This window comes from Comamonas sp. GW821-FHT11H03 (assembly GCF_058807955.1).
The window spans coordinates 278,814-333,968 of record NZ_JBXARF010000005.1; the positions used below are offsets into that span (position 1 = coordinate 278,814).

At 62.0% G+C, this 55,155-nt stretch carries 51 protein-coding genes and 2 riboswitches (2 of these 53 running past the window's edge); of the genes, 25 read left to right on the forward strand and 26 right to left on the reverse strand.

What is annotated here, in order from left to right:
- On the forward strand, positions 1–834 hold the 3' end of the coding sequence (locus AC1RTQ_RS13695) for a sensor domain-containing protein (protein WP_492876470.1). It extends 1,656 nt beyond the left edge of the window; only the last 834 of its 2,490 coding nucleotides appear in the window; the start codon falls outside the window, past its left edge; it ends in the stop codon at positions 832–834.
- Positions 835–1,016: 182 nt separating this feature from the next.
- Entirely contained in the window at positions 1,017–2,267 is a 1,251-nt protein-coding gene (locus AC1RTQ_RS13700; RefSeq protein WP_492876472.1) for a helix-turn-helix transcriptional regulator, read from the forward strand.
- 1,176 nt (positions 2,268–3,443) lie between these two features.
- On the opposite strand, the gene AC1RTQ_RS13705 is transcribed toward AC1RTQ_RS13700, so the two are convergent.
- The 3 genes from AC1RTQ_RS13705 to AC1RTQ_RS13715 all read right to left on the reverse strand — a co-directional run bounded on the left by AC1RTQ_RS13705 (position 3,444) and on the right by AC1RTQ_RS13715 (position 7,238).
- Positions 3,444–4,283, reverse strand: coding sequence for an SDR family NAD(P)-dependent oxidoreductase (locus tag AC1RTQ_RS13705; RefSeq protein ID WP_492876474.1), 840 nt, complete (start codon positions 4,281–4,283; stop codon positions 3,444–3,446).
- 401 nt (positions 4,284–4,684) lie between these two features.
- A complete protein-coding gene (locus tag AC1RTQ_RS13710) occupies positions 4,685–5,758 on the reverse strand; it encodes a linear amide C-N hydrolase (protein WP_492876475.1) in 1,074 nt (357 codons plus the stop codon).
- Between the two features lie 325 nt (positions 5,759–6,083).
- Positions 6,084–7,238 carry a GGDEF domain-containing protein gene (locus AC1RTQ_RS13715; RefSeq protein WP_492876477.1) on the reverse strand — a complete coding sequence of 385 codons (1,155 nt, stop codon included), beginning with the start codon at positions 7,236–7,238 and terminating at the stop codon, positions 6,084–6,086.
- A gap of 926 nt (positions 7,239–8,164) precedes the next feature.
- Between AC1RTQ_RS13715 and AC1RTQ_RS13720 the strand changes: the two genes are divergently transcribed.
- Positions 8,165–8,392: a hypothetical protein gene (locus AC1RTQ_RS13720; RefSeq protein WP_492876479.1), complete on the forward strand. Its 228-nt coding sequence runs from the start codon at positions 8,165–8,167 to the stop codon at positions 8,390–8,392.
- Positions 8,393–9,198: 806 nt separating this feature from the next.
- On the opposite strand, the gene AC1RTQ_RS13725 is transcribed toward AC1RTQ_RS13720, so the two are convergent.
- Together AC1RTQ_RS13725 and AC1RTQ_RS13730 are read right to left on the reverse strand one after the other, a co-directional pair.
- Positions 9,199–9,579, reverse strand: a complete 381-nt coding sequence (locus tag AC1RTQ_RS13725) for a cell division protein ZapA (RefSeq protein WP_304351448.1) — start codon at positions 9,577–9,579, stop codon at positions 9,199–9,201.
- Positions 9,580–9,619: 40 nt separating this feature from the next.
- Positions 9,620–9,829: a hypothetical protein gene (locus AC1RTQ_RS13730; RefSeq protein ID WP_003063053.1), complete on the reverse strand. Its 210-nt coding sequence runs from the start codon at positions 9,827–9,829 to the stop codon at positions 9,620–9,622.
- Positions 9,830–10,069: 240 nt separating this feature from the next.
- A riboswitch (cobalamin riboswitch) is annotated at positions 10,070–10,310 on the forward strand.
- Between the two features lie 68 nt (positions 10,311–10,378).
- Between AC1RTQ_RS13730 and AC1RTQ_RS13735 the strand changes: the two genes are divergently transcribed.
- The 14 genes from AC1RTQ_RS13735 to AC1RTQ_RS13800 all read left to right on the forward strand — a co-directional run bounded on the left by AC1RTQ_RS13735 (position 10,379) and on the right by AC1RTQ_RS13800 (position 23,827).
- Positions 10,379–12,289, forward strand: a complete 1,911-nt coding sequence (locus AC1RTQ_RS13735) for a TonB-dependent receptor domain-containing protein (RefSeq protein ID WP_492876482.1) — start codon at positions 10,379–10,381, stop codon at positions 12,287–12,289.
- 6 nt (positions 12,290–12,295) lie between these two features.
- Positions 12,296–13,714, forward strand: coding sequence for a cobyrinic acid a,c-diamide synthase CobB (locus AC1RTQ_RS13740; RefSeq protein ID WP_492876484.1), 1,419 nt, complete (start codon positions 12,296–12,298; stop codon positions 13,712–13,714).
- Between the two features lie 47 nt (positions 13,715–13,761).
- The gene (locus AC1RTQ_RS13745; protein ID WP_492876665.1) at positions 13,762–14,343 is read left to right on the forward strand and encodes a bifunctional adenosylcobinamide kinase/adenosylcobinamide-phosphate guanylyltransferase; all 582 of its coding nucleotides are present in this window, start codon (positions 13,762–13,764) and stop codon (positions 14,341–14,343) included.
- Positions 14,340–15,251 carry an ABC transporter substrate-binding protein gene (locus tag AC1RTQ_RS13750; protein WP_492876486.1) on the forward strand — a complete coding sequence of 304 codons (912 nt, stop codon included), beginning with the start codon at positions 14,340–14,342 and terminating at the stop codon, positions 15,249–15,251. The genes AC1RTQ_RS13745 and AC1RTQ_RS13750 overlap by 4 nt, the downstream gene beginning before the upstream one ends.
- A complete protein-coding gene (locus tag AC1RTQ_RS13755) occupies positions 15,248–16,291 on the forward strand; it encodes a FecCD family ABC transporter permease (RefSeq protein WP_492876488.1) in 1,044 nt (347 codons plus the stop codon). The genes AC1RTQ_RS13750 and AC1RTQ_RS13755 overlap by 4 nt, the downstream gene beginning before the upstream one ends.
- The gene (locus tag AC1RTQ_RS13760; protein ID WP_492876490.1) at positions 16,288–17,085 is read left to right on the forward strand and encodes an ABC transporter ATP-binding protein; all 798 of its coding nucleotides are present in this window, start codon (positions 16,288–16,290) and stop codon (positions 17,083–17,085) included. The genes AC1RTQ_RS13755 and AC1RTQ_RS13760 overlap by 4 nt, the downstream gene beginning before the upstream one ends.
- 61 nt (positions 17,086–17,146) lie before the next feature.
- Positions 17,147–17,716: a cob(I)yrinic acid a,c-diamide adenosyltransferase gene (gene cobO, locus AC1RTQ_RS13765; RefSeq protein ID WP_302091218.1), complete on the forward strand. Its 570-nt coding sequence runs from the start codon at positions 17,147–17,149 to the stop codon at positions 17,714–17,716.
- A gap of 36 nt (positions 17,717–17,752) precedes the next feature.
- Positions 17,753–18,505 (forward strand): 5,6-dimethylbenzimidazole synthase, encoded by a 753-nt coding sequence (bluB, locus tag AC1RTQ_RS13770; RefSeq protein ID WP_492876492.1) that lies wholly within the window; start codon positions 17,753–17,755, stop codon positions 18,503–18,505.
- Positions 18,502–19,584, forward strand: a complete 1,083-nt coding sequence (gene cbiB / locus AC1RTQ_RS13775; protein WP_492876667.1) for an adenosylcobinamide-phosphate synthase CbiB — start codon at positions 18,502–18,504, stop codon at positions 19,582–19,584. Before bluB ends, cbiB begins: the two co-directional genes overlap by 4 nt.
- The gene (locus tag AC1RTQ_RS13780; RefSeq protein WP_492876494.1) at positions 19,577–20,584 is read left to right on the forward strand and encodes an aminotransferase class I/II-fold pyridoxal phosphate-dependent enzyme; all 1,008 of its coding nucleotides are present in this window, start codon (positions 19,577–19,579) and stop codon (positions 20,582–20,584) included. The genes cbiB and AC1RTQ_RS13780 overlap by 8 nt, the downstream gene beginning before the upstream one ends.
- A 65-nt stretch (positions 20,585–20,649) precedes the next feature.
- A complete protein-coding gene (locus AC1RTQ_RS13785; RefSeq protein WP_492876669.1) occupies positions 20,650–21,435 on the forward strand; it encodes a HipA family kinase in 786 nt (261 codons plus the stop codon).
- The gene (locus tag AC1RTQ_RS13790; RefSeq protein WP_224650547.1) at positions 21,422–21,823 is read left to right on the forward strand and encodes a DUF3037 domain-containing protein; all 402 of its coding nucleotides are present in this window, start codon (positions 21,422–21,424) and stop codon (positions 21,821–21,823) included. Before AC1RTQ_RS13785 ends, AC1RTQ_RS13790 begins: the two co-directional genes overlap by 14 nt.
- 3 nt (positions 21,824–21,826) lie before the next feature.
- Positions 21,827–23,281 (forward strand): cobyric acid synthase, encoded by a 1,455-nt coding sequence (locus AC1RTQ_RS13795; RefSeq protein WP_492876496.1) that lies wholly within the window; start codon positions 21,827–21,829, stop codon positions 23,279–23,281.
- Between the two features lie 117 nt (positions 23,282–23,398).
- On the forward strand, positions 23,399–23,827 hold the full coding sequence (locus tag AC1RTQ_RS13800; protein WP_304351438.1) for a hypothetical protein: 429 nt from the start codon (positions 23,399–23,401) through the stop codon (positions 23,825–23,827).
- Positions 23,828–23,847: 20 nt separating this feature from the next.
- On the opposite strand, the gene AC1RTQ_RS13805 is transcribed toward AC1RTQ_RS13800, so the two are convergent.
- Positions 23,848–24,012, reverse strand: a complete 165-nt coding sequence (locus tag AC1RTQ_RS13805) for a hypothetical protein (RefSeq protein WP_409812999.1) — start codon at positions 24,010–24,012, stop codon at positions 23,848–23,850.
- Here AC1RTQ_RS13805 and cobT point away from each other — a divergent pair.
- Entirely contained in the window at positions 24,011–25,123 is a 1,113-nt protein-coding gene (gene cobT, locus AC1RTQ_RS13810) for a nicotinate-nucleotide--dimethylbenzimidazole phosphoribosyltransferase (protein WP_492876499.1), read from the forward strand. The two genes, AC1RTQ_RS13805 and cobT, sit on opposite strands and share 2 nt — an antisense overlap.
- A 55-nt stretch (positions 25,124–25,178) precedes the next feature.
- Here cobT and nth read toward each other — a convergent pair whose 3' ends face one another.
- The 3 genes from nth to AC1RTQ_RS13825 all read right to left on the reverse strand — a co-directional run bounded on the left by nth (position 25,179) and on the right by AC1RTQ_RS13825 (position 29,298).
- Positions 25,179–25,835 (reverse strand): endonuclease III, encoded by a 657-nt coding sequence (gene nth, locus AC1RTQ_RS13815; RefSeq protein ID WP_492876501.1) that lies wholly within the window; start codon positions 25,833–25,835, stop codon positions 25,179–25,181.
- A gap of 95 nt (positions 25,836–25,930) precedes the next feature.
- The gene (locus AC1RTQ_RS13820) at positions 25,931–27,640 is read right to left on the reverse strand and encodes a ShlB/FhaC/HecB family hemolysin secretion/activation protein (protein ID WP_492876503.1); all 1,710 of its coding nucleotides are present in this window, start codon (positions 27,638–27,640) and stop codon (positions 25,931–25,933) included.
- A 134-nt stretch (positions 27,641–27,774) separates the two neighbouring features.
- Positions 27,775–29,298 (reverse strand): collagen-like triple helix repeat-containing protein, encoded by a 1,524-nt coding sequence (locus tag AC1RTQ_RS13825; RefSeq protein ID WP_492876505.1) that lies wholly within the window; start codon positions 29,296–29,298, stop codon positions 27,775–27,777.
- A 299-nt stretch (positions 29,299–29,597) separates the two neighbouring features.
- Between AC1RTQ_RS13825 and AC1RTQ_RS13830 the strand changes: the two genes are divergently transcribed.
- Together AC1RTQ_RS13830 and AC1RTQ_RS13835 are read left to right on the forward strand one after the other, a co-directional pair.
- A complete protein-coding gene (locus AC1RTQ_RS13830; RefSeq protein ID WP_492876507.1) occupies positions 29,598–30,794 on the forward strand; it encodes an aminotransferase-like domain-containing protein in 1,197 nt (398 codons plus the stop codon).
- On the forward strand, positions 30,791–31,012 hold the full coding sequence (locus tag AC1RTQ_RS13835) for a SlyX family protein (RefSeq protein WP_114862317.1): 222 nt from the start codon (positions 30,791–30,793) through the stop codon (positions 31,010–31,012). The genes AC1RTQ_RS13830 and AC1RTQ_RS13835 overlap by 4 nt, the downstream gene beginning before the upstream one ends.
- 125 nt (positions 31,013–31,137) lie before the next feature.
- On the opposite strand, the gene AC1RTQ_RS13840 is transcribed toward AC1RTQ_RS13835, so the two are convergent.
- The 3 genes from AC1RTQ_RS13840 to AC1RTQ_RS13850 form a co-directional block, all read right to left on the reverse strand.
- Complete coding sequence (locus tag AC1RTQ_RS13840) at positions 31,138–31,281, reverse strand: DUF3149 domain-containing protein (protein ID WP_291595189.1); 144 nt, start codon at positions 31,279–31,281, stop codon at positions 31,138–31,140.
- A gap of 215 nt (positions 31,282–31,496) precedes the next feature.
- Positions 31,497–32,924: a M20 family metallopeptidase gene (locus tag AC1RTQ_RS13845; protein ID WP_492876510.1), complete on the reverse strand. Its 1,428-nt coding sequence runs from the start codon at positions 32,922–32,924 to the stop codon at positions 31,497–31,499.
- Between the two features lie 90 nt (positions 32,925–33,014).
- Positions 33,015–34,040 (reverse strand): tripartite tricarboxylate transporter substrate-binding protein, encoded by a 1,026-nt coding sequence (locus AC1RTQ_RS13850; RefSeq protein ID WP_492876512.1) that lies wholly within the window; start codon positions 34,038–34,040, stop codon positions 33,015–33,017.
- 690 nt (positions 34,041–34,730) lie between these two features.
- Between AC1RTQ_RS13850 and AC1RTQ_RS13855 the strand changes: the two genes are divergently transcribed.
- The 4 genes from AC1RTQ_RS13855 to AC1RTQ_RS13870 all read left to right on the forward strand — a co-directional run bounded on the left by AC1RTQ_RS13855 (position 34,731) and on the right by AC1RTQ_RS13870 (position 38,371).
- Entirely contained in the window at positions 34,731–35,633 is a 903-nt protein-coding gene (locus AC1RTQ_RS13855) for a glutamate ABC transporter substrate-binding protein (protein WP_304350324.1), read from the forward strand.
- A 3-nt stretch (positions 35,634–35,636) separates the two neighbouring features.
- Positions 35,637–36,299 (forward strand): amino acid ABC transporter permease, encoded by a 663-nt coding sequence (locus AC1RTQ_RS13860; RefSeq protein WP_492876514.1) that lies wholly within the window; start codon positions 35,637–35,639, stop codon positions 36,297–36,299.
- Positions 36,296–37,096 (forward strand): amino acid ABC transporter permease, encoded by an 801-nt coding sequence (locus AC1RTQ_RS13865; RefSeq protein ID WP_492876516.1) that lies wholly within the window; start codon positions 36,296–36,298, stop codon positions 37,094–37,096. The genes AC1RTQ_RS13860 and AC1RTQ_RS13865 overlap by 4 nt, the downstream gene beginning before the upstream one ends.
- Before the next feature lie 267 nt (positions 37,097–37,363).
- The gene (locus AC1RTQ_RS13870) at positions 37,364–38,371 is read left to right on the forward strand and encodes a LysR family transcriptional regulator (RefSeq protein WP_492876518.1); all 1,008 of its coding nucleotides are present in this window, start codon (positions 37,364–37,366) and stop codon (positions 38,369–38,371) included.
- 117 nt (positions 38,372–38,488) lie between these two features.
- On the opposite strand, the gene cobF is transcribed toward AC1RTQ_RS13870, so the two are convergent.
- Genes cobF through cbiE form a run of 4 tightly spaced genes read right to left on the reverse strand, consistent with a single transcriptional unit; the run spans position 38,489 to position 41,674 of the window.
- Positions 38,489–39,247, reverse strand: a complete 759-nt coding sequence (cobF, locus tag AC1RTQ_RS13875; RefSeq protein ID WP_492876520.1) for a precorrin-6A synthase (deacetylating) — start codon at positions 39,245–39,247, stop codon at positions 38,489–38,491.
- Entirely contained in the window at positions 39,247–40,041 is a 795-nt protein-coding gene (cobM, locus tag AC1RTQ_RS13880) for a precorrin-4 C(11)-methyltransferase (RefSeq protein ID WP_492876522.1), read from the reverse strand. The genes cobF and cobM overlap by 1 nt, the downstream gene beginning before the upstream one ends.
- The gene (locus AC1RTQ_RS13885; RefSeq protein ID WP_492876524.1) at positions 40,038–40,481 is read right to left on the reverse strand and encodes a cobalamin biosynthesis protein; all 444 of its coding nucleotides are present in this window, start codon (positions 40,479–40,481) and stop codon (positions 40,038–40,040) included. The genes cobM and AC1RTQ_RS13885 overlap by 4 nt, the downstream gene beginning before the upstream one ends.
- The gene (gene cbiE, locus AC1RTQ_RS13890; protein ID WP_492876526.1) at positions 40,478–41,674 is read right to left on the reverse strand and encodes a precorrin-6y C5,15-methyltransferase (decarboxylating) subunit CbiE; all 1,197 of its coding nucleotides are present in this window, start codon (positions 41,672–41,674) and stop codon (positions 40,478–40,480) included. The genes AC1RTQ_RS13885 and cbiE overlap by 4 nt, the downstream gene beginning before the upstream one ends.
- Here cbiE and AC1RTQ_RS13895 point away from each other — a divergent pair.
- A complete protein-coding gene (locus AC1RTQ_RS13895) occupies positions 41,667–42,422 on the forward strand; it encodes a cobalt-precorrin-6A reductase (RefSeq protein WP_492876528.1) in 756 nt (251 codons plus the stop codon). The genes cbiE and AC1RTQ_RS13895 overlap by 8 nt on opposite strands.
- A 31-nt stretch (positions 42,423–42,453) precedes the next feature.
- Here AC1RTQ_RS13895 and cobJ read toward each other — a convergent pair whose 3' ends face one another.
- The 10 genes from cobJ to AC1RTQ_RS13945 all read right to left on the reverse strand — a co-directional run.
- Complete coding sequence (gene cobJ / locus AC1RTQ_RS13900; RefSeq protein ID WP_492876671.1) at positions 42,454–43,242, reverse strand: precorrin-3B C(17)-methyltransferase; 789 nt, start codon at positions 43,240–43,242, stop codon at positions 42,454–42,456.
- Positions 43,243–43,267: 25 nt separating this feature from the next.
- Positions 43,268–44,008, reverse strand: coding sequence for a precorrin-2 C(20)-methyltransferase (cobI, locus tag AC1RTQ_RS13905; RefSeq protein WP_492876530.1), 741 nt, complete (start codon positions 44,006–44,008; stop codon positions 43,268–43,270).
- An 11-nt stretch (positions 44,009–44,019) separates the two neighbouring features.
- Entirely contained in the window at positions 44,020–44,649 is a 630-nt protein-coding gene (locus tag AC1RTQ_RS13910; RefSeq protein WP_492876532.1) for a precorrin-8X methylmutase, read from the reverse strand.
- Positions 44,633–45,973: a ferredoxin-like domain-containing protein gene (locus AC1RTQ_RS13915; RefSeq protein ID WP_492876534.1), complete on the reverse strand. Its 1,341-nt coding sequence runs from the start codon at positions 45,971–45,973 to the stop codon at positions 44,633–44,635. Before AC1RTQ_RS13915 ends, AC1RTQ_RS13910 begins: the two co-directional genes overlap by 17 nt.
- Before the next feature lie 129 nt (positions 45,974–46,102).
- Positions 46,103–46,341: riboswitch (cobalamin riboswitch) on the reverse strand.
- Positions 46,342–46,495: 154 nt separating this feature from the next.
- The gene (locus AC1RTQ_RS13920) at positions 46,496–47,104 is read right to left on the reverse strand and encodes a vWA domain-containing protein (protein ID WP_492876536.1); all 609 of its coding nucleotides are present in this window, start codon (positions 47,102–47,104) and stop codon (positions 46,496–46,498) included.
- Between the two features lie 77 nt (positions 47,105–47,181).
- A complete protein-coding gene (locus AC1RTQ_RS13925; RefSeq protein ID WP_492876538.1) occupies positions 47,182–48,396 on the reverse strand; it encodes a magnesium chelatase ATPase subunit I in 1,215 nt (404 codons plus the stop codon).
- On the reverse strand, positions 48,393–52,229 hold the full coding sequence (gene cobN, locus AC1RTQ_RS13930) for a cobaltochelatase subunit CobN (protein ID WP_492876540.1): 3,837 nt from the start codon (positions 52,227–52,229) through the stop codon (positions 48,393–48,395). The genes AC1RTQ_RS13925 and cobN overlap by 4 nt, the downstream gene beginning before the upstream one ends.
- Positions 52,230–52,292: 63 nt before the next feature.
- A complete protein-coding gene (gene cobW / locus AC1RTQ_RS13935) occupies positions 52,293–53,348 on the reverse strand; it encodes a cobalamin biosynthesis protein CobW (protein ID WP_304350333.1) in 1,056 nt (351 codons plus the stop codon).
- A gap of 33 nt (positions 53,349–53,381) precedes the next feature.
- Positions 53,382–54,194, reverse strand: coding sequence for a (2Fe-2S) ferredoxin domain-containing protein (locus tag AC1RTQ_RS13940; protein ID WP_492876542.1), 813 nt, complete (start codon positions 54,192–54,194; stop codon positions 53,382–53,384).
- Positions 54,191–55,155 carry the 3' portion of an ABC transporter substrate-binding protein gene (locus AC1RTQ_RS13945; protein ID WP_492876544.1) on the reverse strand. The gene runs 85 nt beyond the window's last position, so 965 of the gene's 1,050 nt are visible here — the last part of the coding sequence; its start codon lies beyond the right edge, outside the window; it ends in the stop codon at positions 54,191–54,193. The genes AC1RTQ_RS13940 and AC1RTQ_RS13945 overlap by 4 nt, the downstream gene beginning before the upstream one ends.

Here is a 55,155-nt window from a genome sequence, read left to right on the forward strand (position 1 = left end):
AAGCTGGAGCATGCCATGCGCCAGGCGCTGGACAAAGGGCATATGGCCGTGCACTTTCAGCCACAGGTACATATCCGTTCGGGTCGAATCGTGGCGGCAGAGGCGTTGCTTCGATGGACGGACCCCGAACTGGGGGTGATCTCTCCTGCAGCCTTCATTCCCTTGGCGGAGGAGTCCGGCTATGTGGTTGCTCTGGATGCCTGGGTGCTGGAGCAATCAGTACAGGAGGCTGCGCGCTGGCTGGCTATGGACATGCCCGTCAAGGTATCGGTGAATGTCTCCGCGCTGGAGTTCAGGCAGCCGGACTTTGTGGATCGCCTCAAATATGTGCTGGACGCCAGCGGCTTGCCGGCACAGTGGCTGGAGCTGGAGCTGACCGAGAGCATTTTGCTGCAGGAGGCGCAGGAAATGGCTTTGCGCGTCCACCAGATCGCAGAGCTGGGTGTGGGTCTGGTCATTGACGATTTCGGTACCGGCTATTCGAGCTTGGCTTATTTGAAAAAACTGCCGATCTCCAAGATCAAGATCGACCAGAGTTTTGTGCGCGGCCTGCCGCATGATGCGGGAGACAAGGCCATTGTGGGCGCCATCATCAGCATGGGGCAGGCATTGGGCGTGGAACTTGTGGCGGAAGGTGTGGAAACGCAGGAACAATGCCGGGCAATTGAGCAGTTACAAGGTGACTACTTTCAGGGCTATCTGTGCTCGCCAGCCCTGCCTGCGGAGCAATTCCGCAAGCGTCTGGAGCAGAGCGCATCCGAGCAGGAGCCGAGAGTTCAGCCGTATTCGCCGGACGACGATGTCAGTGGTATTCATATTGCAGGTCTGCAATAGTCTGAGGGCATGCTTTTTTGCTAGGTTTCCTATCGTCTGATTTGACGATGCGCAGTTTCTGAGGACTCAGCAAAATCAAGGCATTTCTTGGGCCGACTTCCGGGTGCGTGCATCAATGAAGAACGCGCGCAGAGTTGAGTATCTGTGCGGTATTTGATGGGCCGGATTTTTTGAGACAGCAAATGCCCAAAGGCGATTACGCAACTTTTGATTTCTACAACTATCGCTCGGATGCTCTTGAGGCCGTCGCCAGCTTCCCCGTTCCGTATGCTGTGGAGCCTGAGGCAGCTTCTTCGCTGCAGCATGCATCGGTCATCAGTACCGAAGCCTTGAGTCAACTGATTACTGTGCTGTACGAGTCAGCCATGGACCCGCAGAACTGGAAGGTATTTCTGGAGCTGCTGCGCTCAAGCGCCAATGGCAACTACGCCTCGCTCGTGGTGCGGGACCCTCATGGTGAGAATGTGGGCTGGGTAATTTCAGCAACGGGCGGTCGCTCCGAAGTCATTCCTTACGACCCTTATGCGCAATGGAGTCCGTTTCTCGGTATCGTCAAGGACAAGGTGCTCACCCTGTTGGATGTGATGACAGAGGCCGAATGGCATTCCTGCCGCTACTACACCGACTGGTGCAAGGGGGTGGGCATCGAACACATTCTGGCTGTGGATGTCATGACCGATAACGGCTGCTCCTATGGTTGGCGCATCACGCGGCCAGCGGCGGCGGGAGCATTCGAGTCAACACATCTGGACATGGTGCGCATGTTGGTGCCGCACCTCAAGCGGGTGTTGAACATGCAACTGAATCTGCATCGTGACCGGCAGGTCATATCGCTATACGGGCGTGCCACCGCGCAGCTGATGATGGGCGTGGTCATTCTCGATCAGACGGGGAAAATGATAGAGGCCAACCCGGCGGCCATCACCATTTTGAACGTGGGTGATGGAATACGGGTCAACAACGGTGCGCTCGAGGCCGTCTATGCCAATGACAATCGCCGGCTGCAGCGTCTGATCCGCGATGCCTTGCTTTCTCCCAAGCTGGAGAGCGTCGCCATGACCGAGGGCATGTCCATCACTCGCCAGTCCGGTCAACTCAACTGGGGGGTGGTGGTGCAAAGCATCTCTCCCGACGAATGGACCGAAGGCAAGCAGCGTCCCAGCGTAGCGGTTTTTCTGCGCGATACGACGGGCAAGGCAGAGCCGCCCGTCAAGCTCACACAACAGCTTTTCCATCTGACTCCTGCGGAGACAGCCGTGGCCACGCATCTGAGCAACGGCATGTCTTTGGAGGAGGCGGCTGAGGCGCTGGGTATCAAACCCAATACCGCTCGCGCCCATTTGCGCTCCATCTTTTCCAAGACCGGCGTCCGTCGTCAGACCGAACTGGTGAGACTCTTTCTCAACAGCGTGGCCTGGCTGGGCAATCATTGATTCCAGCCTGGGAAACAGGCAAAAAAGCCCGCTTTGCGGGCTGTTTCTTGTACCTGGTTGGAAGCTGTTGCAAGCATTGTGCTTGCAACTGTCGTGGCCTCGTGGTTGTTGGAGTCGCAGTCATGACGTTTGAAGCCCTCGTTCACTGACTAGGCTCATGCCTTAAAGGTCGGCACTATCACTGCGGAGACGCAGCCTGCAAGGTTGAAACCCGCTTTGAATGCAAAGGCTAGCGCGCTACCGACGGCTGGAGCTGTCGACTGCTGATCGCAGTCTTTCAATTGGTCGCTTAGTACGCTTGCTGCAGAGGCAAGAGCATCGAGCAGTTGCCTGTGCAGGCGCTACAGGCAGGGGAACAGGGGCGCAGTTGTTTGCAATGCTTTGCGGCATGGTCGAGGGCCTTGCTTTCCATTTCGACTCCTTGCTTGAAACAAGCGCCCGACGGGCCGGGGTACTTGTGGACAGTGGCTTCAGGGCGGTGCTCGTCTCTGGCCTTCTTGAAAGCTGGAAGGGATGGATGCATGGCAGCTGCTGCGGCGCCCACCAGATTGAGTGGTGATCACAGGGCTCCAGAAAGTAAAAGGCAAATAGCGGATGGCTATTGGTAAACTTCCACTGATTAATCCAGTGAGGCATGTATGGATCGAATGGATGCCAGTGCAACGTATGAAATGAGCCCACGCAGGGTTGTGTTTGAGTACAGGACCAACGGTGAGGCTCGATCGGCTGCTATCAGTGGCGATGCGCTTGAGCGCCTGACGAGAGCCAAGGAACTTGCTGGAGCGGGGCAGAACCTGGCGGCGTACAGAGCCCATTGGCAAGCAATTCATGGGCTGGCAGCGACAAAGCACGCTCAAGGCCAGGGCCCTGTCGTCATTCGCGTCGGTGATATTCAAGCTCGATAGAGTGATGTGGATCCTGTGCCTGGCTCCCTGTGCTCATGAGGGAGCCGGACGGCGACCTTTCTGGTCTCCTGAATCTGAACGTCAAGCCATTCGGCTTGGCGGCCCGCTCTGTACGTTACGAAGCGGCTGTAAAGGGTATGGGGTTTGCTCAATGGTGCAGTGCGCATGGCGTTCCTGGAAGCAAAAAGCTCGCTCGATGGCGAGCCTGTTTGTTGGTTGAAGTGGCTTGGCAGAGCCCACTTTGGTGGCTCAAGGTTGGAGTGCAGTTAATTCATGTTGGGCGTCGTGGCGTTGGCAGGTGGCCGCCGTCGACGTAGATGTGCTGACCGGTGATCCATTCGCCTTGGTCGCTGCACAGGAATGCGACCAAGTGGGCGATATCTTCGCCGGTACCTGCTCGACCCAGGGAGATGTAGCCGGCGATCATGTCGTCCCACACTTTGCCGCGAGGCACATCATCCAGGCGACTTGTTTCCACAATGCCTGGAGCCACCACATTCACGCGAATCTTCTTGGGGCCAAGCTCTCGCGCCATGATGGTGCTCAGGCCATTGATGGCCACCTTGGTGGTGGCATAGGCGCCAGTGTCCGGTGCCAGCAGCTGCGCTGCCAGCGATGAAATATTGATGATGGCGCCGCCTTCTCCCTGTGTCCCTATTTGTTTTGCGAACGCGCGAGACATATAGAAGGTTCCGTTCAGGTTGACATTCATCACCCGATGCCATGTATCGATGGGTAGCTCCGTCACCGGGGTGCGGTCGTCGCCGCGGGTTGCCCCCGCGTTGTTGATCAGAAAATCCACGCGCCCCAATTCTGCAATCGTGCGTGCAAGCAGTGCGTCGATGGACTCTGGGTTGCTGACGTCGGAAACCACAGGCAGGGCGCGACGCCCGAGCTGGCGGATTTCATCTGCCACCGATTCGATATCGCGCCAATGCGCCTCGCGCTCATCTTCCGGATAGGTTTCGGGGGCGCGGCCCGTGCCCGTTAAGACAACATCACAACCCGCCTGCGCCAATGCCAGTGCAATGGGCCGACCGATGCTGCGCATCCGGCCAGCACCGGTGACCACGGCCACTTTGCCTTCAAAACCAGTCAACGTATACGACATGCCACTTCCTTACGATAGGTTCCCAGAACATTCAGACGAATCAAGATTCTTCGGTCTGACTTGAGGCTCATGCACTCCAATCTGTGCATCTAGGACGATGCAGCCGTTGAAGATAGAGCAACTCATTAGCCGAATTCTTGGAGTGGCGCCGCTGAGGAAAATCGTCTGATGAGACTAGGGATACGCGCCCATTGAAGGGTTCCTGCTTGCTTGTCAGTCTGGGGGCTTTTGGCGCGCTGGGTGCAATTGAATGATCCCGATACGCCTTTTGCGCTAGAGCAGTGGCAGCACAGACGCAGGGTGGATCGACTGCCAGCATGGGCTGGAGCAGCGCTCTCCAGAAAGAAAAAAACCCGCTCAGTGCGGGTTTGGATTGGAGCCAATCAAGCGCGGCGAAGTGCTCAGATGCCTTGAAATTTGAATGGCGGCGACACTTTGAATTGTTGGGTTGCATCTCCGGAGTAAGTGTGATTTTGGTCCGGTCCCAGGTCGATCTTCATTACCTTGCCTTTTTCCTTGCTGAAGTCCAGTGCCTTCAGATCCACCCAGAATGTGTTGGGCGTCAGCGCCGACTCAAAGAAATACAGCTTGCGCTCGTGGTCAAACACGGTGCGCCAGCGGGTGGAGGAGATATTGGGCTCTTCCGGGGTATTAAGGCCGTATGGCACGGATGCATTGCGGATCACGCTGAAGACGCTGGCCAGTGCCTTGTTCGGGCTTTGATCCTTGGGTATGGCGTTGACGTAGAACGAAGCGCGGGCGAAGCGGTCTGCAGCACGGTTGGTGCCGGGCAGCATGGTGGTGCCCCCAATCTGCTTCCAGTAGGTATTGAGCGCCAGTTGCTGGTCAAAGGTCGGCGAGTTTGTCATGACCTGGTATTGGCGACCATGATGAATGACTTGCTTGCCACCGATGTACTCCACGATCGCGCTGTCACCGCTGGCATCGGAGATGGAGAGGTGCACGGTGGTCAGCCGATTTTCGCCAGGCATGGTGTCGGATACCAGGGTGAATGGTTCTTCGCTCAGGGCAGCCACAGCCTGCTGCACGGTCGCAAAGTTGTCCAGCACATATTGGGCCCAGGCAGCGATCGACAGACCCGGCTTGCTGTTGGCACCAAATGCAGGATATTGCGACTCGACGAGCCACAGAAGGTTGGCATTCAGGCCGGCTTCGTTGACGCCGTCGGTGGTGGAAATGTCATAGCCCGAGGTGATGACGCTGCCGTACTTGGACGTCCAGCGCACGGTGTTAGGGCCGGTTTCGCCGGTGCGCTGCATGCCTCGCGGCAGGACCCAGAGGTTGCTGACGATGTCACTCTTCCAGTCCATGGATCGTGCAGTGATCACGTGGCCGTTGGCGCCTTGAAATACCAGCCGTGTGCATGCCCAGGAACTGGATGCCGCCGCAAGACCTGAAACTCCCAGCACAAAAGCAGCCACCTGAGGGCGGATACATGGCATGTTCATCTTCATTAGTGCCTCCACGGTTAAAAAATGTGAATGGTGCCAAGCATGCCACATGCATCGGTAGTGAGATATTGATCAAGCTCCAGCGGCATGGATGCCAGGCTATAAACATTCCAACTGCCTCAGTACCCGCTCTTGCAAGAAATCAGACGCGAAAGCTTGCCTTTGGCAATGGCACCACCGGTATGAAACTGCGATCGTCCTGGTTCCCCTCGTCCATGGCCGTGTCGACAAGCGCAATGTTCTTGATCGCAGTGGGTAGAGGGCGGGAATGACCATCCATAAGGACGTGATCTGACGGCTCAGGCCCTTGGCTAGTTAAAAATTTGAACTAGACGAGAACTACGCGATTGCGTCCAGCGGCCTTGCCTTGATACATGGCAGCATCAGCGCGCGAGATGAGGGCTTCTGCGGTTTCTCCCTGTCGATACTGAGTCGCACCCAGCGTACATGTCACTCGCAGATCTTTGTGCACTAGCTGAGCCCACGGGAGTGCTTCCGTGCTTTCGCGAATTCTCTCGAGCAGCACTCCTGCCTGGGCCAGTTGCGTGTCACAGAGTACTAGAAGAAATTCTTCTCCACCGTAACGACTAGCGCAATCGGTTGCACGAATCTGCGAAGACAGAAGTTGTCCAAAGGCCCGAAGCACTTGATCTCCTCCTTCGTGACCGTAACGGTCATTGACCTGTTTGAAGAAGTCAATGTCAAGCATTGCGATGCAAAACGGGGTGTCTCTGCGTTGAGCTGCATGAATACATTGCTGCAGTCGATCCATGACCCCTCGGCGGTTTGCCAGTCCCGTCAAGTCATCGTTGCGTACCAAGTTTTCAATCTGCTTCAGCGCGACGGCCAGTTTTTCATTACTCGCACTGAGTCGATATTGCATGCTGCGAAAGTAGGTGACCAGGACGCTGCATCGGACGACCGCTCCGAGCATGACGCCGACAGTGAGGAACTGCCCGATGAGAGTATCGGTGGTCATGCGCATCTGTGGCCCTACCCAATAAATGGCCAGCGCAATTGCAATAAGCGTGCAACTCCAGGTCATCCAAAAACTTGTACGCCGCGGCGCAAGAAATCCGTCGGTACTGAAGACCAGAAGCATAACCAGTGCCTGGAACGCAACTTGAGGAGCAGCGACAAGCAGGCCCAGTACCCCTGTAACCGCGACCAGTTGGTGCCAGAAGAACAAGCCGGGGTCACTCTGAGTCTGGCTCCAGCCGCTGGCGTAGGCCCAGGTGATGAAGGCCATGCCTGCGCCTATCCAGAGTCCATACAGCAGCACTGCATGCAACGGCACGTAGCCTGCCCAGTGGTGGCCGAGGAATAGCAGGAAGGCATATATATGGCTCAATAGGACCGAAGCGTGCAACTGCCATGTGCGCTTACGCCAGCGTTCGAAATGCTGAGTTTCATCGGCAAGAGGCGATGAAGACTTTGGGCCCCACAAAGGTGGTCCGCGTGTTTTTTCAGGGGAGTAAGCCATTGCCGGTTAATGGTCGCTAAAGTGCAAAGTGCGATTGGTTGTTGCAAATAACAGTTTGCCCGAATTCTGGCTCTGGAAGATTACGGCGAGTGAGCTGACAAAGCTCGGATTGAACTGACAGCTATCGGGGTATCAGGCAATGCGACTCAGAGCCATTGGAAGGCTATATCGGTAGAAGTGTTTCCTGGAACCTTTAACCCGATATGACGACCTACGACACTGAGGTAAATGTTAATTCTCTTGAACATTGCACTCCAGAAACAAAAAAACCTGCTTGAGCCGGGCTGGTGTACTAATTGGGTAGGCAAACAGGAAGTTCAACAAGAACTTACATAAGGCGCGCGCGGCAAGACTAGCCTGCAAGACTCCACGTTCTTAAGGAGTTGCTATGAAGGCGCTACTTTTAATCGCGGCACTTGCCGGTACGCTGGCAGGATGCTCAATGATGCCGGGGCGTAGTTCCGGGTCTATGCCTGCCGAGGGTTCCAGTCAGTCGATGGGTGGCATGAATATGAGCGGCGACCGGGATCGCTGGATGTATGACGACAATGGGCGTCCTTGGACCGGAGGTGATGGTGCCTTCTATGGCGCTCAGAACAGATAGGTGAATAGCTGGGTCAAGGTGTTGCTTTGAGGCACTGCGCGGTCCTTTCGTCCAGCCGCTCGACATAGGTGTCTGGGTACACGAATTCGTCGCGCAGTGCCTTCACTGGAACAAAGGACTCATCAGCCTGCGCGAAAGAGCCGATCAGCCTCGACCTCTGGTAGACCGCCAAGTTTTATGGCTTCGAAGCTTCAAAAAACAGAGCGCATGGACACTGACTGTTGTATGAATTAGGTAAGCAAAGTAGCCGTTCAACAGGAATTTACAGCGGGCACACGCCTCAGGAATAGTCTTGAAGACTCCTTCTTCTCAAGGAGTTGTCATGAAAGCGCTACTTTTAATTGCAGCAATAGCCAGTACGCTGGTGGGCTGCTCAATGATGCCGGGGCGTGATGCCGGGCGCATGCAAGAGCAAGGTGCCCAACAGACGATGGGAAACAGTGATATCCGCTATGAATGGGGGCGTGGAGCGTATCAAGGTCCGGGAAGCATGCCGCTGTGGGCTGGCGGGGATGACACTTCTGGAGGCCTTGGCTGGCGTCGTGATTAAGCAGGAAGAATCACATCTTGCGCGAATGCCTCTATTTCTTACCTGGCACCCCAAGGATCTTCCTTTAGACACTGCACGGTTTTGTCGCCCAGCCACTCAAGGAGGTTCCGATCACCTAGTATTGACTGGGCAAGTCCAGCTGGAGCAACCGAGACAGAGCACACCTGTCGCTTGTACCGATCTGTCTTGGTGCACCGCAACTCAGCCTCTTTTTGAAATGTCAGCTCGGCTAGTGCTTACCGAACACCTTGTCCAAATGGCTGCTTGCGTTCTGGGCATCAATGCCCTACGGCCTGACTTTGACTTGCTCATAAGCGCGAGGTTAGCCGCAGTGAACTGTCGGAGTGCACCGTCCGAGATACCGACAATGAGGCAAAGGAGGGCGGCTGCCGAGCATAGCCTCAGTCTATTAGGTAAGAAAAAAGCCCGCAATGCGGGCTAACATCAATTCAAAATAGATGCGCAAGTTGCTGATTTCAATTGCGTGCAACTGGTTGGTTTTGTTTGGCTTTCTAGGCCATTTTTATGAAAAACCAACTAAATCAACGGCTTGTGGCGTGTAAAGGTGTCTGCAAATGCCACCGGTTCGTCATCCTGAACCGGGGGTTCAGGTGGGCAAGAGCAACCTATCGTTGGGTTCATCTGACGCGAGACGATCACGCTCAATAGGTAATTTATCAAGCCCATGCTCGTTGAGCATTGGTTCAAGGAAATATAAAAACCGGCAGATTTGCAGACGGTTTTATTCTAACGGGTATTGGCAGTCGCGCGGAGGTCATGACTGCTTTGCTGCTGAGGTTACCTGATCAGAGCAGCCTGGAGTCAGCATCCAGTGCCTGATCGAGCTTGAGCACCAGTTGCTCGGCAAGCTCCTGCTGGCGCTGCAGCTCAGCCTGGGCGGCCTCATTGACCTCGGGGGGAGCGAGCTGCTCCTGAGCAAGTGCCTGCATTTCTGCCTGGGCGTTGGCCATAAGGGTTTGCTGGGCATCGCGGTCAAGCACGTCGAAAGCCATATTGAGGGCTGCCAGCACCGCCACACGCTCGCGCGAGCGGACCTTGCCGCTGTCGCGGATGCGGGTCATGGCGTCGTCCACGCGGCGAACGGCTTCCTGCACACGTTCTTCTTGACCATCGGGGCAGGTCAGCACATAGCTTTGCTGCATGATTTGCACATCAATCTGCTTCATGGGCGTCAGTGGCGGGTCTGGTGATGGAGGGTGACGGCTGTCACTCTCCCTGGTTGGCGGGCAGGCGTTCGATCAATGCATCGACGCGCGCACGTGCAGCCTGCAGGCGCAGACGCAGCAAATCGCGCTCTTGCGTCAGAGCGATGACCTGATCGGTGAGCAGGGTGTTGGTGCGCTGCAGTTCCTCGTGGCGCACCAGCAGACGCTCTACGCGCTCGGCAATGAGATCAAGAGAGGGCTGGGTGGTCATAGACTCTGCCATTGTAGGTCTTGCAGTCCGTGGGTGAGTATAAATGTGCAGGCAAATTCGCAGTTTGCGCCAGAGCACAGTCTGCTTGACTGCCGCAGTCGGGAGACTGGAATATTTCTCTAAAAATCGTAGCGTGCTGCGCAAGTTCTGTGTGCCTCAAACGCATGTTTAAGGTAAAAAATCGTCACCTGATCCACGCAAGGCTACTTCGAATGAAGGATTTGCGCCGCGTAGTGCTCATTACAATGGGTGCCTGTTGGTGCTCGAGGCTGCTTTTCTGTGGCCTCAGTTCAACGGGAAGCAGGGAGGTGCTGGCCAGATGCACTGGCACTCCGAACCTGCGCTGCCCCCGCAACGGTCGGCGAATGGAATGCTGCGGCATTCCGCCTTTTTCCCCATGGTCACTGGCGCTGTGCGCTGGGAAGGCCGGCAAGAGGATGATTCGCCTAGCCCGGATACCGGCCAACATGGGTTGCCTGCATTTTGTGCAGGTATGTTTGCTCAATGTCGGCGGGTAGGCTGGCGTGGGCGTATTCAAGTGTGCTTTCCATGAGTTCGCAATCTTCGTCCCTGCGTTTGGCGCAGGTGGCTTCGCGCGCACGCGCCTCTTTTGTTCTCCGTCCCACTTTGCTGGCATCTGCACTGGCCGTCGCGTTTGCCGCACAGGCTCAGTCAGCTGCACAGGCCGATGCGGTGCCAATGAAAGAAACTGTGGTCACCGCCAATCGCATCGAGCAGCCTTTGTCCGATCTGGTGGTCGATATGTCGGTGGTGGGCCGTGAAACGATTGAAGCTGCGGGTGCCGTGGGCGTGGCCGATGTGCTCTCGCGTCTGCCGGGTGTGCAAATAGTGCGCAACGGCGGTGCCGGCTCCAACACCAGCGTTTATCTGCGCGGTGCCGACACGCGTTTCACTGCCGTTTATATTGATGGCGTGCGAGTGGACTCGCAGTCCACGGGTGGCGCCTCCTGGCAGGACATCCCGCTAGAAGCGATCGACCGCATTGAAGTGTTGCGTGGTCCAGCGGCGGCTGTTTACGGCTCTGACGCCATTGGCGGCGTGGTGCAGATCTTCACCAAAAAGGGTGAGGGCAAAGCTAAGCCCTATGTGGGCCTGGGCTGGGGCAGTCGTGGCACGGTAAAGGCTCAGGCCGGCGTCAGCGGTGGTGTCGCGGGCTGGGACTACAGCCTGGGTGTTTCGCATGCCAGCAGCAACGGCTTCAATGCCAAGACCTCTGCGGGCTTCAATCCTGATGCCGATGGTTATCGCAACAATGCCTTTAACGGACGTGTGGGCTACCAGATCAACAGCAATCAACGTGTTGAAGCCACGGCTCTGACTAGCTACATGAATGCGGGTTATGACGCCACTGTCTCCAAGACCAGCCCCATGGCGGACGACCGCAGCATCTACAAGATGAATGCGGTAGGCCTGAACTGGCTGGCGAAATGGAGCGATGTCTACAGCACGCGCCTTCAGTACACGCAGTCACGCGATTTCTACCAGACCAAGCCCAGCGTCTATGAAACCGACACACGTTTGCACAGCTATCTGTTTCAGAACGAGTGGCGGCTGGGAGCGCAGACCGTGACGGCCGCGCTGGAACGCCGTGAGGACAAGCTGGTCAACAACGGCCTCGATATCGGCAGCCGCAATCGCTCCCAGAACGCACTGGCACTGGGCTATGGCCTGCATGCTGGCAAGCACACGTTGCAGCTCAACGCCCGTCATGACCGCGACAGCGAGTTCGGCGGCCACACCACGGGCAGCGCTGCGTATGGTTATGAGTTCATGCCCAACTGGCGCGCAACCGCATCGGCCGGTACTGCCTTTCGCTCACCTACGCTCTATCAGCGCTTCAGCCAATATGGCGATGCCAGCCTGTCGCCCGAAAAAGGCCGTAATGTGGAACTGGGCCTGAAATGGGGCAAGGGCAGCGACAGCTTCTCGGCCACGCTTTATCGCAACAATGTCTCCAATCTCATCAACTATGTGGGTGGTACGGGCACCTGTGCGGGCAATACCGGCCTTTACGGCGGCTGCTATGCCAACGTGGCCAAGGCCCGTTACGAAGGCCTCACCCTGGCCGCCACCACCCGCTTGGGCATGGTGAATCTGCAAGGTTCGGTGGACTTCCAGGATCCGCGCGACACCGATAAGGATCTGCAACTGGCTCGCCGCTCCACGCGTTACGCCAATCTGTCTGCCGACACCACACTGGCCGGCTGGAGGCTGGGCGCCGAAATGCAGGCCGCCGGAAAGCGCTTTGACGATGCTGCCAACAAGACCGTGCTGGGCGGCTACACGCTCTGGAATCTGAGTGCACAAAAGCAGCTGACACGTGAATGGAGCCTGGTGGCGCGCATCAACAATCTGGCTGACAAGCGCTATGAGCTGGCCCGTACCTATGCCACAGAAGGCCGCAGCGGCTATATCGGCATGAAGTGGGAAGCCAGGTAAGCGGCCATGACAGTCACCGCAATGCATGAAACAGGCTCGGACGTGCGCTGCCCCGCGCTGCTGATCAGTGCTCCGGCCTCTGGCCAGGGCAAGACCACCGTGACGGCAGCCTTGGCTCGGCTGCATGCGCGCCAGGGACGCAAGGTGCGCGTATTCAAGTGCGGGCCGGATTTTCTGGACCCCTACTGGCATGAGCTGGCCAGCGGTTCGCCCGTGCATTCGGTGGATTTGTGGATGACGGGCGAAGGGGATGTGCGCCAGCGCCTGCATGAGGCGGCCCAGGAGGCCGATCTGATTCTTGTCGAAGGCGTGATGGGCCTGTTCGACGGCAACTTCAGCGCAGGCGATCTGGCGCAGCTGCTGGGTCTGCCTGTGCTGGCCGTGGTCGATGCCTCGGCCATGGCGGGCACTTTCGGGGCGCTGGCCTACGGCTTGCAGCATTACCAGGCCGGCCTGCGCTGGGCCGGCATGCTGGCCAACCGGGTGGCCACGGCGCACCATGCGGATCTGCTCAGGCAAGGCCTGCGCGACCAGGCGCTGTGGCTTGGTGCCATGCCCGGAGTGCAACTGGGCGATGCGGCAGTCAAGGCCAGGTCTGCGGCGCTGCTGCCGGAGCGTCACCTGGGCCTGATCGCCGCCCACGAGCTTGGCGATGCCCTGCAGCGTCTGGATGCCGCGGCCGATGCCCTGGCCCAGACGCCGCTGGGGCAAAGGGCCTGGAGCTCGGACGACGGTCAGCCCAGCTGGCAGGATTGGTGTGTGGACTTTGCAGCACCGGACATTGGCGCAGCTCAGCCTCGCTTGGAGCCCTGGCTGAGCGGCCGCCGCATTGCCATTGCGCGCGATGCAGCGTTTTCCTTTATTTATCCCGCCAATCTGGACTGTCTGCGTGCCATGGGGGCAGAGCTGTGCTTTTTCTCTCCACTGGCTGGTGATGCGCTGCCGCATTGCGATGCGATCTGGCTGCCCGGCGGCTATCCGGAGCTGCATGCTCGGGCCCTGCATGAGAACCGGCAGTTGCGCGACGGCATTGCCGAGCATATGGCGCAGGGCAAGCCTGTCTGGGCCGAGTGCGGCGGCATGCTGGCGCTGTGTGATGGAGTGACCGCCTTGGACGGCAGCACCCAGTCCATGTGGGGACTGTTGCCCGGTCAGGTCGTCATGCAGAGTCGGCTCGGCGGTCTAGGCATGCAGCAGCTGGCGCTCGATGCGGGCTTGCTGCGCGGTCATACCTTTCACTACACAAGGCTGGAGACAGCCATGCCGGTGCTCACGCGCAGCAGTCGCCCCGGCGCGGCCGTTCATGTCGATCGTGGCGAGGCGCTCTATCAGCATGGCAGTGTACGGGCCAGTTACTTTCATGCCTGGTTTCCGTCCTGTCCATCGGCTGTGGCGGCGCTTTTTGGCGCAACAATCGAAGGCTGAGCCTTTAGTCCATCACCATGAGCCCTGCAAGCACAGTCTCCTTCGTCATGCCGCGTACCCAGCTCATATTGGGCGGGCAGAAAAGCGGCAAATCCCGTCGCGCTGAGTTGCTGGCGCGCCAGTGGCTGCAGGCTGATGCCGGGCATCAGGCTGCGCTGGTGGCAACCGGCCAGGCTTGGGATGCGGAAATGAGCGAGCGCATTGCGCGCCACCAGCGCGACCGCGCCGAGCGCGTGCCCGGCATGTTGACCATAGAGGAGCCTCGCGAGCTGGCCCAGGTGCTGGCCCGGCACAGCAGCCCGCACCGTCTGCTGGTGATTGATTGCCTGACCTTGTGGCTGACGAACTGGCTGATGCCGGTGCAGGCTGAGGAATTGGAGGGAAATCGGTCTCTCTCTCATGACTGGCAAGCTCAGCTGGCGTTCTTTCTGAAAGCGCTTGATGAGGCGGCCGGCCCGGTCATTCTGGTTGGCAACGAAATCGGTCTGGGCGTAATTCCCCTGGGGCGTGAAGTGCGTGCCTTTGTCGATGCCCTGGGTTTGCTCAATCAGCAGGCCGCAGCGCATTGCGAAAGCGTCACGCTGATGTGCGCCGGCTTGCCGCTGGCGCTGAAAGGGCCGCAGGCATGAGGGCCCCCGTAAAACATTTTGCCGCTGCTGCGCTGCTTGTTTGCGGCCTGGCTGGGGCTTTGTCGGTGGCGGCGCAGTCCGTGCAGATCACTGATGCACGTGGCGCACAGGTGCAATTGGCCACGCCGCCGCAGCGCATCGTCAGCCTGCTGCCTTCGCTGACCGAGAGCCTGTGCGCGCTGGGCGGTTGCGAGCGTCTGGTGGGGGTGGATCGCTATTCCAACTGGCCCGCCCATGTGAAGACCTTGCCCGTGGTGGGCGGCGGGCTGGATCCGAATATCGAGAGCATTGTGGCGCTAAAGCCCGATCTGGTGCTGGTTTCCATGGCATCACGGGCCATTGCGCGAATGGAGGCGCTGGGCCTCAAGGTCGTGGCGCTGGAGCCGCGCACCCACGAGGAAGCACGCACCGTGCTGCAAAAGTTGGGCGTGTTGCTGGCCTTGCCGCCGGTGCAGGGCGCAGACCGTGTCTGGGCCGGAATCGAGGCCGACCTGAACAAGGCCGCTGCCAGCGTGCCAGAGGCCATGCGCGGTCAGCGTGTGTACTTTGAGGCCAGCCGCGGCCCTTATGCCGCAGGCGAAAGATCCTTTATCGGCCAGACGCTGACGCGGCTGCATCTGCGCAATGTGATCGACGCCAGACAAGGGCCGTTTCCGCGCCTGAACCCCGAATATGTGGTCAAGCTGGATCCGGACATCCTGATGGCCGGCGAGCGAGCCTGGAAAACCGGTGTGCCCGAATATCCGGGCTGGGCCCAGATGCGGGCCGTGAAGCAGGGAGCGATCTGTGCCTTCACGCCCGAGCAATCCGACATTCTGGTGCGCCCCGGCCCGCGCATGGCGGAGGGGGCGCAGATCATCGTCCAGTGTTTGCAACGTCTGGCGGCGAGGCAGGGCAAGAGCCCATGAAGGCCTGCATCTCCAGCCATCGCCGCAGGGGGCAGGCCGGAGTGGCCGCGCCCTGGCTGCTGCTGTGGCTGACTTTGGCTGTAGCCTTGCTGGCGCTGCTGGGCGCGGGTATTGGCAGCACCGGGTTCGAGAGCGTGCTTCATGTTCGGCATGACCCGCTGGCCTGGCAGATCGTGATGGATATTCGTCTGCCGCGCACGGCGGCGGCCTTGCTGGCTGGAGGGTTGCTGGGGCTGGCCGGGGCTGTGGCGCAGGGCGTGTTTCGCAACCCGTTGGCCGATCCTTATTTGCTTGGCAGTGCCTCGGGGGCATCGCTGGGGGTGGCGCTGGCCATGGCTGCCCTGGGTGTCTCGCCCTTCGCTCTGGCCGGCCTGGCACGCTGGGGCGTGACGGGTGCGGCTTTTGCCGGAGCCGTGCTTGCCGTGGTGCTGACCCTGGTGCTGGCCAAGGGCGTGCAGAACACCATGCGTCTGCTGCTGGCCGGTGTGGTGGTGGGCGTGGTGCTAGGCGCCGCCGCATCGCTGGTGCTGTTGATGAACCCCGACATCATGCAGGCCATGCAGTCCTTCATGCTGGGCAGCACGGCCTTTGCGGGCTGGAATGCCTGCGCTCTCATGCTGTGGGTGCTGCTGCCCGCGCTGGTGCTGGCCTGCTGCCTGAGCCGCGTGCTCGACGGGCTGGCACTCGGCGAGGCCACGGCCCATAGCCTAGGTCTGCGGCTGGCGCCGCTGCGTCTGCTGCTGATCGTGCTGCTGGCTCTGGCCACGGGCACGGCCGTGGCGCAGACCGGTCTGATCGCTTTTGTAGGCCTGGCTGCACCTCATCTGGTGCGTTCCATGGTGCGTGCGCTGTACCGCTGGCTGCTGGTGCTCAGCAGTCTGATGGGGGCGGTGCTGCTGCTGGCCGCCGACCTGTTGGCGCGCTGGCTGATTGCTCCCCAGGAATTGCCCGTGGGTGTGCTCACTGCCGTGCTGGGCGGCAGCTATCTGCTGTGGCTGATGCACAAGCGTGGTGCCATGCCGTCTGGAGAGGGTGCATGAGCAGCCATATCGAGACCGGTATCGCTTTGGCGACCGAAGCCCTGAGCGTGCATTTGGGCGAGCGCGAAGTGCTGCGCCAGATCAGCCTGCGCATTCCTGAGGGCCGCTGGACGGCCATCGTCGGCCCCAATGGCGCGGGCAAGTCCACGCTGCTGCGCGCCATGGCAGGCATGCGTGCCGCCCACCAGCGGCAAAGCGGTGCCGTGTTTCTGCAGGGCCGCGAGCTGGGCGACTGGAATGGCCGAGAGCGTGCCAAGGCACTGGCCTGGCTGGGCCAGAATCAGCCGGTGGCGGCCGATATGGCCGTGTATGACCTGGTCATGCTGGGGCGCTTGCCCCACCAGGGCTGGCTGGCTCCGGCCTCAAGCGCCGACCGCCTGGCCGTGGAGCAGGCACTGCGCCAGACCCACGCCTGGGACTGGCGCCAGCGCAGCATAGGCCAGCTATCAGGTGGGGAGCGCCAGCGCGTGCTGCTGGCGCGGGCACTGGCCGTGCAGGCCCGGACCCTGCTGATGGATGAGCCGCTGGCCAATCTTGACCCGCCCCACCAGACCGACTGGATGCTGACGGCCCGCAGTCTGGTGCGGCAAGGCGTAACCCTGGTCAGCGTGCTGCACGAGCTGTCCTTTGCCCTGCTGGCCGATGAAATGGTCGTCATGCAGGCCGGCCGTATCACCCACCAGGGCGCTTGCGGCGATCCCGCTACCCACGCCGCGCTGGAGGCCGTGTTTGACCGGCGCATACAGGTACGCGAACTCGATGGCCTGTGGCTGGCCCTGCCGCGCCTGAGCTGAGCTCGGCCGAAATTCTTGATTTTTTTGCCATTTGGCCCTTGATAGACAAGCGAGAGTAGCTATGAATATTGAAACTCCTCCCACCGAAAAGCCATACGAAAAGCCCGAGGGCGAGCGCCGCGGCCTGATCATCGTCAACACCGGCAATGGCAAGGGCAAGAGCACGGCCGCCTTTGGTCTGGCCTTTCGCGCCACGGGCCGGGGCAAGGCCGTCAAGGTCTATCAGTTCATGAAAGTGCCAACGGCCCGCTTTGGCGAGCACCGCCTGGCCGAGCAGGTCGGTCTGCCCATCGAAGGGCTGGGCGATGGCTTCAGCTGGAAGAGCAAGGATCTCGATCACTCAGCCCAGCTGGCGCGTGACGGCTGGGAAAAGGCCAAGGCCGATATTCTCTCGGGTGAGCTGTTTCTGGTCGTGCTCGACGAGATCACCTATCCCCTGATCTATGGCTGGCTTCCGCTGCAGGAGGTGCTGGACACGCTCAAGGCGCGCCCCAGGGATGTGCATGTCTGCCTGACAGGCCGCCGCTGCCCGCAGGAGATCATCGACATTGCCGACACCGTGACCGAGATGACGCTGATCAAACATGCTTTCCAGGCGGGTATTCCCGCTCAAAGAGGCATCGAAGACTGATGGCTTTTGCCACGTCTGTGGCGCGACAATAGTTCCATGACCGAATCCAAGACCAGCTCCTTCGCGACGATTGCCGCAACGCCTTTCACCGAGGCCGAGCGGGCTGCCGTCTACCGTGCCATCTATGAGCGCCGCGATATGCGCCATTTTGCAGGCGGGAAGGTGGCCGACGAGGTCTTGCTGCGCCTGCTGCGTGCTGCGCACCACGCGCCCAGCGTGGGGTTCATGCAGCCCTGGCGCTTTATTCGGGTCAGGAGCGCCGAGCTGCGCCGGCAGATCCACGGCCTGATCGAGGAGGAGCGTGTGCGCACCGCCCATGCCCTGGGCGAACGTGAGGAAGACTTCATGAAGCTCAAGGTTCAGGGCGTGCTCGATTCGGCCGAGGTGCTGGTCGTGGCCATGCCGCCGGGACGCGAGGCGCATATCTTTGGCCGCCGCACCCTGCCCGAGATGGATATCGCCAGCAGCGCCTGCGCCATCCAGAACCTCTGGCTGGCCGCGCGTGCCGAAGGTCTGGGCATGGGCTGGGTCTCGATTTTCGATCCGCTGGCGCTGGCAAGATTGCTGCAGATGCCTGAGGGTGCTCACCCGCTGGGCGTGCTCTGCCTGGGCCCTGTCGATGCCTACTATGCCGAGCCCATGCTGCAGCAGGAAAAGTGGGCCTGCCGGGCGCCTCTGGAAGACATGCTGATGGACGATGTCTGGGACGAATCGCGTGTGGTGGCTGCGGCCACCAAGGGCAAGCCGGGCAGCGGGCCATGCGTCGAGAAGGGCAAGCCAGACGCATGACGAGTTTTGGCTGGACTGAGCTGATCGGTCTTTCTCTCAGTCCACTGGCATGGCTCTACCAGGCATTCACCGCCAGTGATCTGGCCGCGCTCAACTGGGCTGCCAATGTACAGGCCGGCCTGCTGGCCGTGTTGGTGGCCCTGTTGCTGGACCGGCTTTGGGGCGAGCCGCCGGTGTGGCTGCACCCGGTGGTGCTGATGGGCAAATTGCTGGGCTGGTCGGGGCAGGCGCTTGCGCCGCGTGCCGAAGTGCAGAGTGACTATCTGCGTTTTTGCCTAGCAGCGCTTGTCTGGTGCGCACTGGCAGCTCTGTTTTTCGTGGTTTATGGACTGGCTCAGTTCATGCTGGGTTTTGCCCCCTGGTGGTTTTGGGGGCTGGCGATGGGGGTGTTGCTCAAGCCGCTGCTGTCCTGGCGCATGCTCAGGGATGAGGTGCTGGCGGTGGAGGCCGCACTGCAGCAATCGCTGCCCGCCGGGCGGGAGCGTCTGAGCTGGCTGGTGAGCCGCGACACGACACAGCTGGACGCGGCCACCGTGCGAGAAAGCGCCATCGAGACTCTGGCCGAGAACCTCAGTGACTCCGTGATTGCTCCGCTGTTCTGGTTTGCCGTGGCCGGCTTGCCCGGGGCGGCCGTCTATCGTCTTGCTAATACGGCCGATGCCATGTGGGGCTATCCGGGCTGGCGCGGCCAGGGCGACCGCCGCCGCCACTGGCAATGGGCGGGCAAATGGGCGGCACGCGCCGACGATGTGCTGAACTGGATTCCGGCGCGCATCACCGCAATGTGGCTGGCGCTGCTGGCCGGCGGGCTGTCCTGGACTGGTTTGAGGCGCGATGCAGCAGTGACACCATCGCCCAATGGTGGCTGGCCCATGGGCGCCATGGCGCAGGCATTGGGGGTTCAGCTTTCCAAGCCTGGCGTCTATCGACTCAACCCGCAGGGGCGGGCTCCGCAGGCGGCCGATCTGGAGATGTCTGTAAAATTTGCATCAAAAGTGATCGTATCGAATGTCCTGCTTGTGTTGGCAGCTATGATTTTGATTGTTCTGTGGAGAGGAAGGCTGCTTGCCAATGTTTGATGTAAATGCGGCAGCCGTGCATGGCGGTAGCGATGCGCTGGGCGTTCCGGCGCATGATTTCTCGACCAATCGCAATGCCTGCGGGCCTTGTCCCATGGCCGTGAAGGCGCTGCAGGCCGCCCATGTCGCGCAATACCCCGATCCGCAATACAGGGCATTGCGCGCACAGATGGCGGCTTTTCATGGTGTGGCGGTAGAACGCATCCTGATCGGTGGCAGCAGCAGCGAGCTGATTCATCGCCTCACGCTGCACGCGGTGCGCAGCGGTGCCAAAAGCGTGCAGTTTCCCCAGCATCACTATGGAGACTATCTGCAGGCCGCACGGGTTTGGCGGCTGGCGCTGTGCCGCCGCACAGAAGCGGCCGTGGCACCGGTGCTCAGCTGGGCTTGCGAGCCATCAAGCCCGCTGGGGGCGATGGAAGACATATGGCCTGCCTGGCAGCAGCCGCCGGCGCAGAAGGAATGGCGCGTGCTGGACTGCGCCTACCTTCCGCTATGCCTGGAGGGCGAACTGCCGGAGCGCAATCTCGATGCTGTCTGGCAGCTGTGGACGCCGAACAAGGCTCTGGGCATGACGGGTGTGCGCGCTGCCTATGCTATTGCCCCCCTGCATGCCACAGCCACAGAGCTGCAGGCGCTGAACGCGCTGGCGCCATCCTGGGTGGTGGGCTCGCATGGCGTGGCCATGCTGCAGGCCTGGGTGACGGACGAGGTGCAGCAATGGCTGGCCCACAGCCTGATGACCTTGCGCCGCTGGAAGGCGCAGCAGCTGACGCTGTGCGAGAGACTGGGCTGGCAGGTTGTTCCCGGTCATCGGGCCAATTACTTTGTCGCAGGTCTGCCGCTGGCGAAGCTTGTCGAGCCTCTGGCCGGCCTGCGTGCCCAGGGCATCAAGCTTCGCGACTGTGCAAGCTTTGGCCTGAGCGGCCATGTGCGGCTGGGTGTGCTGCCGCCTGTGTCACAGGCCGCGCTGGAGCAGGCCTGGAAAAGCATCCAATGACCTTGCCGATCAGACCCGATGGGCGCAAGACGCTACCATTTCCTATGGACACTGAAACCTTGAAGCTGCGCTCGGTGCTGGTGGAGCGCTATGTCACGCCGTTGCGTGAAGGCGGCTCCATGCCGGCAATTGTCGAGACCGACGATCTGGGTACCTATGTGCTCAAGTTCCGGGGCGCCGGGCAGGGCGTGCGTGCGTTGATGGCCGAGATCATCTCGGGCGGCATGGCGCGTGCGCTGGGCCTGCCGGTGCCCGAAATCGTGCTGCTGCACTTGAACGGCGATCTGTCCCGCACCGAGTCCGACCCCGAGATTCAGGACCTGATTCGCGCCAGCGACGGGCTGAATGTAGGGCTGGACTATCTGCCGGGCTCCATCAACTTTGATCCGGCAGTGGATACGGTGGACGACGACTTTGCCTCGCGCCTGGTGTGGTTCGACACGCTGGTCAGCAATGTGGACCGCACGGCGCGCAACACCAATATGCTGATGTACCAGAAGCAGCCCTGGCTGATCGATCATGGCGCGAGTCTGACGTTTCACCATGCCTGGAACGGAATGGTTGCCGATCCGGCCAGGCCTTTTGCGCCCAGTGCCGAACATGTGCTGCTGCCGCAGGCCAGCCAGTTGGCGCAGCTGGATGCGCAGCTGGCTGCCAAGCTTGGGCCCGAGGTGCTGAAGAGCATTCTGGACGAGGTGCCCGACTGCTTTCTTGAGCAGGCCGCTGCCGACAAAGAGGGCGATGTGCTCAAGAATGTGCAGGCCCATCGTGCGGCCTACGTGAATTATTTCGTGGCCCGACTTGCCGAGCGTGGCCGCTGGTTGCAAGGAGTTATCGATGCACGCGCATGAGGTCTACGACTACGCCATCGTGCGGGTAGTGCCGCGCGTGGAGCGTGAAGAATTTGTGAACGCGGGTGTCATCCTCTCCTGCCAGCGCACCGGCCATCTGCAGGCGGCCGTGGCCCTTGACGAACAGCGTCTGCTGGCGCTGGACCCGAATGTGGATCTGGAGGCCGTGCACCGTCATCTGGGCTCCATCGTGGCCATCTGCGAAGGGCGGGTCGATGGCGGGCCGATTGCGCAGCTGCCCATGCGCGCGCGCTACCACTGGCTCACCGCCAAGCGCAGCAGCATCATCCAGACCTCCCCCTCGCATATGGGCATGTGCACCCATCCCGGCGAGGCGCTGGCCCGAATCCTGCAGCGTGTGGTGCTACCGATCCCAACCGAGATTTAAGCTATGACAGCACGTTGCATCATGGTGCTGGGCACCAGCAGTGGCGCGGGAAAAAGCTGGGTGGCCACGGCGCTGTGCGCCTACTACCGCAGCCAGGGCCTGAAGGTCGCACCGTTCAAGGCACAGAACATGAGCAACAACGCGCGCGTTGTTGCCACGCCCGAGGGCCGCTGGGGCGAGATCGGCACGGCACAGTATCTGCAGGCCCTGGCTGCGGGGGCCGTGCCCGATGTGCGCATGAATCCGCTGCTGCTCAAGCCCGAGGCCGACACGCGCAGCCAGGTTGTGCTGTTCGGCCAGGTCAATGACGAGCTGAGCGCCATGCCCTGGCGAGGTCGCAGCCTCAAGGTCTGGCCGCAGATCGCGCAGGCGCTGGACGAGCTGCGTGCCGAAAACGATGTGGTGGTGATCGAAGGCGCAGGCTCGCCGGCCGAAATCAATCTGCATGCCAGCGATGTGGTCAATATGCGCGTGGCCAAACATTGCAACGCACATTGCCTGCTGGTATCGGACATAGACCGCGGCGGCGCCTTTGCCCATCTCTTCGGCACCTGGGCATTGCTTCCCGAGGATGAGCAAAAGCTCATCAAGGGCTTTGTGCTCAACAAGTTCCGGGGCGACGCGGCACTGCTGGCGCCGGCGCCCCAGATGCTGGAAGACAAGACGGGTGTGCCCACGGTGGCCTGCATTCCCATGCAGTTCCAGCACGGCCTGCCCGAAGAGGATGGCGTGTTTGATGATCGCGGCAGCGCTGGAGCCGGGCGGGCCGTTCACACCACGATTGCCATCATCGCCTATCCGCGCATCAGCAATCTCGATGAATTTCAGCCCTTGCTGCAAGTGCCGGGCGTGCGCGTGGTCTGGGCTCGCTCTCCCGCGCAACTTGCCGAGGCGGACTGGGTCATTCTGCCAGGCAGCAAGGCCACGGCTGCTGACCTGGCCTGGATGCGCGCGCAAGGGCTGGATGCAGCCGTCGTCGCTCATGCCGAACTAGGCAAGCGCGTGCTGGGCATTTGCGGCGGTTTGCAGATGCTGGGCGAGGCGCTGATCGATCTGCATGGCGTGGACGGCAACGCTGCAGGCCTGGGCTTGTTGCCGTTGGTGACATTGTTTGCGCAGGACAAGACCGTGCAGCCAACGACTCTGCAACTGCCTGATCTGCAGGCCCCATGGAGTGCCATGAGTAGCGTGACGGCACGTGGCTACGAGATCCACCACGGTCAGACCCAGCTGCGTGCCGACATGCAGATGGCCAGCGTGCGACCGGCTCAGGAGCTGTTGCCCGGTATGCTATGGCAGGGAGGCAACAGCGCTGTCATCGGTACCTATCTGCACGGCCTGTTTGAAAACGCCGAGGTAATTCATGCGCTGTTCGGCCACGATGCACCCAGTCTGGAGCAGGTTTTTGAGCGGCTGGCGCAGGGCGTGGGACAATGGTTTGAGCCGGGCGCGCTCTGAGCGCCTGCAGCAGTTGTAGGACTGATCCTGCGGGCTCATAGCCGCTGAACCGATAAGCCCTGCCTGAGAGTGCGTGCAAGCTGACCGAGCTATTCACTTTTTGGAATGGAGTTGCGTATGGCTTTTTTCAAGGTTCAGACTCTTCAACTTGCTTTGGGTGCAGCGGTTCTGTCGCTGGCAGGCATGGCCAGCGCTCAGGTGGATGCAGCCAAGCCGGCGGCTGAGGCAGCTGCAATGGATGCGGCCAAGCCTGCGATGAAAAAGCACCACCACCGCCATCATCACAAGGGCCAGCGTCCCATGCGTGAGAGCAACTCGTCCTCTCGCGAGGCGATGGCGGCCAGTGCCGAAGCCAAGAAGGGCAAGCTCGATGACGGCCAGGGCCTCAGCCAGTACGAGCGCAATGCCTACGCCCGCTGCGGTGTGTTCAAGACCGAAATCGACCAGCAGGCCTGTATGGCGCGTGTCAAGGATGGCGCTGTCAGCGGCTCGGTCAAGGATGGCGGCATCCTGCGCGAAATTACGGTTGAGGAAATCATTCGCTGATGCTTTTGCAGCGTCTTCAGTCAAGGCCCTTCGGGGCCTTTTTCATGCAGGCCTTGCGCAATCGGCGAACTTGGCGTTTCGGTGGCGATGAAAGCGCGATACTTGCTAGGTCGCAAAAGCGTGCCTTCTGCATCCCGGTGGTGGATGGCACTCAGACCTGATGCACCGGGAATGACTGCACGCATGAGTTCCGCTTCTTTTACCGAAATCCTACCGTCCACCATCTGGTCCTGCCCGCAGGTGCAGGACATCCATGACGCGGCGCTGCAAGCCCGTGTGCAGCATCGCCTGGATTTCAAGACCAAGCCGCAGGGATCGCTGGGCGTGCTGGAACAACTGGCCTTTCGCATTGCCGGCATCGTGGGTTGCGAGACTCCCAATCTGTATGCCCCGCAGATGGTGGTGTTTGCTGCGGACCACGGACTGGCCGCTCAGGGTGTGTCGGCCTATCCGGTCGACGTGACCTGGCAGATGGTGGAGAACTTCCTGGCTGGCGGCGCCGCCGTGAGCGTGCTGTCTCTGCAGAACGGGATTGATCTGAATGTGGTCGACTGCGGCGTGGCCCGCGACTTTGAGGTGCGCGAGCAGGATCCTGCGCACAAGCTTCCCAAGGTCCATGAGCCACGCCTGTGGCGGCGCAAGGTGGCTTATGGTACGGCGGACTGCAGTCAGGGCCCGGCCATGAGCGAAGCCCAATGTGCGATGGCGCTGCGCAATGGCTCAGAACTGGTCAAGAAACTGCCGGGCAATGCACTGTTGCTGGGCGAGATGGGCATAGGCAATACATCCAGCGCTTCATTGCTGCTGGCGCGTCTGTGCGGCGAGCCGGTCGAGGAAGTGACCGGGATGGGCACGGGCCTGAGCAGCGAAGGCCTGGCACGCAAGATCGCCGTGCTCAGGCGGGTGCTGGATTTTCATGCCAGCGTGCAAGAGCCACTGGCCGTGCTGGCTGCCATGGGCGGGCTGGAGATCGCCACCATGACGGGAGCGGTGCTGCAGGCTGCGGCCGAACGCCGCCTGATCGTGGTGGACGGCTTTATCACCACGGCCGCCGTGCTGGTGGCTAGCCGCCTGCAGCCCCATGTGCTGCAGCGCTGCGTGTATGCGCACCGATCGGGTGAGCCGGGTCATGCTCGCCTGCTGAGCCACCTCCAGGCCCAGCCCATGCTGGACTGGCAGTTGCGCCTGGGCGAGGGTTCTGGCGCGGCACTGGTCTGGCCGCTGCTGCGCTCGGCCTGCACCATGCTCAACGAGATGGCCAGCTTTGAATCGGCCGGCGTCAGCACCAAGAGCTGAGGCACTTGCAAAAATATAGCTGCAAGAGCTTGGTGGGTATGCGTTTGAGGCGATTTTAGCTCTTTTTCCCTGATGTCGGCGCCGGAGTTTTGGGCGTGAAATCGCAGTACTGCGAGACCGCGCATTCCCAGCAGCGCGGCTTGCGCGCCTGGCAGACATAGCGGCCCAGCAGGATCAGCCAGTGATGGGAGTCCACTGCGTATTCGTCGGGTACGCGCTTGAGCAGCTGCTTCTCGACTTCCAGCGGATTCTTGCCGGGTGCCAGCCCCGTGCGGTTGCCGACGCGGAAGATGTGCGTGTCCACGGCCATGGTGGGCTGACCGAAAGCCACGTTGAGTACCACATTGGCGGTTTTGCGGCCCACACCGGGAAGGGCTTCCAGCTCTTCGCGGGTTCTGGGGACGTTGCCGCCATGCAACTGCACCAGCATGCGGCAGGTTTCCATCAGATGCTTGGCCTTGCTGCGGTACAGGCCTATGGTCTTGATATAGCTCTCCAGCCCCTCAAGCCCGAGATCCAGAATGGCCTGCGGTGTGTTGGCGACTGGAAAAAGCCTGCGCGTGGCCTTGTTCACTCCCACGTCGGTGGCCTGGGCAGACAGCAGAACAGCGGTCAGCAGCTCGAACACCGTGGTGTATTCCAGTTCGGTTTGTGGCGTGGGGTTGGCGGCCTTGAGCGCTGCAAAAAACGGCGCGATATCGTTTTTCTTCATGGGCAATATTGTGGCTTGTCGTTCAGGGGGCGTAACAAAGAAAAAGCCGCAGCGGTGTGCAGCGGCTCGGTGGCTTGTGGCAAGACAGCGGCGAGTCAGGGATCCAGGTTGTAGCTCAGTACCAGGCTATAGCGCAGCTCCCGGTCGGGATTGTTGATGGAGCGGTCGCCGAGCGGCTTGCTCATGGCAAGGTCCAGGGCGTAGTGGCGGCTGTCGGACAGGCGCAGTCCCAGGCTGGCCGAGCGCAGTGTATTGCCTCTGACGCCGCTGGTTTGCTGATGCGTGCGCGCCCATTCGTAGAGCAGATAGGGCTCGGCCGATTTGATCCAGGCCTGGTTGATGAGGAACTGGTAGTTGAGCTCGGCACTGGCGCCCATGCCGGAATCGCCAGAGAACTCGCCAGCCTGATAGCCGCGGCCGAAGCGGGTGGACCCAAAGGAGATTTTCTCCGGGACGGGAAGAATGTCGGCACTGTATTGCCCGCCCACGGCAAAAGCGGCGCCCATCTTGTTGACGAAGCGATGGCGCTGTGCATAGTCGGCGGTGATGCGCGTGAAGTCCAGCTTGGCCGGGTTTTCAAACTTTTGCAGCAAGCCCTGCCGATAGTAGAGGTCCAGGTTTTTGTAGGCCCCCAGGCTGTCTAGGCCGTGGGCCAGCAGGACCGAAGCCGAACGGGTAGTGGTCTTGCCAAAGGACGCCCAGGCCATTTGCGCATAGAGCGTGCGAACCTTTTCCTCACGCAGCAGGGAGGCCTGGCTATCGGCCAGCTCACGGCTGTAGTTGATGGCATACAGGCCTGCCGTGGTGCTGAGCTGGGTGGTATTGCTCAAGATCCATGGGTGGCTGATATTGAAGTCCAGTTTGCGCTGCTGTGTCAGGTCATCAATGCCTGGAATGCGCGTTGCCGGCGGGTTGAAGCTGCGGTAGTCGGAATAGCTGACACGTGCTTGTGTGCCTTCGGGCGTCAGCTGTTGCGTGAAGCCGATGCTGCCGAAACGCTCCTTGTCGGGGTTCTGCAACATCGCCGAAGCCTGAAGCTGGCTGCCTGCCCACAAGGGGTCGTTCAGGGTGAGGGACGCAATGATGCGCGGCGTGGGCTTGCGCGCCTCGCCCCCGACGGTGACGGCAATGGGTTTGTGCTTGGATTTGATGACCAGGGGCACCGCACCATCGGTGGTGGTCGGCAGATTGGCAGACGCCGTGATCTGCACTCCGGGAAGGCGTGCCATCAACTGGGTCTGGTGCTGAAAGGTCTTGGTGGTCAAAGGCCTCTCATTGAGCAGCGGCTGGGCAATTTCGCGTATCTGGTCTTCGGAGCGGCCAAAATTGCCCTCGAGATTCAAGCTCTGTACATAGCCCTCGACCACGATGACCTGCACTGCGCCATTGGCAAAGTCCTGCGGTGGCAGGTAGGCAAAAGAAAGGGCGTAGCCATGGCGTTGATACAGCTCGCTGACCTTCTGGGTCGCGGCGTTGAGCTCGCCCACCGTATGCGTGCCGTTGATAAATGGCGTGAAAAGCGCGCTGACCTCCTCGAAAGGAATCGCCGTGCTCCCCTGCACATTGACGCCGCGTACTGCGACCCGGAGGTTGATGAGATCCTGAACACTTGGTTGAGGCTTGTCTATCTGCACCGGTACCTGCTTGGGCTGCTGCTGCAGATTCCTTGCAGATTCGGGAGTCTGGGGCAGGCTGTTGAGCGGGTTGCCTGCCTGCTGTGACCAGGCCAACGGAGCCCAGGCCGCAAGTGCCAAGGCCTGAATCCTGGAGCCGATGCGGCCTTGGGGTTTTGTTTTTGACTGCAAAAGTCCCTCCTGTTCTATTTTTATGACTCTCATTGTTCCTTACATCCCCAGAACTGGGTATGGGGCTGTCGTAAAAAAGCCCGCCTGAAGGCGGGCCAGGCTCAAGCGGTGCACGCAGGCCACCGCCGTTTCCCTTATTTGCTGGTGGCTACCGCTCCACCGCCCAGGCCGAGCGCCAGATTGCCGCCCAGCAGTCCACCCAGCAGGCCGCCCGAGGTGCTTGCACCACCTGCTGCTCCTGCGCCCGCAGCGACATTGGTCACGCCGCCCAGCACACCTCCAACAAGGCCTGTGACTGCGCCAACGGTGTTGCCGACCAGGCCCGTCACCGCAGTGCCTGCACTGCCGGTGCCTCCTGCTGGAGCGCCTGCCGATCCCGTGACACCACCTGTGACGCCGCCCAGCACGCCTCCGACCAGATTGCCTGCTCCTGCGACAGGGCCACCGGCATTGCCGCCACCGCTTGCTCCACCGGTCACGCCACCGACCAGGCCCGTGACGCCACCCAGCACGCCGCCGACAATATTGCCTGCTCCACCAGCGGAGCCGCCTGCACCGCCCGTGACATTGCCAAGTACGCCACCTAGCAGGCCGCCGCTAGGTGTGCCGGGACCAGTCGCCACACCACCCAGGCCGGCCACGGTCTGGCCGACACCCGAGACCACGCCGCCCAGCGGAGCCACAACCGGAACTCCGGCGCTGGTGACGGAAGCCCCCACATGATTGACTACGCCGCCCACGGTGCCCAGCAAGCTGTTAACCGGCTGGCCCAGGCCCGTGGTCTGAACCAGATTCTGGGTGGTGCCCAGGACGGTGCTCAACACCGGCGTGGCGACCTGGCTGACCTGAGTCGTCAGACCCGAGACCAGCGGGTTGCTGGTCAGCTTTGCCACCGTGCCTTCGACGCCGGAAACGGTGGTGCCAAGGATTTGCACCGTGCCGCCCGCCAAGCCTGCCACATCACCGACCACGCCAAGCTGAGGAGTGTCCAGCGCACTGACCGTCTTGCCTGCCGAAGTGACTGCAGCGCCCAGATAGCCGACGGCGGGAGCCACGCCTTGCAAGGTGGTGCCGATGGGGTCGGCCGTCTTGCCGATCTGGCCCAGACCTGCACTGACGCCGCTACCTACGCTGTTGACGGCATTGTTCACATTGCCAAGAATGCCGCCGGCCGGCTGGGCCACACCGCTCAGGGGCGTGCCGCTGGTAGCCGTGCCCAGGGTGGAGGTCACGATGTTGTTGACGTCGCTGATGACACCGCTTGTTCCGGAAAGCGTTCCTGTGACATCCGCCACGGTGTCGCGCACCGGAGTGAGCGGAGTGCTTGCCACAGGCGGATTGCCCGTGCCGCCATCACCGCCGCCGGTGTTGCCACCACCGGTGCCGCCGCCAGTACCACCGCCGGTGCCACCAGTGCCGCCTCCGGTACCGCCAGTACCGCCACCAGTGCCACCAGTGCCACCGCCAGTGCCGCCTCCGGCAACAACATCTCCGCCGCCGGTGCCGTCGGGTCCGAGGTCGCTGCGCAAAGAGCCGCTCGAGCCACAGGCAGCCAGACTGGCAACCAAGGCTACGGCACACAGGCTGCGCAGGCTCAACGGGTTCTTGCCGTTAATGGCAACAGACAGGGCCTTGCCGGTAAAAGTAGTAGTACGCATAAATCCTCCATCCCAAAAACAAGTGAAAAAATCCGTCAAATACGCGGTCCGTTGATCGGTAGGCGTATGTTCTTGTCAGAGGCTTGACGCTGTCCAATTCAAAGTTTGAGACACGAAGTTATGCGCAATTAACAATTGCTATCAACTTTTGAAAATTGGTAGGAGTTTGATTACTTTCAGCATGGAATAGCGCCTACATAAAAGCCACTTCCTGTCTCTGGGGCGATTCGCGCGCCACAATGGGCATCAGCCGCTCAAGCAGCGACGAGATTCCCGTAGCGCTTTAACCAAGAAAACGTATGCAATTTGCCAAACGACTCGATAACGTAGAAACCTCTGCGATCCGCGAACTCTTCAAGCTGCTGGGCAAGCCAGGCATCATCAGTTTTGCGGGCGGCTTTCCGGACAGTGCCATGTTTGACGTAACCGGGATCAGCGCTGCCTCTGCGGCAGCCCTGCAGCAGGAGGCGGGAGCCGCATTGCAGTACGGTGCGACAGAGGGTTACCAGCCGCTGCGCGAGCAACTGTCGTCCTTTATGGCCGGCAAGGGCGTGCCCGATGTGGCGCCTGATCAGCTCATCGTCACCACCGGCAGCCAGCAGGCGCTGGACTTGCTGGGCAAGACCATGGTGGGAGAGGGCGACAAGGTCATCGTCGAAGGCCCGACTTTCCTGGCCACGATTCAGTGTTTCCGCCTCTATGGCGCAGAGGTGATCTCCGCCCCTGTGGATGAGCATGGCGTGAAGACCGACGAGCTGGAAAAGCTGATTGTCGAGCACAAGCCCAAGCTGGTCTATCTGATCCCGACCTTTGGCAACCCCAGTGGTGCCATGCTGAGTCTGGAACGCCGCAAAAAGGTGCTGGAGCTGGCTGTCAAGTACCAGACTCTGGTGGTGGAAGACGACCCCTACGGCGATCTGAACTTCAATGAAGCGCCTCCTGCCAGCCTGCTGTCGCTGACACGCGAAGTCCCCGGCAGCCGGGAGTGGCTGGCGCACTGCGGCTCCTTGTCCAAGGTGCTCAGCCCCGGTCTGCGTATCGGCTGGCTGATTGCACATCCCGAATTGCTTGCTCGCGCCGTGATGTGCAAGCAGTTCAGCGATGCTCATACGAGCACCTTTGCCCAGGCCACTGCAGCCCAGTACCTGAAGTCCGGCGCCATGCCCAAGACCTTGGCCCATGTGCGCGAGGTCTATGCCAAGCGTGCCGAGACCATGGGCGATGCGCTGCGCGAGCAACTGGGCGATGCCGTCGAGTTCGTACAGCCTGCCGGCGGCCTGTTCATGTGGGTGCGCCTGACGGGCGCGCGTGGCCAATTGGCGGATGCGGCTGTGCTGGCCAAGAAGGCCATTGAAGAGGGCGTGGCCTTTGTGCCGGGCGCTCCGTTCTATGCACAGAACCCTGATACGGCGACCTTCCGCCTCTCGTTTGCCACGGCTGACGAGGACAAGATTCGCGCAGGTATTGCTCGTCTTGCCAAGGCGCTCAAGGCATGAGCGACAGTCACGAAGCGCTGCAAGAGCGAATCATGGAACTGGAGATCAAGGCCAGCTACACCGAGGATTTGCTCGAGCAACTCAATATGACGATCTACCGTCAGCAGCAGCAGATCGATCTGTTGATCAACGAGGTGAGGGAACTCAAGCGCCAAGCGCCGGAAGGCGGGGGTGCGGCGGTGCGCAATCTGCGCGACGAACTGCCGCCGCATTACTGAGCACGCTGGGCGATGCGGTCAAGAAAAAGGCCGGAGTGAAAGCTCCGACCTTTTTTGCACTAGAACCGCGTCATATCGCCAGAAACGCAAGGCAGTGCATGCGCAGCGTGCAATGAAGTTTGGATTTACTCCAATGGGGTGCTGGCAACGTTCTTCATCTTGCCAAGGAAGAGGCGGGTAAAGAAAGCGGCCATGACGATGATCAGCACAATAACGGCCAGGCTCATCAGTCCATAGTCGGTGGAAAAGAGATCGATCATCAGCTTCATGGTGCCTCCCTGTTGAGTTTCCGCAGTCTTGCGGTATGCCTCACTATGGCCGCTGGGCCTGGCTGGAGGCTTGTGCTGCATCAAGCTTTGACTGCTGCCGCTTTGAGGCAGAGCAAGCTGGCGCGCATTGCGAACCCTCAGTCCTGGCGGGCGTTTTCAGGGGCTTCTTTTGAAGTTGCAGAAATTCCTTTCAAAGGAGGGGAGCTGCTGCCAACTTACTTTCGCAAAAAGGGCAGGGCTACCTCTGCAGGAATGGGGCAGACATAGGGCTTGCCCTCGCGGCGTTGCAGTAGTTCTTCCTTGGCGCGTGCCAGCAATTCGGGCTTGGCGAACAGCTCCACGGCGGTGGCTGTCAGAATTTTTGCGGCGTGCACCATGCCGATGTGGGCCAGGCCGGACTGGCCTTGCGACACCATCTGCCATGAGTGCAGCGGCGTGCCGAAAGCATAGCAGGCCACCCAGGCTTGAGCCGTGGGAGTAATCCAGCTCACATCGGCCACGTCGGTGGAGCCGAACATGATGTCTTTGGCGTTCGGGTCGTAGGGCGTCAAACCTTCAAAAATGGCTGGCACCTTGCCACGCAACACGCTCGCCAAAGGGCGGCTGACGGCATCGACATCGTTTTGGTCCAGCGTGGCCTGGAACTGGCCGGCAACAGCATGCGCCTGTGCATCGGCTTGCAACTGTCCCAGTGCCTGCATCTGCGCATGCATCACGCTGTTCAGCGTGCTGTTTTGCAGCAGATTGGAGCAGGCCTTGTCGAAGATGATTTCGAGCTTGCAGTCCGTCATCAGCGCGGCGCCACGCGCCACGTTCTGAACGCGCTCATAGAGTTCGGCGGCTTCGTGGTTGCGTGCTGCCCGCACCAGATACAGCACTTCGGCGCGCGCCTGCACGACATTGGGCGACAGACCACCGCTATCGGTGACAGCGTAATGCACGCGGGCGTCCGAGGGCATGTGCTCGCGCAAATAGTTCACCCCTACGTTCATCAGCTCCACTGCATCCAAGGCGCTGCGGCCTAGGTGGGGAGAGTGCGCGGCGTGCGATGCCTTGCCGTGGAAGACAAACTTCGCCTGGATATTGGCCAGCGTGCTCTGGCTGAACAGGCCTGTGTAGCTGGCTGGGTGCCAGGTCAGTGCTGCATCCACATCATCGAACACACCGGCGCGGGCCATGAAGGTCTTGCCGGAGCCGCCTTCCTCGGCCGGACAGCCGTAATAGCGCACGCGCCCATTCGTTCCGGTGCTTTTCAGGTGCTGCTGCAGAGCAATAGCGGCAAAGTGCGCCGAAGTGCCCAGCAGATGATGGCCGCAGCCGTGGCCGGCCAGACCGGGGCTTTCGGTGGACGGGGTGCACACCAGTGCACCGCTTTGCTGGTTCAGGCCTGACAGGGCGTCGTATTCACCCAGCAAGGCAATGACCGGGCCGGTATCGCCCCATTCGGCCATGAAGGCGGTGGGGATGCCTGCCACATCGGGTGTGATGCGGAAGCCAGCCTGCTGCAGCGCATCGATGTGGAGCTGGACCGAAGCGTTCTCGGCATAGCGCAGCTCGGCCAGAGACCAGATCTGGTCGGCCAGCGCCGTCATGCGCGGTGTCTCACGTTGAAAGAAATTCTGCAGGGCGCTCATCGCTTGCATGGCAAAAGGGTCCTTGAGCTGTGGTGAAGAAGATGGGGCATGAGGAAGCAACCGGCCGACTGCAGCGAGCGCCGGCTGCAGGGCAGGCTCTTATTCGGGCTTGACGCCGGCCTTGTCGAGCAGGGCCTTGTTGCGCTTGAGTTCGGCGGCGATCTGGGCCGGGAACTGGGAGGGCGCCGTCTCGGTCGCCGTAGCACCCAGATTCTTCAGATGCTTTTGCACCTCGGGTAGATGGACGGCTTTGACAGCCGCATCCTGCAACTGCTTCACGATGGGGGCTGGTGTGTTGCTGGGGACGACCAGACCGAACCAGCTGATGCCCAGTTCGTTGAGTTCGTCGTAGCCCAGCTCCTTGAAGGTCGGAACATTGGGCAGCTCAGGCGAGCGGCCATGCGAGGCCACCACCACAGGCAGCAGCTTGCCACCCTTGATCTGTGGCATTGCCGAGGGCAACTGGTCGGTCATGATCTGGACCATGCCGGCAAGGGCGTCATTGAGTGCAGGGCCGTTACCGCGATAGGGCACGATCTGGATCTGGGTCTTCATGGTTTCGTTGAACGAGGCAACCATCAGATGTCCCAGCGTTCCCAGTCCCGGTACTCCGGCACTGTAAGTACCGGGCTGCGCCTTGATCTTGGCGAGGAAGTCGTTGAAGTTGTTCACGCCCATCTTGGGGTGGGCCATATAGACCGAAGGCATGGTCACCAGATTGGCCACCGGCAGCAGCTTGCCTTCAATCTTGCTGGCGCGTTTGTAGAGCAAGGGGTTGATGGTGGCCGTGCTCACGGTAGCCATGCCAATGCTGTAGCCGTCTGGAGTTGCCTGGGCGATGGCCTCGCTGCCGATCAGCCCCCCAGCGCCGCCTTTGTTGTCCACGATCACCGGTTGCCCCAGCGTGGTGCGCATGCCTTCGGCAATCACGCGCGCCACGATGTCGGTGGAGCCGCCGGCGGCAAAAGGCACGATGAGCTTGACAGGTTTGCTTGGATAGATGCCAGCGGCCAGCGCCTGCGACGCGGCCAGGGTCCACAAGGAGCTGGCAACCGCCAGCGAGAGCAGGCCGACGCGGCTAGTGAGGCCATTTGTGCAGCCGTGAGTGCGTGAAGATATGGGCATGGAGGGCTCCTGAAAGATATCGGCTAATCCATGCCTGCACCATCAGTGCTGTTCACGAATTTCTGCCGTCATGGAAATGAAATATAGAAATTTCGGAGCCTTGGCAGTACATGTCATTTGCGGTTAGCTATAAGCGTTGTCGATACCTTGGGTGCGCCTCCCTCTATGGAGTGTGATGTTTTTCAGTAAAAACCCTTGTATTTTTCGCGATCATTGATCACGTTTGCCAGGGACAGTGCCTGCAACAGAGATGCCGCTCAACATCGCTGGATCTACTTGCGGGGGGCGTGTGTACTTGTTCATGCTGCGATGGCAGCGGAGGTTTCGACCTCTCAAGTTGATGACTTGAAAGCTGCCGTCGGGGTGCTCTTAGCAGGTTGCCTTTGCGGTGTGATCGAGCGGCGGCAATATTGCCTTGTCTGCGGCCGGCGCTGCTTGGCCGGCTTGGGCACGAGCAATCGCATCGAGCTTGAGTTCAGACTGTTCGCTAGTTGCCACAGCCGGACGCCGGCCGGGGCAGACTCTCGAATGAGTGCTAGGCACGGCCTGGGACTGTTGGCGGCGTCGTGCCCTGTTGGGGCACAAGGGTTGTATTGTGTGCACAATGGTGGCTCCGCTCGGATGAGCGGCTCGCGCATTCCAAATGCTGCTTTATATTGATTCGCGTCGCAGACCATCCAAGAAGACCGCATGTCGATCAAATCCATTCTGAAATCCACCGTGGTGGCACTGACGATCGTGACCGGTGGGTCGCTTTTCGCACAGGGCACTCCCATCAATGCAGCGGCCTATGACGCGCTGGTTGCGCAGGGGCCTGTGGCCGATGCGGCGACCATCGCATCGAGCACCTGGGCCAGCAAGATCAAACAGACTGGCACGCTGCGCCTCGGCAGCACGCAAACTTCGAATCTTTTCTCGCTGCTCAATGAGAAAGACGGCAAGATCCGCGGCTTTGACCTGGGCCTGGCCCAGCTCATCACTCGCTATATTCTGGGCGATGCCGCCAAGTACCAGTTCACGCAGGTGACCTCGTCCACGCGTGAGCAGGTGCTTATCAATAATCAGGTGGACATGGTCTTCGCCACCTACTCCATCACTCCTGCTCGCGCCGAAAAAATCTCGTTTGCTGGCCCTTACTACGCATCACAGTCCGGCGTGCTGGTCAAGTCGAACAACAAGACGGTTCAGTCTTACAACGACCTGGGCGGCAAGAAGGTGGCCACGCAAGCGGGCTCCACGGGGCCTGCGATATTGGCCCAATATGCCCCCAAGGCTGTCGTGCAAGAGTTTCAGACGCATCAGGAAGCCCTCGATGCACTGCGTCAGGGGCGCGTAGATGCCTACGTGACCGATTACACGCTGCTGCTCAACGCCCTGAGCCTTGGCACCAGCAACGCGCGGCTGGCGGGTGCGCCATTCGGCGCGCAGGACCCCTATGGAGTTGGACTGCCCAAGGGCTCGGACGGCGTAGCATTCATCAATGCCTTCCTGAAGAAGCTGGAGGCTGACGGTACCTGGGCCAAACTTTGGACTATCTCCATAGGGCAGCGTACCGGTAGCACGACCGTTCCGACGCCGCCCGCCCTGCCTTGAACGATGGGTGAGGTTTCCAGGCTCCTGGCCGACTATGGGCCTGCCTTCTGGCAGGCTCTCTTGCTGACATGGAAGCTCACGGTGGTGTCCTTTGTGCCCGGGGTCATGCTGGGCACGGTCGTCGCGGTGCTTAGGCTTATGCCATTGCCGCCGCTGCGCTTGGCGCTGACCGTCTATGTCGAGATCTTCCGCAATATTCCCAGCGTAGCGCTGCTGATCTTCATCGTTTTCGCGCTACCCGATCTCAACATCGTGATCGACTATGAGCCCAGCGTGATCCTGACGCTGACGCTGGTCTGCTCTGCATTCACGGCGGACTACCTGCGCTCGGGTATCAACACCATTCCCGGTAGCCAGATCGAGGCTGCGCTCAGCCTGGGCATGCGGCCGCTGCAGATTGTTTCTGCCGTGGTCTTGCCGCAGGCGCTGCGTTCGGTGGTGCAGCCGATGACTTCGCTGCTGATTGCATTGATGCTGTCGACCTCTCTGGCCTCGCAGTTGCCGTTTCCAGGCCGGGAGCTCACCGCGCTCGTATCCAAGATCGCCAACGACTCGGCGCTGGGCATTGCTGCGTTCGCCGTGGCTGCCACGATGTATGTTGCGACAGGCCTGCTCATCGCCTGGGCCGGCGCGGCTCTGGAAAAGAAAGTGCGGATACTGCGATGAGCCGTTCTCTGGAGGACATTCTGTTTGCTGCGCCAGGCCGCCAGGTCCGGGTCGTCACCAATGCGGTGAGCGCAATCGCCACAGCCGTGCTACTTTTGCTGGCGCTGGCAATCGTGTTCCGCTTTCATTCGGCAGGGCAACTCGATGCCCCGTATTGGGAATTCTTTGCCTGGCCGACGACCTGGAGCTTTCTTGCCAAAGGTCTGCTCGGCACGTTGGCATCGTCGGCGATGGCCGCCGTCATTGCTCTGGGCCTCGGGCTGGTGTTGCTGCTGGGGCGGCTGTCGCGGCTGAGGCTGATGCGTTGGCCCAGCATTGCTGTCATCGAGTTCCTGCGCGGCACGCCGACGCTGCTGCTCATCTATGTTTGCTTTCTGGTGCTGCCATCGGTCGGGATCAAGCTGAGCACCTACTGGATGCTGACCTTGCCTATAGGCCTGAGTACCGCAGCCGTGGTTGCCGAGGTCTACCGTGCGGGCGTGCTCGCCGTTCCGCGCGGCCAGACCGATGCCGCGCGAAGTCTGGGGTTGACCGAAATCCAGGTCTTTTTCTTCGTCGTCTTTCCTCAGGCCCTTCGCTACATTGTTCCTGCATTGGTTGCGCAACTGGTTATCGTGGTCAAGGACACCACCTTCGGCTATGTCGTCACCTATGGTGAACTCATGCAGAACGCCAAGGTGCTCATAGCGAACTACCACTCGCTGGTGCCGGTGTACCTGGTCGTAGCAGCGCTTTACTGCCTTGTGAACTATGCGATTTCAAAGGCGAGCCAGCGACTAGGTAGGCCCATGCATTGATCGCTTTCGGGAGGTTCGCGGGCGGCTACTACGGCGCTCTGTCATCAGCAGAGGGGGCAATTGCCACGACAATGCGGTGCCGCGGCGTTTCTTGCGAACGTTCAAGGGGGTGTGAATGCATAGTCAGATGCGTGCACATTATCCGAATCACGGTCACTTCGATACTCGATGCGAGCGGCTCGCTCTCGAACACCGGCTGTGTTCGGTGTCGGCGTTGGCGAGAGGTTGCAACGAACTTTGTGGAAGCGATCGACACCCGTTGAAATCATGGCTGCTGACTCTTCTTTTTCTCAGATACAGGCTGGAGCAAGGGCTGCAAGCCCCGAGGGGCGCTTGCTCTTTTCCCGTATGGTCAGGCAGGTACGGCTGCGTCAGTTGCAGCTTTTGCTGGCTTTACAGCAATGTGGCTCGGTCATGCAGGCGGCAGTGGAGCTGAGCATGAGCCAGTCAGCGGCTACCCAGGCCCTGGCCGAGCTGGAGCGGGTGCTGGACATCAAGCTGTTCGAGCGCCATGCGCGCGGCATGCGGCCCACAGTGGCAGGCCAGGCTTTGATCGATGCGGCACGCAGCATGCTGGTGGGGTTGCAGGAAGTGTCCGAATCGCTGGCCTCCATCCGTCGCGGGGCTTCGGCAGCGTTACGTCTCGGGGCCATTCCGGCAGCAGCGCTTTCGGTGCTGTCCCAGTTGCTGCCACGCTTTTACGAAGCACACCCGCAGGTCTATGTGGACGTGCATGAGGACTCCAGCGCCCCTTTGCTGTCGCAGCTCATGGCCTCGGGCCTCGATGTGGTGTTCTGTCGCCAACCCCAGCTTTTGCCGGTGGAGTTTTCCTTTGAGCCGCTGTTGCTGGATGCGGCCGTGGTGATTGCGGATGCTGATCATCCGCTGGTCGGGCGGCGCGATGTGCCGCTGCCAGCCTTGAGGGGCGCGCGCTGGGTGCTGCCAAGCTTTGGCATCGCGGTGCGCAATATCGTAGAGACCGAGGTGCTGCCCGTACTGGAGGATGCCTCCTGGTTTCCTGCCTCCACTGTGTCCCTGCCAGTGCTTGAGGGCCTGCTCACCCAGCCAGGGGCCGTATCGCTGGTACCCCGCAGCATTCTTCCAGGACTGCGTTCCCAGGGGCGTGTGCGTGCGCTGGATGTGCGTATCGAGGGTGGCTTGCCGCCGCTGGGTGCGGTGTATCGTACAGACCATGCACCAGCGCTGCTGAAGGAGATGCTCAGGCTCTGGCGTCGGCTCGAGCTGCCTCATGCGGCAATACCGGCGTCCGCTTAGATGGACACTGGCAAGCAAGCTGAACGCCTGGGCGATCAGGTCCTGGATGGGGTGAAGCACGCCGTACGGTGATCGGGTGGGCCTTCCCGTCGACGGATGCGCCTTGGCAACCCAGAGTCAGGAGGCCGCGACCCTGCGCAGCAGGTAGATATCCATGATCCAGCCATTTTGCTCGCGGGCCTGGGCGCGTCTGCTGGTGATGTCTGGCGCGATGTTGCAAAGCCGGCCATGCATGAGCAATTGCTGTGGCATGCCCAGATAGGCGCCCCAGTAGATGTCGATGTCGGTGTCTTTCAGCTGTTCATAGCTGCGTTGGCCATCCAGCATCACGACCAGGGTATTCACCCCGGATGGCCAGCCGTTTTCGCGCAGCTGGCGACCAGTGGTGATTAGAAATGATTCGCCGATTTCATTGAGGGCAATGCCGTGAGCACTGCACAGCACCTGCATGGATGTGATGCCAGGCACGACGCGTACCTGCTCGTGGGCCAGGCCCAGACGCGAGGCAATGCGCAGCGTGCTGTCGTAGAGGGCAGGGTCGCCCCAGACGAGCAGGGCCACGCGCCCCGAGCGGGAAGGTAGATGGCCCTGAAGACTGGCTTGCCAGCGCCGGGCAATGGCGTCATGCCACTCATCCACCTGCTGTTCGTAGTCCGATCCCTGCTGGCGGCGTTGCGGCATGTCGAAGTGAGCAATTCGGCTTTCGTCCACGGCCAGGCTTTGCAGTAGTGACAGGCGAACCTGGGCCAGCTCGGCCTTGCTGTCCTCCTTGTGTGGCAGCAGAACCAGGTCGGCGCTGCGAATCGCTTTCTCGGCTTCCCGGGTGAGGTGATCGGGGTTGCCGGTGCCGATGCCGATCAGGAACAGCTCCAGCATCAGGCGCCCTCGGTTCCGCAAGGAAAGCGCGGTTCGTCACCGCGCGGCCGGTAGCGACGGTCGTAGTCATTGGCGTAGAGCCGGCTGCTGCCGAAATCCTGCTGGCTCAGGGTGGCCCCGACCAGAATCAGTGCGCTGCGCTGCAGCGGATTGGATTGGGCTGTGCTGGCGATATCTCCCACGCGGGTGCGCAGCAGTTGCTCGTCCGGCCATGAGGCGCGCCAGACAATGGCTGCAGGGCAATCCGGGCCGTAATGGCTGGTGAGTTCCTGCTGTACCTGCTCGGCCACATGGACCGACAGATGAATGGCCAGTACGGCGCCGGTCGCCGCGAAGGCGGCCAGGGTTTCGCCGTCGGGCATGCTCGATGCACGGCCCGAGGTACGTGTCAGCACCACCGATTGGCAGGAGCCAGGCAAAGTCAGCTCGGCCTCCAGAGCAGCGGCGGCGGCACTGAAAGCGGGGACACCGGGTGTGACAGTGTAGGGGATGTCCAGTTCGCGCAGGGCGCGCAGCTGCTCACCCATGGCAGACCAGATGCTCAGGTCACCGGAATGCAGACGGGCAACATCCAGCCCTTGCTCATGTGCGCTCTGGATTTCTGCCACGATGTCTTGCAGCGACATGGGGGCGGTATTGACGAGACGGGCACCTGCGGGGCAGTGCGCCAGCAACTCGCTGGGTACCAGCGAGCCTGCGTACAGACACACAGGCGAGGCAGCCAGCAGATCACGCCCGCGAACGGTGATGAGGTCGGCCGCACCGGGGCCGGCTCCGATGAAATGAACGGTCAAGGCAAAACTCCAGGGATAAAGGGTGTGGGCAGCGGCAAGCCGGCAATCGCCAGCGTCGCACGTCGGTCTGCCGAAACAGTGCGCAGCACCAGCAGCCGGCTATGGGCCAGGCTGGCACCGGCTTGCAAGGCCAGAGCTTCTGAAACGCTGCCCGTGGCAAAGCGCCGCTGCAATCTTGCGGAATGGGATGGTGTGGCGATATGCGCAATCGCGCTTTCGGCACAGGTCTTCCAGTCGATATGACCCGGAATCCGGCTTGCCCAATCCTGCAAGGCGCGCGCCGCTGAGGTCTGGCTTCTGGTGCTCAGCAGGGCAAAGGTCCAGTGACAGGGCGCGGAATCCGCGCTCTCGAGCCTCTGGCAGGCCTGGGTCCAGCAGCTTTCAAATGATTGAGGCAAGGCGCCGGCTTGAAAGCCCCAGCCTGCGAACAAATATCTCATTGGCTGCTCCAGACCCACTGCACCAGAGGGCGGGCCGGGGACCAGGAATGCATGCTGCCCAGGCTCTGTGCTTCGCTCCATTGCAGCTGATACAGCTGGCCGCCATGCGTGCGGTGCAACTCCAGCAGCAGTGCCTGGGTGTGCAGCGCCACAGCATTCACCACCAGCCGCCAGGGCTCGGAAAGACGCATGCGCAGGGCATTGAACAGCTCGGCGCTAAAGCCGCCGCCGACAAAGACGGCCTGCGGCTCTGGCTGCAGACGGGGCAGGGCTGTCAGGGCGTGGTCGTGAACCACTTCAAGCGCTGCCGCATAGTGCTGTGCGTTCTGCGCAATATTGGCAGCACGCGCGGCGTGCTGCTCCACGCAGATGGCCTGGCCGCCAGCCAGACACCACTCGACGGCGACCGAGCCCGAGCCCGCACCCAGGTCCCAGAGCCACTCTCCTTGGCGCGGTGCCAGCGCGGCCAGCGTCATGGCCCGCACCGGGCTTTTGGTGATCTGCCCGTCATGTGCAAACTCACTGACGGGCCTGCCTGGTACCCTGGACAAACCTTTTTCGCCGCGCGCTTCGAAAGCCGCAGTCACAGGGGCCTTGGCCGGCTGGGTTGCCAGCAGGGCGGCCAGCTCGCGCGCCGTGCCGCTGCGTATGTTCTGCTGGTTGCTGCCTGCCTGCTCCACCAGCCACAGCGGGCTGTCGCCCCAGCCCTGTTGCTGCAGCCATTGAGCCAGAGTGTGAGCGGCCGGGCCATCACGCAACAGGCAGATAAAGCGCTCTTGAGGCGCCAGCAGAGGCGTCAGGCTGCTCAGGCTGCGGGCATGCAGGCCCAGGCAATGGGTACGCTCCTGTGACCAGCCCAGCTCGCCTGCAATCCAGGAAAATGTCGAGGGTTGAGGGTAATTGCGCCATTCGCCCGGCTCCAGGTGCCTGGCCAGCGATGCACCGGCACCGAAGTGAAACGGATCGCCGGACACCAGCACGGCCACGCCTTGCTGTCCGCGCAGTTGCAGCACGGGCTCGACGCTGAAGGGGATCGGCCAGGCTCTGCCACGCGCTCCTGCTTGCGCCAGCGCCAGATGACGCGGACTGCCGAACACAACACTGGCATCATCCAGGGCTCGTCGCGCTGCGGGGCTCAGGCCTTCCAGCCCTGACGGATGGATTCCGATAATTGAAAGCCACGGATTGGCCATGACCCAAGTTCTCCTGTTAGGCGGCACTTTCGATGCCTATATGTTGTCCACGCTGCTGCATGAGGCCGGGGTGCAAGCCATCTATTCCTATGCCGGAGCCACCCAGACGCGTCGTACTCCGGCCCTGCCGGTGCGTGTGGGCGGCTTTGGCGGCGTGCAGGGGCTGGTCGATTACCTGAGTGCGCATCACATCACCCATGTCATCGACGCCACCCACCCGTTCGCGGCACAGATGAGTGCCAATGCCATCGCGGCCTGCGCCCGACTGAATCTGCCCTTGCTGTCCATGGAGCGGCCAGCTTGGCAGTCCCGGCCCGGCGATCAATGGCAGCATGTGCCGGATATGGCGGCGGCCGCCAAGATCCTCAGTCCTATGCTCAAGCGGGTGTTTCTGGCCATTGGACGCAAGCAACTGGCGGCGTTCGCGGGCCTTGCCGACGAGCACCAGTTTGTGCTGCGCGTCATAGACCAGGACGGCGGCGCCTTGCCCCTGCCGGCATCCAGCTATGAGCTGATCGTTGCGCGCGGTCCGTTTCAACTTGCCGATGAACTGGCGCTGCTGCGGCAGTACCGTATCGACTGCATCGTCAGCAAGAACGCCGGTGGCGCGGATACCTATGCCAAGATCGAGGCCGCGCGCCAACTGGGCATCGCCGTCATCATGGTCGACAGACCGGTGCTGGCGCAGCGTGTCCAGTGCCAGAGCCCTCAGCAGGCTATGGAGTGGCTGCGACAGCAGTGCCGCTGAACGCTTGGTCCCGGCAAGGCCTTGCGCGCGCTCAGACATGGTCTGTCATAGCGGAGGGGGCGCTGCTGCAGGCCTCATAGCTGCGCGGGGTATAGACATGCTTGCCCACCTGCCGGGTCTGGCTGTTGCCCACAATCACCACTGTGCGCATATCGGCCATGTGGGCGCGTGCTTCCAGCAGCCGCACGACCAGCAGCGTCTCGTCGGGCCGGCTGACGTTGCGGGCAAAGCAGATCAGGCGCTCGGGCTCGCATTCCTGCTGAAGCACTTGCAGTGCCCGGGAAAAGCCATGCGGGCGTGATCGGGAGCAGGGGTTGTAGAACGCCATGGCGAAATCGGCCTGGGCGGCCAGACGGATGCGGCGCTCGATGATGCTGGCGGGTTTGAGGTTGTCGGACAGATTGATGGTGCAGAAGTCATGCCCCAAGGGGGCGCCCAGGCGGGCTGCTGCTGCCAGCATGGCGGTGATGCCCGGCTGCACCTGCACGTCCACACCCTGCCAGCGGGCATGCTCCTCGGGGCTGGCCTGCTCCAGCGTCTCGAACACGGCACTGGCCATGGCGAACACGCCCGGGTCGCCCGACGAGAGCATCAGCACCTTGCGGCCTTGGGCTGCAAGATTCAAGGCGTTGCGTGCGCGATCGAGTTCCTCGCGGTTGTCGCTGGCGTGCAACTGCAGGTGTTCCAGACCCTGCAGCCGCGCCACATAGGGAAAGTAGCCGAATGCATCGCTGGCGCTGGCAATGCTGTCGCGCACCTGCTGCGTCAGCAGGGCATCATCGCCCGGGCCCAGACCCAGCACCAAGAGTTGTGGAGGCATTGTGGTCGTGCTCATGACAGTGCATTCACATGTCGTTCGCCGGGCGACGACCTTGGCCGTGCACGACGATGATGGCGAAATAGGGGCAGCGCTCAGGCGCTTCGCTCAGCGGCATGACCTGCTGGTCGCTCATGGTGCCGTTGATGACGAGCCAGGCACGCTCCAGCTTTCCTTGCTCGATCAGCAGCGCACGGATGCGGCCCAGATGCCGTCCCACCTTCATGATGACCAGCGCGTCCGAGCGCGCCATATGCTCACGCAGCGGCGTATCGGGCAGGGTTGCGGGCAGCACGCTCATCACATCGTCACCCCAGGTCATGGGAATGCCGGTGGCATGCCAGCAGCCCACCATGCCGGGTATGCCGGGCAGCACCTCCACCGTCACCTGTCCCGCCTGGCGCAGACGCACATAGAGGTGCATGAAGGAGCCGTAGAAGAATGGATCGCCTTCGCAGAGCACGATCACATCCTCGCTGCGCGTGAGCTCCGTTAACCGGGCCTGCCAGTCCTGATAAAAGCTGGATAGCTGGGCGATATAGCGGGGGTCGTCGTGCGGAATCTCCGTGGTCAGCGGGTACTCCATCGGGTACTCCGTGACCTCGGCATGCAGCAGGCCATTGACCAGTTGCCGTGCCTTGCCCGGGTGACCGCGCTTGCGGAAGTAGGCCACATGACGTGCGTTTCTCAGCAGGCGGTCGGCCCTCACGCTCATCATGTCGGGATCGCCGGGACCCAGTCCCACGCAGAAGATTTTTCCGTGATTCATGGTGACTCTTCCTACTCCACCGTGGTTGCCAGCGCGTTGATGGCGGCAACCGTGATGGCGGAGCCGCCGAGACGACCTTGCACGACGGCAAACGGAATCTGTCCCCATTCGCGCAGCGCGTCCTTGGACTCCGCTGCTCCCACAAAGCCGACTGGGCAGCCGACGATGGCGGCCGGGCGCGGACAGCCGGGGTCCTGCAGCATATGGAGCAGATGAAACAGGGCCGTTGGCGCATTGCCGATGGCGACCACGGCGCCGTCCAGATGCTCGCGCCATAGCTCCAGTGCTGCGGCGCTGCGGGTGTTGCCCATATCGGCGGCCAGCGCCGGCACACGGGGGTCCTGCAGGGTGCAGATGATGGGGTTCTGAGCCGACAGGCGCTTGCGCGTGATGCCCTCGCTGACCATGCGTGCATCGCAGAGCACGGATGCTCCGCGATGCAGCGCGGCTTCCGCTGCTTCGGCAAAGGTCGGGGAAAAATGGATATGTGAGGCCAGCTCCACCATGCCGGCTGCGTGAATCATGCGGCAGGCGACCCGCTCTTCCACGGGGTTGAAGCGCTTGAGATCGGCCTCACGGCGGATGATGCTGAACGATTGCCGGTAAATCTCTTCACCGCACTTTTCATAGTTGTAGGTCATTGAGTTGTTGCTGTATCTCGTGAGGATCGGAGTTCAGAGGCCGATAGGGAATGGATGCCCGGACCGACGGTTGCGCCTCGGCGGGGCTGGCGTGCAACCATATCTGGCCCGCTGTGTCCTGGCTGGCAAACACCACATTTGTTGCATCGGCAGGCAGGGCACAGAGCTTGGCGCAGCCGCTGATGTGAAGATGCCGGTCCGCCGCCTGTGAGCTGGCGAATTGCAAGGCCATGGGCTGGGCCGGGATATGGGCCTGAGGGCAGTTGGGAGCGCCGGTGCAGGCCGAGACCCGCAGGCGCACATCCGTAGGCTGGCTGATCCAGTCCTTGGCATCCAGCCGGGCAGGCAGTGAATCCAGGTGCTTTTTCGGCAGAAGCAAAGATTTCCAGGGCGTGACCCGGATCTCCGCCTGTTCGGGTATGAGAGCCGCCAGCTTCTGTATGGCCCATGCGTCCAGTCGCCCCAGCGGGGCGCCCAGCAGCAGGCCGTGAGGGTTGAGTGCCCCGGGCCGCAACGGCCTGGAAGCACTATTGTTCGGAGAGCGGGGCTCAAGGTGATGACTGGCCCTGGCGAGCCCGCAGGCCTGAAGGTCGATCGGCGTTGCAAGGGCGCGCAATCTGCCTGCCGCCTGCGCGCTGCGCTCACGGGCAAACCACAGGGCAATCCGTATGGCGGCCTGGACGGCCGCCGGTGCGTTCTCAAAACCGTACCAGTCTGCTGACTGGCCCAGCGCAAGCCCATAGCGGCCATCGGCGCAGGCCCAAAGCTGAAGGTCGGAGCTCAGGCTTTGGAGATGGCACTGAGGATCGTCGACCAGCATGTCGAATTTTCCGGGCAGGGCCGGCATGTCCTGCTGCTGCAGGGCCAGGGGACTCAGATCACGCGCCGCTGCCAGGGAAAGCGCCAGAGCCAGCGCATGGGTGCGATCTCCTCTGGCGTAGAAAGGCGTGCAATGCACGGCAGGCGCCAGATCTGTCTGTTCATCGGCAGGGGCCAGTCTGGAGGCAACGAGCGCTGCGCGCAGGGCAGGCAGGGCCGATTCGCGCACGCCGCGCAATTGCAGATTGCCAAGGCGGGTCAGCTCGATCTGGCCCGAGGCATGGGCGCGTGAGAGTTCGGCCAGTACCAGCCACTGAGCGGCGCTGAGAGACGCGCAGCGAGGGCGCACGCGAACGATCCAGCCGTCCTGTGCCTGCATGGGCTTCCAGGTGCTGGGGCACCAGCCGCGAATCTGGATGGGCTCAAGGCTGGACAAGCGCTGCTCCAGGCGACGAGGCCAGGGCACGGCCGGCCGGCTGAGACAAATCTGACTGGCAAATTCCATGCAACATAGGTCATCCACGGTCGGTTTGGCCGATACCCGGGCCAGACAAGCGAAATGTGCAGAGGGAAGTGAAGAGGTGATGAGCCGCACGCAGGCGCCGGCATATCACAAGCCACATGCAATCCCGCTGCGCCTTGTACACATCAGGCCGGTCTCCGGACTTACAGAGCCCACCTGAGGGTGGCATGTCGATGCGCCTTCCCGCTTTCGCAGTGGCGGCCATGGCCGTGGGCCAGAGCATGCATCGCCATATCTCTGATTACCGTTGCGGGTGCAGTGCAGGATTGATGGGGATTCCATCCACCTGCTTCTCGTTTCACCTCCGCGCGCAGAGCACGCCATGAGGCACCTGTGGTGGCGCGATCTTACGCGATAACCTGGTGCACTCGGCTCAATTCATCGGCCTGGCAGCCGCATTCCTACCGCCTGTGCCGCGACCGGATATCGATTAGGTGGACCTGCGAGCCGGCGTGATGCCCTGTCAGGCGACTATCAAAATAGATAGCTACTAACGCTTTCCTGTTAAGTGATGGAGGTCTTCTGTTGGGTAAATTTCAGCGGCAGTCGCAGAGTATCCGGCCAAGCCTTTGCCAGCCGCTCAGCACCACCAAACAGACGCTTGTTCTGGCCCGCAGCGGTTTCACAGTCCACCAGAATCTGTGCCACCGTAGGAGTGGGGCCGCGCTCCAGCTGCAGCACATCGGGGCTGCGGAAGTCGCTGAGCAGCCACAGGCAGGATGGTTGCCGAGAGTATCTGGCTGCCATCTGCCAGCCTGACTCCATGGCCAGGGCCAGCGGCGTGCTGCCACCACCGCGCAGCGGCTCGATCAGATCGGCATTCCAGCGTGGTGCCCGCGTGGGCTCCAGCAGCCAGTGCAGCCGGCCTGCGCCGAAGCACAGCAGGGCCACGGATTCGCGCTGCAGATAGGCCTGGCGCAGCCACTGAAGCAACAGGCCCTTGGCCTGGGCGAACGCGCCGCTCTCCACCATCGAGGCCGAGCAGTCCAGAAGGAACAGGTGTTGCCTGCGCACAGCTCCCTCGGGCCGGCGCCAGCGCAGATGTGCGGGGGCCAGCGGCAGCCCCTGGCGCTGGCGAAGGGTGGCGGCCCAGTCAATGCTCGCCCCTGGCATCCTGTGGATGCTGGGTCCAGCATGGCTGGCCAGGGCGAGGCCATGGTTTTCGGAGCCGACTTGCCCCCGGCCAGCGCTCAGCGCAGCGGACCGGAGGCTCGGGCTTTTTTTGCGGCCAGGGCCTCCAGGGCTGCCTGTGCCATGGCGTCGGCCTGTTGAGCCTCAAATGCGACGCTGTTCACGGCTTGAGCCTGACCCCAGCCGGCAGGCGGCTGTTCGAGGCCCGTGGCAGCATCTTGAGGCAAAGAGCTCGTGGCATCGGGCCCGCGGGTGGCCGGTGATTGAGAGGCTGGCGCCTGGGTATCAGGCTCTGTGCGGCCTGCGCTGCCCGTGCCCGACGGTGTGGCAGGCGTTGCTGGCGGCTGGGCGGAAGGCGTGGCTGGGGGGGGGCGTCGCAGCTGGCTGGCGCTGTCCGGGTGTGACTGGCTGGTGCGATGCTGCAGCACCAGTGGCGCGACTTCGGCCACATGGGCTGGCGTGATGCTGTGACTGCCTTGCCAGGCCGCCAGGGCGCGTGCAGCACGCAGCATGACCAGGTCGGCGCGCAGCCCGTCGACCTGGGCGGCAATGCACTGCAGGGCCACGGCCTCGTGGACGGCATCGCTCCATGCCAGCTCCGAGGGATTGCGGCAACGGCTGCGGGCCTGCGCCAGCCGTTGATGAATCTCCTGCTGTCGGGCCGCATGGGACTGCACAAAGCCCTGGGGGTCCAGGTCAAAGCGCAGTCTGGCCTTGACGATGCTGCTGCGCAGCTGCGGATCCTGGGCATTGTCCAATTGCACACACAGGCCCAGGCGGTCCAGCAACTGCGGGCGCAGCATGCCTTCCTCGGGGTTCATGGTGCCGACCAGCACAAAGCGTGCGGCATGGCTGTGCGATATACCGTCGCGCTCTATGCGATTGATGCCGGACGCAGCCACATCAAGCAGCACATCGACGATGGCATCGGGCAGCAGATTGATCTCATCGACATAGAGAACCCCTTCGTGTGCCTTGGCGATCAGGCCTGGCGCGAAAGCCACTTCATGGCCCGCCAGAGCTTTGGACAGGTCCAGGCTTCCGGTCACATGCTCGATGGCTGCGCCCAGCGGCAGGGTGACGAAGGGCGCAGGCGCCAGCAGGTCCGCAAGCGAGCGTGCGGCCGTGGACTTGGCGGTGCCGCGCGGCCCCCGGATCAGCACGCCGCCCAGTTGCGGCTCGATCGCGGCCAGCAGCAGGGCCTGTATGAGAGCGGGCTGTCCCTGTATGGCCGAGAGCGGAAATACCGGGGGCGCGTCGTGCTTGGGGCTCATTGGGAAACCTGTCCTTCCATGAATTCTTCGTGCTCCAGCATCTGGGCTAGCAGGCTCTGGTGATGTTCGCCAGGCTGCTCCCACATGCTGCGGTCTATGGCTTCCAGCAGGCGCGAGACGATATCGCCTAGCGCTTGTGGATTGTGCTGGCGCAGAAACTGGCGCACGTTCTCGTCTTCGACATAGGCCTGGGTGACCATGGCGTAATGCTGGTCCGAGACCAGCGCGGTGGTGGCATCGAAGCCGAACAGATAGTCCACCGTGGCTGCCATCTCGAATGCGCCCTTGTAGCCGTGGCGCATGGCACCCGCAATCCACTTGGGGTTGGTGACGCGGGCGCGCACCACGCGGCCGATCTCCTCGGCCAGGGAGCGAATCTTGGCAGACTGAGGATTGCCATGGTCGCCATGATAGACGGCAGGCTCACCGCCGCCCAGATGGCGTACGGCCGCCACCATGCCGCCCTGATGCTGGTAGTACTCGCTGGAGTCCAGCAGGTCATGCTCGCGGCTGTCCTGGTTCTGCAGCACCACATCGAGTGCCTGCAGACGCCGCTCCAGCGCGGCGCGGGCCGGCACACCATCGGCCTGCTGGCCGTAGGCATAGGCACCCCAGTGCAGGTAGTGGCGTGCAAAGTCGCCCGCATCGGTCCACTGGCCGGTACGCAGCATCTCATGCATGCTGGCTCCATAGCTGCCGGTGGGCGCACCGAAGACACGCCACAGGGCTTGTTCGTGGGCCGCATCGGCAGCCAGGCCCTGGTCCAGACCTGTCAGCAGATCGCTCTGCACGCGCGCGCGGATGGGATTGTCCTCGGCGTCCTCATCCAGTTCGGCCACGGCGCGCACCGCGGCATCGAACATCTGCACGACATTGGGGAAGGCATCGCGGAAGAAGCCGCTGATGCGCAGCGTCACGTCGACGCGCGGGCGACGCAGCCCCACGGCGGGAATGACTTCAAAGTCTGTCACGCGCTGGCTGCCGGCCGCCCATTTCGGGCGAACCCCTATCAGGGCAAAGGCCTGGGCGATATCGTCGCCGCCGGTACGCATGGTGGCCGTTCCCCAGACGGAAAGACCGATGGCCTGCGGATATTCGCCATGCTCCTGCAGATAGCGCTCCAGAAGGCGCTGTGCGGACTGCTGCCCCAGCGCCCAGGCGGTCTGGGTGGGGATGGCGCGGGTGTCCACGGTATAGAAGTTGCGCCCCGTAGGCAGGGTGTCGCAGCGCCCGCGCGAGGGCGAGCCGCTGGGCCCGGGTGGCACGAAGCATCCTTGCAGCGCGCGCGAGAACTGCAGCAGCTCCTGGGGGCCGCAGGCATCCAGTGACGGTGCAATCTGCTGCTCTATGCGCGTCAGCTCTTGTAGTGTGTGCGGCCAGTCGCGGGCCAGCTCGGGCCGGGCAATGACCTGCAGGGCCAGCAGCTCGAGCCGCTCGCGCGTGTCGCCGCCATGGCGCCAGGTGTCGGCATCCTGCTGCTGCAGCGCGGCCGGGCGTGGGCCATTCCAGGGGGCGGCGGCATCCATATCCAGCGGGTTCCAGTCCATCTCCGGCAGCAGGTCGGCGGTCAGCGCGTTGAGCAGGCCCTGCTCGTCACCGCCACTGCCCGGATAGCGCGCCAGCGAGAGCAGGGTGGATTCGCGCAGCTGGCCCTGTGGCGAGCGGCCGAAGATATGCAGACCGTCGCGAATCTGGGTTTCCTTGAGTTCGCACAGATAGGCATCGATGCGTTCCAGCAACTGCTCGTCGGCATCGGGTTGCGCGCCCGCAGCTTCAAGGCCTAGCTCGCGCAGCAGATCCTGCTGTCTGGCGCAGTCCAGAATCTGTTTGCGCAGCAGGCTGGAGCGGCGCAGGTCGACCAGCAGGGCTTCGTAGTATTCGTCCACCAGGCGTTCCAGTTCCTGCATGGGGCCGTGGTTTTCGGCGCGCGTGAGCGGCGGCATTAGATGGTCGATGATGACGGCTTGGCTGCGGCGCTTGGCCTGCGCCCCTTCGCCGGGGTCGTTGACGATGAAGGGATAGACATGCGGCAGCGGTCCGAGAATGGCATCGGGCCAGCATTGCTGCGACAGCGCGAGGCTCTTGCCCGGCAGCCATTCCAGATTGCCATGCTTGCCCACATGGACCATGGCGTCCACGCCGAACACATCGCGCAGCCAGAAGTAGAACGCCAGATAGTGATGGGGCGGCACCAGCTCGGCGTCGTGATAGCTCGCGTAGTCATTGCGCCCGTCGAGAGCGCGCGCGGGCTGTATGCCCACGAAGACATGGCCCAGCTGCAGGCCGGCAATCATGAACCAGCCATCGCGCAGCATGGGGTCTTGCTCGGGCGGACCCCAGCGCTCGGCTATGGTCTGGGCCATATCGCCGGGCAGCTGTGCCAAGCGCTGGTGATAGGCCTGAAGCGAATAGCCCTGGCTTGCAGGGCGCAGCGGCCATTTTTTGGGGTCATTGGCAATGCCTTGCTGCAGCCGTTCCATCAGTGCCAGGCCGCAGTCGGGCCGCGCGGCAGCATCCCCCAGCTGCCAGCCGTCACGTGCCAACTGATCCAGCAGGGCGATGACGGATTCCGGCGTATCTAGGCCCACGCCGCTGCCCATGCGTGCCTCGCTGCCCGGGTAGTTGGCCAGTATCAGCGCGGCTTTCTTCTGAGCCGCAGGCTTGCTGCGCAGCCGGCACCAGCGCCAGGCCAGCTCGGCAATCCAGGCGACGCGGTCGGGCTCGGCCTGGTAGCTGATCACATCGGTCTGCGTCAGCTCGCAGCGATGGGCCAGGCCCTTGAAGCTCATGGCGCGCGTCATGATGCGGCCGTCCATCTCGGGCAGTACCACCTGCATGGCAATGTCGCGTGGGCGCAGGCCCTGGCTGTCGGCCAGCCAGTCTTCGCGGTTGCTGCCGCTGGCAATCACCTGCAACACCGGGATGTCGCCCGCCAGCGCATCTGCCGCCTCGCCGGTGCGCGCATGTTCTCCGAGGGCCGCAAACGCCGTGGTGTTGAGAATGATCTGCACCTGGTGGGTGATGCACAGGGAGCGCAGCGTCTGCAGGCACAGCCCGTCCTTGAGCGACTCCAGGGCCAGCGGCAGCGGGTTCAGGCCGCGCGCGAGCAGGGCCTCGGCCATGGCATCGAAGGCCTCGGTATTGGCCGCCAGCAGGTGCGAGCGGTAGAACACCAGCATGGCTACCGGTGCTCCGGGGGTCCAGCGTGCCTGCAGGTCGTCGAAGCCCGCAAGATGCCCAGCATCGTCAGCCAGCCAGCTTTGAGGCACATGCACGGCCACGGGAGGGAGCACCCGCACGGGCGCTCCCTCGCGGCCCTGGTTCAGGCCCCAGGCAGCAGCCATGCGCAGGAACTCGCGGGCATTGCTCAGGCCGCCGGCGCGCAGATATTGCCACAGCGCTCGGCTTTGCTCGGGTGCCAGCGTTCCCTTAGCCAGCAGCTCCAGGTCTTCCTGGTTGTCGCCCGAGAACATGACCAGTTTCTGGCCCTTGCGGCGCGCCAGCTTTTGCAGCTGCTCGATGCCATAAGGCCAGGTGGATTCAGCCCCCAGATGGTCGACGATGACCAGCCTGGCATGCTGCAGCACCTCGTCGATATACAGATCGAGCGAGGCGCTCTGGCGCAGATGCAGCAGGTTGGCCAGCCGCAGCGTGGGCACGGACCCAGTGGTCTGGGGCTCGGCCTGCAGCCACATCCGGTAGGCATCGGCCAGCAGCGACAGCGTGGTGTCGGCAGAGCTGAGCACCACCATGTCGGCAGGCGTCTGGTCCAGACGGGTGATGATGCTGTCGTCTTCGACAAAGCCGCCAGGGCGGGTGCTGAGCAGGTGCATGATTAAAAAAGATAGCTTTATCCGCTTTCCAGTAAAGCGATTGGGGCTGATTTTGCTTGTTCTTTATGCCTGTGCGCCCAGCAAGGCCTGACGCAGCACGGTGGCGTCCAGTTGCTTGCCGATGAACACCAGGCGCGTGGCCGCAGCTTCGCCGTCGGCCCAGGCACGGTCGAAATAGGCATCAAAACGGCGGCCCACGCCCTGCACCAGCAGACGCATCTTCTTGCCCGGCAGAGCGGCAAAGCCCTTGACGCGCAGCACGCCATGTTGCTCCACGATGGACTGCAAGGCCTGCATCAGGCGCTCGCGGTCCACGGCACCCAGGTCGAGGTGCAGGGAGTCGAAGGCATCGTGGTCATGGTCTTCGTCATGGTCGTGGTGGCTGTGCTTGTCGTCGATCGACTGCTCCGCGGCGCGATGCTGGCCCAGCAGCACGTTCAGGGGCACCTGGCCCTGCACGGCTTCGATCATCTTCACACTGGCAGGTATTTCTTCTGCCACCAGGGCACGCACCTGGCCGAGTTGTTCGGCCGTGACCAGATCGGCCTTGGACAGCACCACCAGATCGGCGGCCGAGAGCTGATCCTCGAACAGCTCATGCAGGCTGGCGTCGTGGTCCAGATTGGGGTCGGCCTGACGCTGTTCATCGACGGCATGCGGGTCGTGGGCGAACTGGCCGGCGGCCGCAGCGGGCGTGTCGACCACGGTGACCACGGAATCGACGGTGAAGACATTGGCAATATCGGGCCACTGGAAGGCCTGGACCAGGGGCTTGGGCAAGGCCAGGCCACTGGTTTCGATCAGCAGCACATCGATGTCGGCGCGGCGCTCGGCCAGGGCCTTCATGACGGGGAAGAACTCTTCCTGCACGGTGCAGCACATGCAGCCGTTGGCCAGCTCGTAGATCTGACCCGACTGCGCATCCGCGCCGCCTTCTTCCTTGCAACCTATGGCACAGGTCTTGAGGATTTCGCCGTCAATGCCCAGTTCGCCGAACTCGTTGACGATGACCGCCACTCGCAGACCCTTGGCCTGCTCGAGGATATGGCGCATCAGCGTGGTCTTGCCGCTGCCTAGAAAGCCGGTGACGATGGTGGCGGGGATCTTGGTGGTTTGCATGGATCTATCTCCGGTAGAGGAAAGCAAGAGAAATCAGGGACGCTTCAAGGTGACTGGTCCGTGGACACGGCGCTCCGCGTTGACGCGGTCATGCAGTACATGGTCCTTGAGGGTGGTCACTATGCTGTCGGCATCCATGGGACCGTACCAGACGCCGTCGGGGTAGACGATCATCAGCGGGCCATGATTGCAGGGGTACTGGCAGCCTGTTTGCAGCGGCTGCAGCTGGTTTTTCAGTCCCGGGGTTTCGCGTATCGTGCGCGTCAGCGTGGGCCATAGCTGCAGCGCTCCCTTGGCAGCGCAGCGAGGGCCCACGCACCACAGCACATGATGCCGGTGCTCGGGTACCAGCGACCAGCCCTTGGGGTCGTGCTCCCATGGATCGTCGCCCAGCACCTCGGGCTGGCGCAGTGCATCTTCCACGGACCGGGCCAGCAGCTCGGTCAGTCCGGGCAGCTGCAGCAGCGGCTGACCAAAAACCAGGCGCGGTGAGGGTCGTGAGGAATCGCGTGCTGCACGCCAGCGCATGATGAGCTTGTGCAGCCAGCGGCGCAGCGATGCCTCGTCGGGCACCATCACGGGCAGGATCAAAATGGTCCGGGCGCCGGCACACAGGTCCAGCGCCTCGTTCAGCGTGGGCTGGGCGCGGTCTACATAGGCGGTGCTCACCTGCTGCACGGGCCTGCCCGCAGCAGTCATGGCCGTCTCCAGTCGCGAGGCCATGTCCCCGATCTCCGTCAGGCCTGCGGTATAGGCGCCGCCTCGGCTGAGCAAGATGATGGCCAGCGAAGGCGCTGCAGCTTGTTCGAGGTCGGCAGGTTGGGAGGTGGGGAGATGCTTGTTCACGGCAGCTCTCCTGTCGAAAACTCCACGCGCTGAACGCGGATCTTGCGCTCGGGATGCAAGGCGGCGGCCAGGCGCTGCGCGGCTTCGATATTGCGCGGGCCGGGCGTGGCTTCGGCATAGCTCATCACGAAGAACCGGCGATTGCGAATGGCAGAAACCGCTTCCAGCTCCTTTTTTTGTAGCAAAAATTCGATCTTGCCCTGGGCGTCGGGCTGGCCGTAGTCAATGATCACGATCCACTCGGGGTCGCGCTCGATCACGTCTTCCCAGTTGCCGCGCTGCCAGTTCTGGCCTAGGTCTGCAAAGATATTGCTGGCACCGGCTTCGTCCAGCATGGCTTGCGGCATGCCGAAGTGGCCGACGGTGACGGGAATCTCCTGGCCGCTGTCGTAGACAAAGACGCGCGGCAGTGTGCGATTGCCTTGCATCTGCTGGCGCAGTTGGGCCTGGGAGGCCCGCAGTTTGTCGATGCGTGGCCGGGTCCGCTGGAGGACGCCAAAGATGCGGCTGATGTTCTCCATATCCAGCAATGCATCGTCCAGCGCGATGCGCTCGCGCTTTTGCACACGGACGCAGGATTCGGACAGCACATAGGAGGCGATGCCGTGGCTGGCCAGGCGCTCCGGGGTGACGGCACCTTGGCGAAAGCCATAGCTCCAGCCGCCAAAGACAAAGTCGGCTTCGGCGCCCAGCAATACCTCCAGGTTCATGCCCTGTGACGAAAGATCGGGCAGGCGCTGCAGCCAGGGCTTGAGCTGGGGGCTGATCTCCTTGCTGGAGGGAATGCCCGAGTAGCCGACCAGGCGCCGGCCCAGGCCCAGATAGAGAAAGCTCTCGGTGATGTTGACGTCGTGGGTGACGGCGCGCTGGGGAACCTTGTCGTAGCGCACGGTCTGCCCGCACACCGGCAACTCCAGCGCTGGCTGATGCTGGCGCGTCGGCTCCGCAACTGCCTGCGGCT

What these genes read in the sequence shown, in the direction of transcription:
- AC1RTQ_RS13700 (WP_492876472.1), top strand. Translation starts at nt 1,017, where the DNA reads ATGCCCAAAGGCGATTACGCAACTTTTGATTTCTACAACTATCGCTCG.
- AC1RTQ_RS13705 (WP_492876474.1), bottom strand. Translation starts at nt 4,283, where the DNA reads ATGTCGTATACGTTGACTGGTTTTGAAGGCAAAGTGGCCGTGGTCACC.
- AC1RTQ_RS13710 (WP_492876475.1), bottom strand. Translation starts at nt 5,758, where the DNA reads ATGAAGATGAACATGCCATGTATCCGCCCTCAGGTGGCTGCTTTTGTG.
- AC1RTQ_RS13715 (WP_492876477.1), bottom strand. Translation starts at nt 7,238, where the DNA reads ATGGCTTACTCCCCTGAAAAAACACGCGGACCACCTTTGTGGGGCCCA.
- AC1RTQ_RS13720 (WP_492876479.1), top strand. Translation starts at nt 8,165, where the DNA reads ATGAAAGCGCTACTTTTAATTGCAGCAATAGCCAGTACGCTGGTGGGC.
- AC1RTQ_RS13725 (WP_304351448.1), bottom strand. Translation starts at nt 9,579, where the DNA reads ATGAAGCAGATTGATGTGCAAATCATGCAGCAAAGCTATGTGCTGACC.
- AC1RTQ_RS13730 (WP_003063053.1), bottom strand. Translation starts at nt 9,829, where the DNA reads ATGACCACCCAGCCCTCTCTTGATCTCATTGCCGAGCGCGTAGAGCGT.
- AC1RTQ_RS13735 (WP_492876482.1), top strand. Translation starts at nt 10,379, where the DNA reads ATGAGTTCGCAATCTTCGTCCCTGCGTTTGGCGCAGGTGGCTTCGCGC.
- AC1RTQ_RS13740 (WP_492876484.1), top strand. Translation starts at nt 12,296, where the DNA reads ATGACAGTCACCGCAATGCATGAAACAGGCTCGGACGTGCGCTGCCCC.
- AC1RTQ_RS13745 (WP_492876665.1), top strand. Translation starts at nt 13,762, where the DNA reads ATGCCGCGTACCCAGCTCATATTGGGCGGGCAGAAAAGCGGCAAATCC.
- AC1RTQ_RS13750 (WP_492876486.1), top strand. Translation starts at nt 14,340, where the DNA reads ATGAGGGCCCCCGTAAAACATTTTGCCGCTGCTGCGCTGCTTGTTTGC.
- AC1RTQ_RS13755 (WP_492876488.1), top strand. Translation starts at nt 15,248, where the DNA reads ATGAAGGCCTGCATCTCCAGCCATCGCCGCAGGGGGCAGGCCGGAGTG.
- AC1RTQ_RS13760 (WP_492876490.1), top strand. Translation starts at nt 16,288, where the DNA reads ATGAGCAGCCATATCGAGACCGGTATCGCTTTGGCGACCGAAGCCCTG.
- cobO (WP_302091218.1), top strand. Translation starts at nt 17,147, where the DNA reads ATGAATATTGAAACTCCTCCCACCGAAAAGCCATACGAAAAGCCCGAG.
- bluB (WP_492876492.1), top strand. Translation starts at nt 17,753, where the DNA reads ATGACCGAATCCAAGACCAGCTCCTTCGCGACGATTGCCGCAACGCCT.
- cbiB (WP_492876667.1), top strand. Translation starts at nt 18,502, where the DNA reads ATGACGAGTTTTGGCTGGACTGAGCTGATCGGTCTTTCTCTCAGTCCA.
- AC1RTQ_RS13780 (WP_492876494.1), top strand. Translation starts at nt 19,577, where the DNA reads ATGTTTGATGTAAATGCGGCAGCCGTGCATGGCGGTAGCGATGCGCTG.
- AC1RTQ_RS13790 (WP_224650547.1), top strand. Translation starts at nt 21,422, where the DNA reads ATGCACGCGCATGAGGTCTACGACTACGCCATCGTGCGGGTAGTGCCG.
- AC1RTQ_RS13795 (WP_492876496.1), top strand. Translation starts at nt 21,827, where the DNA reads ATGACAGCACGTTGCATCATGGTGCTGGGCACCAGCAGTGGCGCGGGA.
- AC1RTQ_RS13800 (WP_304351438.1), top strand. Translation starts at nt 23,399, where the DNA reads ATGGCTTTTTTCAAGGTTCAGACTCTTCAACTTGCTTTGGGTGCAGCG.
- cobT (WP_492876499.1), top strand. Translation starts at nt 24,011, where the DNA reads ATGAGTTCCGCTTCTTTTACCGAAATCCTACCGTCCACCATCTGGTCC.
- AC1RTQ_RS13805 (WP_409812999.1), bottom strand. Translation starts at nt 24,012, where the DNA reads ATGCGTGCAGTCATTCCCGGTGCATCAGGTCTGAGTGCCATCCACCAC.
- nth (WP_492876501.1), bottom strand. Translation starts at nt 25,835, where the DNA reads ATGAAGAAAAACGATATCGCGCCGTTTTTTGCAGCGCTCAAGGCCGCC.
- AC1RTQ_RS13825 (WP_492876505.1), bottom strand. Translation starts at nt 29,298, where the DNA reads ATGCGTACTACTACTTTTACCGGCAAGGCCCTGTCTGTTGCCATTAAC.
- AC1RTQ_RS13830 (WP_492876507.1), top strand. Translation starts at nt 29,598, where the DNA reads ATGCAATTTGCCAAACGACTCGATAACGTAGAAACCTCTGCGATCCGC.
- AC1RTQ_RS13835 (WP_114862317.1), top strand. Translation starts at nt 30,791, where the DNA reads ATGAGCGACAGTCACGAAGCGCTGCAAGAGCGAATCATGGAACTGGAG.
- AC1RTQ_RS13840 (WP_291595189.1), bottom strand. Translation starts at nt 31,281, where the DNA reads ATGAAGCTGATGATCGATCTCTTTTCCACCGACTATGGACTGATGAGC.
- AC1RTQ_RS13845 (WP_492876510.1), bottom strand. Translation starts at nt 32,924, where the DNA reads ATGCAAGCGATGAGCGCCCTGCAGAATTTCTTTCAACGTGAGACACCG.
- AC1RTQ_RS13850 (WP_492876512.1), bottom strand. Translation starts at nt 34,040, where the DNA reads ATGCCCATATCTTCACGCACTCACGGCTGCACAAATGGCCTCACTAGC.
- AC1RTQ_RS13855 (WP_304350324.1), top strand. Translation starts at nt 34,731, where the DNA reads ATGTCGATCAAATCCATTCTGAAATCCACCGTGGTGGCACTGACGATC.
- AC1RTQ_RS13860 (WP_492876514.1), top strand. Translation starts at nt 35,637, where the DNA reads ATGGGTGAGGTTTCCAGGCTCCTGGCCGACTATGGGCCTGCCTTCTGG.
- AC1RTQ_RS13865 (WP_492876516.1), top strand. Translation starts at nt 36,296, where the DNA reads ATGAGCCGTTCTCTGGAGGACATTCTGTTTGCTGCGCCAGGCCGCCAG.
- AC1RTQ_RS13870 (WP_492876518.1), top strand. Translation starts at nt 37,364, where the DNA reads ATGGCTGCTGACTCTTCTTTTTCTCAGATACAGGCTGGAGCAAGGGCT.
- cobF (WP_492876520.1), bottom strand. Translation starts at nt 39,247, where the DNA reads ATGCTGGAGCTGTTCCTGATCGGCATCGGCACCGGCAACCCCGATCAC.
- AC1RTQ_RS13885 (WP_492876524.1), bottom strand. Translation starts at nt 40,481, where the DNA reads ATGAGATATTTGTTCGCAGGCTGGGGCTTTCAAGCCGGCGCCTTGCCT.
- cbiE (WP_492876526.1), bottom strand. Translation starts at nt 41,674, where the DNA reads ATGGCCAATCCGTGGCTTTCAATTATCGGAATCCATCCGTCAGGGCTG.
- cobJ (WP_492876671.1), bottom strand. Translation starts at nt 43,242, where the DNA reads ATGCCTCCACAACTCTTGGTGCTGGGTCTGGGCCCGGGCGATGATGCC.
- cobI (WP_492876530.1), bottom strand. Translation starts at nt 44,008, where the DNA reads ATGAATCACGGAAAAATCTTCTGCGTGGGACTGGGTCCCGGCGATCCC.
- AC1RTQ_RS13910 (WP_492876532.1), bottom strand. Translation starts at nt 44,649, where the DNA reads ATGACCTACAACTATGAAAAGTGCGGTGAAGAGATTTACCGGCAATCG.
- AC1RTQ_RS13915 (WP_492876534.1), bottom strand. Translation starts at nt 45,973, where the DNA reads ATGGAATTTGCCAGTCAGATTTGTCTCAGCCGGCCGGCCGTGCCCTGG.
- AC1RTQ_RS13920 (WP_492876536.1), bottom strand. Translation starts at nt 47,104, where the DNA reads ATGCCAGGGGCGAGCATTGACTGGGCCGCCACCCTTCGCCAGCGCCAG.
- AC1RTQ_RS13925 (WP_492876538.1), bottom strand. Translation starts at nt 48,396, where the DNA reads ATGAGCCCCAAGCACGACGCGCCCCCGGTATTTCCGCTCTCGGCCATA.
- cobN (WP_492876540.1), bottom strand. Translation starts at nt 52,229, where the DNA reads ATGCACCTGCTCAGCACCCGCCCTGGCGGCTTTGTCGAAGACGACAGC.
- cobW (WP_304350333.1), bottom strand. Translation starts at nt 53,348, where the DNA reads ATGCAAACCACCAAGATCCCCGCCACCATCGTCACCGGCTTTCTAGGC.